We start from the raw sequence: 57671 nt of genomic DNA on the forward strand, positions 1-57671 counted from the left end.
ATTGACGGTATCAGCCGTTATCTGAACTTGAGCAATCTAGGGAGAAATACGTCTAGATTGGAACAAGGGTGGAACCACGAAAACACATTCGTCCCTTTCCTAGGGATGGGTGTGTTTTTTTACTTTGAAAGGAGGTGCAGTAACATGGAACGATTTGTACGTACGGAAATAACCACCACCTGCATGATTAAAAAGCAGCGCAAGGTGATTGATAGAGATAAATAATAAAATTGTAGGAGGAGATTAGAAGATGAATAACGTTATAAATGTTGGGGTATTAGGTTTAGGTACGGTCGGAAGTGGTGTTGTTCATATTTTGAAAGAACATTATAAAAAAATCGCTCTTGATACAGGATACAAAGTGAAAGTGAAAACAGTCGTTGTACGTGATTTGGAAAAAGAACGCGATGTTTGTATTGACGGAATTGCAGTCACAAGTCATGCAGATGAAGTTCTAAATGATTCAAATATTGATATTGTAGTAGAGGTAATGGGCGGAATTGAAGAAGCAAAACAGCATATTGTTAAGGCTTTAGAAAATAAAAAACATGTCGTAACAGCAAATAAAGATTTAATGGCTGTATATGGTGCAGAGCTTCTTCAACTGGCAAACGATAATGATTGTGATTTATGTTATGAAGCGAGCGTAGCAGGCGGTATTCCAGTGTTAAGAGGACTAACTGACGGGCTAGCATCAGATCAAATTGAAAAAATAATGGGAATTGTAAATGGTACAACAAATTATATGTTAACAAAAATGAGTCAAAATGGGTGGTCTTATGAAGAGGCTTTACAGGAAGCACAAAAATTAGGTTTTGCAGAATCGGATCCGACAGCAGATGTAGATGGACTAGATGCGGCGAGAAAGGTAGCAATTCTTGCAAACTTAGGTTTTTCGATGAATGTTTCATTAGATGATGTGCAAGTAAGAGGGATTCGAAAGGTTGAAAAAGAAGATTTACAAATGGCTGAAAAGTTAGGATTTACTATGAAGTTAATTGGGAAAGCAGAAAAACAAGGATCAGCCATTCATTTAAGTGTAGAACCGACACTTTTACCAAGTCGTCATCCATTATCGAATGTAAATAATGAATTTAATGCAGTATATGTTCACGGTCAAGCGGTAGGAGAAGTTATGTTTTACGGACCTGGAGCTGGAAAGTTGCCAACTGGTTCTGCTGTAGTAAGTGATATTATTTCCATCGTTAAAAATATGAATCAAGTGCCGAAAAATAAAAGTGCGTTAAAAGAACCAGTTCCTTATGAATTACAAGGTGATGAAGAAGTAGTTTCGAAATATTTCTTGCGTATTTCATTACGAGATGAGCCTGGGATGTTACAAAAAATAACAGAATGTTTCGTTAATTACTCTGTAAGTTTAAAAGAAGTTATTCAATTACCTTTAAACCGTGAACTGGCAGAAGTTGTTGTTGTGACACATCGAACTTCCAAGTATCAATTCGAACGAGTTTTAGGAGCGATAGAAGCTGTCGCAAGTGAAATAAACAGTTACTACATTATTGAGGAGGAAAAACAATATGTATAAAGGACTATTAAAACAATATGCTTCTTATTTACCGGTGAATGAAAACACACCTGATGTCAGTTTAATGGAAGGAAATACACCTCTTATTCCGTTATTAAATATATCAAAGCAATTAGGGATTCAGCTATATGGTAAGTACGAAGGAGCGAATCCGACAGGTTCTTTTAAAGATCGTGGTATGGTGATGGCAGTTGCTAAGGCGAAAGAAGAAGGTTCAGAAGCAATCATTTGTGCATCAACAGGTAATACATCAGCATCAGCTGCAGCATATGCGGCACGTCTTGGGATGAAATGTATAATCGTAATCCCTGAAGGAAAGATTGCGCATGGAAAATTAGCGCAAGCGGTCGCTTATGGAGCTGAAATTATTTCAATAGAAGGGAATTTCGATGATGCACTTAAGGCTGTAAGAAATATTGCTGCAGAAGAGCCGATTACATTAGTAAATTCAGTGAATCCTTATCGAATTGAAGGACAAAAAACAGCAGCATTTGAAATTTGTGACCAATTGCAAAATGCACCAGATGTTCTAGCTATCCCTGTTGGGAACGCAGGGAATATTACAGCATATTGGAAAGGCTTCTGTGAATATGAGAAAGAAAAAGGTTATAAGAAGCCAAGAATTCATGGCTTTGAAGCAGAAGGAGCAGCGGCAATTGTAAAAGGGCATGTAATTGAAGAGCCTGAAACAATTGCAACAGCAATTCGCATTGGTAACCCAGCAAGTTGGGCGTATGCAGTAGAGGCTGCCGAGCAGTCTTGTGGTGAAATAGATATGGTATCAGATGAAGAAATTTTACATGCGTATAGGTTATTGGCAAAAACTGAAGGAGTTTTCGCTGAACCGGGATCAAATGCTTCATTAGCTGGCGTAATTAAACATGTTAAATCTGGAAAAATCAAAAAGGGAGAAACAGTTGTTGCAGTATTAACTGGAAATGGTTTGAAGGATCCTGATATCGCTATTTCTTCAAATCAACTAGACATCGCAAGTTTGTCAAATGATATAGAACAGATTAAAGATCATATTAAAGGGGTGATTATGTCGTGATACCATTAAGTGTTCGTGTCCCTGCTAGTACGGCAAATGTTGGTCCTGGATTTGATTCAGTTGGAATAGCTTTGTCATTGTATTTAGATGTGGTGGTTAAAGAAAAAGCTGATAAATGGCAAGTAATCCATTCCTTTGAAGAATCAATTCCGACAGACGATAAAAATTTAATCGTTAGCACGGCATGTAAAGTCTGTCCTTCTATATCACCCCATATAATAGAAGTTACTAGTAATATCCCATTAACAAGAGGGCTAGGAAGTAGTGCATCAGCGATTGTAGCTGGGATAGAACTTGCGAATCAACTAGGCAATTTGAACTTAACTGCTGATCAAAAAGTTCAAATTGCTACAAATTTTGAAGGACATCCTGATAATGTTGCTGCTTCTATATTAGGTGGAACTGTAATCGGAGCACTTGATGGAAAGGATATTTCCGTCGTAAGAATTGAGAGCAAGGAGTTAGGGGTAATTTCTCTTATTCCGAATGAAGAATTAAATACAGATGAAAGTCGATCTGTATTACCAAAGATGTTTCCGTTTCATGAGGCAGTTAAAGCTAGTGCGATAAGTAACGTATTAGTAGCTGCATTATGTCAAAAGCGGTGGGAAGTTGTAGGTGAAATGATGGAGAGAGACCATTTTCACGAGCCATATCGTTTAGAACTCGTACCGTTATTACCATCTATTCGTAAATGTGCAAAAGAATTTGGTGCATACGGCACAGCACTTAGCGGTGCGGGACCATCTATTTTTATTTTAACGCCGTATGAGAAACGTCAAGAAATCGCTGAGCAATTAGCGAGAGTATTTACAGATATGAAAGTATGTGAGCTTGAAATCGACCATAAAGGTATTATTGTAAATAAGGGAGAGCATATTGGATTATAAAGAAAGCTGGCATGGCTAGCTTTCTTTACGTTGCAAACCTATTTTAAATTAGGTTTTTCCGGAAAAAATATAAAACAAATGTTAATTTTGAATAATGTAGCAAAGAGTACATTCATTTTGGGGGTGATTAAATGAATAAAGATTCACCAGAAGAAAAAAGAGAGCGTATGAGACAAAGTGAATTAAAAAGTAATCCTACTGGTTCTTTACATGACGGACTCAATAGAGCGGAAACAGGTAGTCCAGTTGATATAGCAGGCGGTATGAATTGGAAAAGTACAGGGATAATCATTTTAGTACTACTTTTAGGATACATTGTATACACTTATTTTTTCAGTTAAAGAATGCTTGTTAAAATTTTGATTTGCTTAGTTTCATAATTGTTGAGAAAAAATGCAGTTACTGTATTACATATCTTTTAAGCGAATTATAGTTGTTCATATCAACTTTTAATACTCCAAATAGAGCTAGCAAAATGCTAGCTCTATTATTTTTTGCCACATTCCTGTAACAAACCACCTGTATATTCATTGGTGGAGGTGCAGAGGATGAAAAAAATGATAGCGATATGTCTTCTTACAACTATGTCATTTTCGACTTTAGTCGGTTGTGACGTAAAAGGTAGTAATGCTGTACAAGAGTCTAAAATAAAGAAAGCGACGTATAAAGATTTTACTTATGATGTAAATCCAGAAACATTCACATTAACTGTAGAACATGAGGGTGTAAAGGAACAGGCATCACAACCTCTACCGAAAATGAAGGTATCGAATGTAAAAAAAGAAAAGGATCGTACATCGTGGGAATATCCAGATCAAAAAGTAAAAATAAAATTAGAAAAGAAAAAAGACCACTTAAACATTGAAGTGGAATCGACTGGTGCAGAAAGCTTTACATGGCCGAAAGTAGAAGCTGAAAATTATACACTTCCGTTATGGGAGGGTAAGCAAATTCCGAGCAATGATGAGAATTGGAAGAAGTTTTTAAAGGATGATGCATATTCATTTGCTGAATCATTTTCTATGAAGTTTTTCGCATTAAATGGTTCGAAATATTCAATTGTATATATTGCAAACAATATGTTTAATAATGAATTGAAATTTCATTCGGATCCGAAAATAGGATTTGATTTTACACATGAATTTCCGAGCATAAATAAAAATAAAACATATGGATTTCAATTATATGTGACAAATAATGATGCGGTAAGTATTGCTAAACTGTATAAGGATGATATTGTTCGAAAAGGTGAATTTAAAACATTACAAGAAAAGGCTAGAAAAAATAAAGAAATCGAAAAGTTATATGGAGCGGCGCATTTTTATTTTTGGAATCAAAATGGTTTATCAGAAAATAATATAAATTGGCCAAAACTAAGGGAGCAAATAAATAGCCCGCTGTTTAGTCATATAAAAGAACTTATTCAAAAGAATAGTTCAGAGCCTGGGGAACTGAATGTATTAGATCAAGTAAGTAAACAAGATTTCATTGATAAGTATCAAAAAAATGTTATTTTACGTTATATAAACGAAGTATTATCCATGAAGGAATTTTATAAAGAGGATATTTTTCAAAACGTTGACCAGGAAGCTAGTGTGCTATTAAAGAAAGGTGTAGGTCACTTAACGAATACAGAATTGTATAGCTTAAATAAGCATTTATTAAAGTCGCTACTTGGCGATGCGGTTGAAGAGGTAAGTAAATGGGGTAATGCAGATGGAACGGACATACTAAAGGAAATGACAGAGGCCGGAATAGAAAAAGCGTGGATTGGTCTGCCGAACTGGGAACAAGGATTTATGCAACCGAATTTCGTGGCAAAAGCTAAGGAAATGGGGTATTTAGTTGGCCCGTATGATTCATATCATTCCATTCACGAAAAAAGTGATAAAAATTGGAACACAGCATCCTTTAATGACCCATCATTATACGAAGAGGCTACTGTAACGAAGAAAAACGGAGAAAAGGTGCAAGGCTTTTTAGGCAGAGGTCGCAAGTTAAACCCGACTTTATCGCTGCCTAGTGTAAAGGAACGCATGAATGATATATTACAAAATGGTCCTAAATATAATTCATGGTTTATTGATTGTGATGCGACAGGTGAAATTTACGATGACTATTCAGCGAAACATATAACGACACAAGAGCAAGATTTAAAAGCACGTTTAAAACGAATGGACTACATTGCACAAGAAAAGGGTATGGTCGTTGGTTCTGAAGGTGGAAATGATTTTGCTAGTAGTACGATTGCATTTGCACACGGAATTGAAACACCTGTTATTAAATGGGACGATGAAGATATGCGGAAAAATAAAACAAGTCCGTATTATGTCGGTGGATATTGGTCACCAAATCAAAATGTTCCCGAAAAATATGCAAAACAAGTACCATTGAAAGAAGAATATAAACAAGTGTATTTAAACCCAGTATATTCGGTACCATTATATAAATTAGTATACAATGATTCCGTTATTACAACGCACCATTGGGAATGGGGAAGTTTAAAGGTAAAAGATGAAGTGGGAAATCGAATGCTGTCTGAATTATTGTATAATGTTCCTCCGTTGTACCATTTAGATGAAGTAGAGTGGAATAAACATAAAAAAGAAATTACAGAGCATCTAAAAGTTTGGAATGAAGTTCATGAAAAAGCAGTAAAAGAAGAGATGACGAATTTTACGTATTTGTCAGAAGATAAGCTAGTACAATCTGTTTCTTATGGAAAAAATATTAAAATCATTGTGAACTTCTCAAATGAAGACATGGAAGTAGAAAAAACGAAAATAAAAGCAAAGTCGGCTTTTATTGATAATCAGGGGAAGAAAAGCATGTATACGCCGTTTGAGAAATAATAACGTGAAATATACTGTATTCATAGAGGTTTTATCATTAGCTGGACTCTTTATTCATATCGTTTATCTGGAAAAAGATATCCTAATTTAAAATGAAAGAGTTAATGAATTTATAAATTTGCATGTTGCGAAGTGCTAAATTTTTGAAATTGGTAAATAGTGACTTGCCAAAAATAAGTACGAGAGTATAATGTGAAATGGAATACATATTGGGTTTTAGTAGTAACCTTACAAAATTGTAAGGTTAATGAAAGGAAATTCAATATGAAGATAAATAGACTTACATTATACTTGGTAAAGAGAAAGAGAGGCGAATGGGTATGAGCTCTGAATTAGAACAAAATACGAGAAGTAATAAAAAGCGTTTTAAAAGAAAGTCAATAAAATGGTTCATATTAATTCCATTTTTCCTACTTATTTTTGGAGGAGTAGGATATGGTTCGTTTATATATAATAAAGCAAAAGCTGTTGTAAATGATGCGTATGCGAAAATTGAAAAGTCATCAAAGCGTGATAAAGAAGTTGAACCTTTAAAGGATAATATTTCAATATTAATCATGGGTGTAGATGGAAGTGAAATGAGAAAAAGCCAATATGGCGAAGCAGTTCGAACAGATGCACTTTTATTAGCAACAATTAATAAAGATGATAAGTCTGTTAAGCTAGTAAGTATTCCACGTGATTCACGTGTTTATATTCCAACTAGAAAAAAATTAGATAAAATTACTCATGCTCACGTATTTGGTGGCGTAGAAAGCACACGCGATACGGTGGAAAGATTTTTAAATGTCCCTGTTGATTATTATGTGAAGTTTAACTTTGAATCATTCGTACAAATTGTCGATTCAATTGGTGGTATTGATATTGATGTACCAGTTACTTTCACTGAACAAGATAGTAAAGACCAAGCTGGTATGATCCATTTAGAAAAAGGTTACCAACATTTAAATGGAGAACAAGCACTTGCACTTGCAAGAACGCGTAAAATTGATAGTGACGCAATGCGTGGACAGAGACAGCAACTTGTAATAGAAGCAATTGCCAAAAAAGCGATGTCTGTTCAATCAATTAGCAAAATGGGCTCTTTACTAGATGCGGTTGATAAAAACATGAAAACGAACTTAACATTTGACGATATGCTTGCCATTACAAAAAATATGGCAGGATCTAATTTGGAAATGGAAAAAATGCAAATAGAAGGTACAGATAAACGTATCGGTGGTATTTATTATTACATTCCAAATGAAAAAAATGTAAAAGATATTTCAAAAAAATTAAATGATCATTTAGGTGTAACGCCAAAACCAGTTCGAAACGAATAATAAAAAAAGATTGGCTTTTGCCAATCTTTTTTTTTGGAATGTATTTGTAACTTTTCTGTAACGATTTTTTAGTTTAGAAAAATTATACTCATATGTATGAGTATAATGGATAGGTAAAAAAGTAAAAGGATATATTCAAAATTTGTGGTAAGGAAAGATATCATATGCAGAAATGGTTAAGCATGATGGGAATTATCTTTATATTGACTGGATGTAAAATGTCTGAAGCTCCAACAAGTCTAATGGAAGCTCCTACAAATAAAAAATGGATTAATGAATTAAATGAACAAATTGATAAAGATTTACCTGTTAATTATCGCTTACTTACTCCAATGTCTAATAGAGATAAACAGACGACATGGTCAATGAATTTCGAGCGAGATAATAAAAAAGAAGCTGTCATCGTATATAAAATACCTAATGAAGATTATCATATATATTTAGCCGTATATGAGAAGAAAAATAATGGATGGAATATGAAGTCAACCTATACATTTGATGGGGAAGAAGTAGATATTGTTGAGGTAGGAGATTTCACAGGGAGTGGGAAAAGGGAACTATTGATAGGAATAACTACCAATCGTGATTTATTAGAAAACACAATGTATGTTTTTTCCGATGAGAGTGACGATATAAAGGAATTTTATAGACAGAAGTATACAAAGTTATTTATAGATGATTTAAACAAAAATGGTTTTAAAGACATAAGCCTTGTTTCGCATATGAAAGATGAACAGTTGAAGGTTCAGTTCATTGAAAAGTTTAAGGTATTGTCAGAGGTTACATTTGATCCGTATATAAATAGTATTCAAAGAATACAAATGGGTCGTATTTCTAAATCATTAAAGGCAGTTGTAATCGATGCGGGAACAGGGGCTCATTCAGGTATAACTTATGTAGCAAAATTTGATCAGGATCATTATGAAGTATTACCTATAGATGGGAAAGAAGATTTATTTAATGAATATGTTGTAGAAAGTAAAGATGTTAATGAAGACGGCATTATTGAATTTGTTCGTACTGTACGCCCAAAAGGTTGGGAAGATAAATCACATGGTGATAGTCCGCTTTTCGAACGTTACATACAGTGGAGTGAATCTGGAATTAAACCAATTGAAGAACGATATATAGATATAGAAAAAGGGTATTATGTGAAAATCCCTAAAGAGTTAATAGGGAAAATTACAATACCAGATCAGCAAAAAGAATCAAATTCTCAAAAGTTTTTGGATACAAGAACAAATGAAATATGGCTTGAAGTTCATATTTTTAAGCGGAAAGAATGGTTCAATATAAAAGGCTACAGCGCAGCAATTAAAACGGCTTCTCACATATATGCAGTACCGAAGCAATCAAAATTTGAAAAAGTGAAAGCATATATAAAACCGCTAGCGGATTATCAACAAGAGTAGGAGGTGAGAATTATGTCAAAAATTTTAGTTTTAGAAGATGAATTAACAATCCGTAGCTTTATTGTTTTAAATTTAAAACGTGCTGGATTTTATGTAATAGAAGCTACTACTGGAGAAGAAGCGTTACAAATTTTGAGTGAACAAACTGTTGATATAGCACTGCTGGATGTAATGTTACCGGGGATTAATGGTTTAGAAGTTTGTAAGGCTATCAGGAAAGAAAATAAAAAAATGGGTATTATTATGTTAACCGCACGTGTACAAGATGAAGATAAGGTGCAAGGACTAGGAATAGGTGCAGATGATTATATTGCAAAACCGTTTAGTCCAGTAGTATTAACTGCACGTATACAGTCTTTATTAAGAAGAATAGAAGTACATGAAGAAAAAACGAATATTGTTACGTCAGGTCCATTTTCGTTAAATATTATAGAAGAAAGATTGTATAAAGATGGACAATTAGTCGATTTAACACCTACAGAGTATATGATATTACAGTATTTAATGAATCAGGCTTCAAAGCCAGTTTCGCGTGATGAAATTTTAAATATGATTTGGGGAACCAATTACGTAGGTGAGACGAAAGTGGTAGATGTAAATATGAGACGGTTACGTCAAAAGATAGAATGTAATCCATCAGAACCTGAATTTATTCTTACGGTGTGGGGAAAAGGATATGTGTGGAAGGAAAGTATAAGATGAAACGGAAAGTGACTTTATATTTTATGACGGTCATTACACTTATGCTTGTATTATTTGAAGTTGTATTTTCAGTCTCAATTTATCGATACTATTATAATGGTATTGTGCAATATATAGAGTCTCATGCGAAAACGAGTACACGTTTTTTTTCAGAATACAATTCACTATACTTTATTCGGTTACAAGAATATAGTGGTGACATAATTAGTAGCTTTCAATTAGAAGGAACAGAATTACAGTTAATTGATCGTCACGGCTCGGTTATACAATCTTCAAGTGGTGAAAAGATAGAAGGTAAAGTCAATATTCCACAATCATTATTAGAAGGTGAAATGTATAATCAAGTTACTAAGAAAGATAATAAAAAACAACTAGAGGTGCTAAGCCCACTTATACATCAAGGACAAACTATTGGTGTTTTAAAATATACGACTGTTTTAACAAATATAAATAAAAAGATTATTGAAATTATTACGTTTACTATTTCTGTAGGTATTGTTATTTCGGGAGTCGTCTTCTTAATTAGTAGACGTTTGGCAAATTCATTTGTTGAGCCAATTGAATCCATTATTCAAGCCTCTTCACAAATTGCAGAAGGCACATTAAAGCAAAAAATTAAAGAAGATTATCCTGGAGAATTAGGTGACTTGGCACATAGTTTAAATTATATGGCCTATAAAATAGATAAGGCTGAGCAGATGAAAAATGAATTCATTGCTTCTATTTCGCACGAAATACGAACGCCTTTAACAGGAATTAAAGGTTGGAGTGAGACGTTAAAAACAGTAGATCATTTAACAGAAGAAGAAATAAAGCAAGGTATGGGCATTATTTCAGGTGAGACAGATAGGTTGATTCATTTAGTAGAAGAATTGTTAGATTTTTCAAGATTACAATCAAATCATTTTAATTTATATAAACAAAAGGTGCAATTGTACGATATACTAGAGGAGACGATTTGGCAATTAACTCCTAAATCGGAAGAGAAGGAAATTCAATTTATTACTACTATAGACCGAATTGAATTGATGGGAGATCGAAATAGGCTAAAGCAAGTTTTCTTGAATATTGTTCAAAATGCAATTAAGTATTCACATAAAAAAAGCACAATACACATTGAAGCGACTAAAATAGAAGGACAAGCAGTGATTAAGGTAAGAGACGAAGGGATTGGAATTGCTAAAGAACATTTACCATATATTGAGCAATCATTTTACCAAATTAATAATCATGCTGCAGGTGCAGGTATTGGTTTAGCTATCGTTAAAAAAATGGTGGAGCTTCATGGCGGTGCGCTTAGTGTTACAAGTAAAGAAGGAATAGGAACAACAATTTTGATAAAACTCCCATTATAATACAAATAAAATCTATTTATATGGTGAAATAAAAATAAATAGATGTATAATTATATTGGGCGATTTATATATAAGATTAATAGGGAGAGGAATTCGATAGAATGGAAAAAGCTTTAAAAATTAAACAAATAGTAGTCGTTTTAATAGCGATAGCCGCAGTAGCTATTGGGTATTACATGTTTCAATCAATTACTTCACCAGCAAAAGCTGTTGCGAAACAAGAAAATGTAGTGCAGCTTGCAAGTGAACAGCCGAAAGTTGAAATGAATAAAACGGCACCAAGTCGTTTTAATGGAAAAGAAAGAAAAGTTGCTTATCTTACATTTGACGATGGGCCAGGGAAATATACGGCTGAATTATTAAATACGCTAAAACAACATGATGCGAAGGCGACGTTCTTTTTAATTGGAGCGAATGTAAAAGAATTTCCTGATTTAGTGAAACGTGAAAATGCTGAGGGTCATTATGTAGGCATGCATAGTATGACACATAATTTCGCAAAGTTATATAAAAATGGCGAGTATGTAAATGAGATGAAAGAAGATCAAGGTTTAATCGCTAATATTATTGGGAAATCACCTAAATTAACACGTCCTCCATATGGTTCGATGCCTGGATTGAATGAAGGTCTTCGAAATAAAGTGGTAGAAGGCGGATTTAAAGTGTGGGATTGGACAATTGATTCATTAGATTGGAGATACAATAAAATGCCAGTTGATGCAGCTGCAGCACAAATTGCTCAAAACGTATTAACAAATGCAACAAAACCACAAGAAGTAATTTTAATGCATGATATTCACCCGCAATCAGTTGCTGCTGTGCCAGCAATTTTAAAGGGGCTAAAAGAAAAGGGTTATGAGTTTGAAGCTTATCATGAAGAGAGTCACTTCCCAGTGAACTTCTGGCATGATAACCGTATGTAATGGAGGAATGAACGTTGAAGTATGGAAAAGTAGCAGTAGTTGGAGCATTATCAGTAGGACTTTTAACAGGTTGTTTCGGTGAAAAGCCAGAAGAAAATCTATATACAGCTTTTGAAACAGCAGCAACACAAGAAAAATCTTTAGTGGATGAAGCAAAAAAATTAGCGCAGTTAGAGAAACAAGGGCAAGAATTATATGCTCAAATTTTGCAAGAAGGTAAAGATCATAATGAAGCAGTTGTGAAGAAAATAGAGCAAGCTACTGCAAATGTAGATGATCGTGAAAAAGTATTGAAAAGTGAAAAAGAAATGCTAGAAAAAGCACAGAAGGAAACGAAATCTGTTCAAAGTAATATAGAGAAGATTGAAGATAAGAAGTTACAAAAACAAGCAAAATCAGTAGAAGAGTCGTATAAAAACCGTTATGATGCATTCAAAAAGATGAATGAAAATTACACGAAAGTGTTAGCGACTGAAAAAGAACTGTATGAAAAATTAAAAGTAAAAGAAACGAAATTAAAAGAAATCGGTGAAAAAGTTAAAACTGTTAATGAATTAAATGTGGAAGCACAAAAGTCGAAAGAGCAGTTTAACAAATTTACAAAAGAGTATAATGACAGTAAATTAGCATTCTACAAAGATGCAGAAATTAAGATTAAAGATCAGAAATAAAGAAGAATCTAAAGTGTAATAAAAAGCCGGAGAAACATCGTTATAAATGTTTTTTCGGTTTTTTACGTTAAATGAATAGAAAAGACTGGAATTGATATCATAAAAGAGTTATAGTGAGTTATTCTAAGGGAAACATTGTAAAGTAAGGAGAATGGAAATATGTCATATGAATTTTTACTCAAATTAGGTTTAGCACTCTTTTTAGGATTATTCATCGGGATAGATAGGCAGCTAAAGAATAAACCACTTGGTGTGAAAACAAGTATGGTTATTTCTGTAGCAAGTTGTTTAATTACGATGGTTTCAATTGAATCTGTGCATGTATATTCTGTTCCAGGACATACAAATATGGATCCGATGCGACTGGCCGCTCAAATTGTTAGTGGAATTGGTTTTCTTGGCGCAGGTGTCATTTTACGAAGAAGTAATGATGTTATTTCTGGATTAACAACAGCTTCTATGGTGTGGGCTGCTTCAGCTTTAGGGATTGCAATTGGTGCGGGATTTTATTTACAAGCGACAGTTGCTATGGTTTTAATTATTTTAGCGATTAATGTACTTCCGCAACTTGTGAAAATTGCAGGACCGTATTCATTAAGACAAAAGGATTTATCTATAAAAATTACTGTTAAAGAGCATCATGAGTTAGATGGTATATTTAAGCAAATTAAAAATTTAGGCATGCATGTGAAACGCGTGAAAATTAAAGATATAGATAGTGGAGCATTTCAGCAACTGGAGATGGTTATTTTAGCTCCAGAAGATTTATATACAACAGAGTTATATAGTTCCCTGAAAGAGATTGATCGAGTAGTTTCAGTTGAAGTGGAAAGTAGATAATTGTGATAAAAAAGAGTGAAGTGAATTCACTCTTTTTTATTTGGATTTTTAAGGAATGAAATTGATATAATGATGAGTAACAAGGGGGAGAAATGATGGGAATACATATTAGAAGAGCAATAAAGGATGATATACCAGGTATAGCAAAGGTGCATGTTGATAGTTGGAAAACAACGTATAAAGGGATATTTGCTGACGAAATTCTAGATAATGTAGCATATGAGAAACGAGAAAAACAATGGGAAGATATTTTTCAAAAAGAAGGTAATCATCAATTTAGATTTGTAGCAGAGAATTTAAATGGAGACATAGTTGGATTCGTCGATGGGGGAGTAGAAAGAACTGGTACATATAATTGTGATGGAGAATTATATGCAATCTACCTTTTACAAGAGTATCAAGGAATGAAAATAGGACAAAAGTTATTTCAAGCTTTATTATCGGATTGTATAAACAATGATATGCAATCACTTTTAGTTTGGGTTGTTACGAATAATCCTTCTAAAAAGTTTTATGAAAAATTTAACCCTGAAAAAATTGATACGAAATTTTTAGAGAGAGTAAGGGTAGAAGAAACAGCGTATTGTTGGAGAGATTTGAATTTGTTATACAAAAAGTTATATAGATTTGCTTAAATAATATTATTATGTAAACTTTATGTTTGAAAGAGGTATACCAATTAAGGTATACCTCTTTTGTTTAACCATTTTGGATAGATTACTAATGAAAAATAGTAAGTATGTAGTTTGAAACTGAGTATTTTTTTCTTGTATTTTTAACTAGATTAAAGAAAAGAGAGAAAACAAGAAAAATTAAATCAGATAAAAAAATTCTGAAATATACTCTTGAATTGAATATCATTATCAATTAGAATCATAATTGATAACGACATTCAATTATCGTTTATTATATAAAATTTCGATAGCTTTAATATAAAGAGGAGGACCAACATGCAGCATGCGAAACAAATCGCAGAACATGCAACATTACAAAGCTTTTTAAACTGTTATTTAAGAGAAACAGGGAGTGGAGAATGGATTACAGAGGATGAAAGAATGAAGATTATCTTCAGTAATACGTTGAATAGAGATACAGTCCCCACATATTTATGTTGTCGGCTATCGGCACAGAACGTTACTTTGTATGGAGAAGTTATATATAAATCATCAACAGATCGTCATTTGTTTGGAGAACAATTTTATTATCAAATTGGAGATAGTAATTCTGTTATTAAAGCAGATTACGTTACAGTTATTACATTTTTAATAAAAGAGATGTCTATCAACTACGGAGAAGGGACGAATCCTGCGGAACTTATGCTTCGAGTTATCCGTAGTTGTCAAAATATTGAGGAATTTACAAAAGAGAGAATAGAAGATACGTCCGCATTATACGGTTTCCATACAACTTTTATAGAAGCGGAGCAGTCTTTATTATTTGGGCATTTAACTCATCCTACACCAAAGAGTAGACAGGGGATATTGGATTGGAAAAATGCAATGTATTCTCCAGAATTAAAAGGAGAATGTCAGCTTCATTATTTTCGGGCCCATAAAAGTATAGTAAATGAAAAATCATTATTATCAGATTCTACAACAACGATTATAAAAGAAGAATTAAGTAATGATGAGATGGTTAGTAAGGAATTTATAGAGAAGTACTGTAAGGAAGATCAATATGCATTAATTCCAATTCATCCGCTTCAGGCAGAATGGCTCTTGCATCAAGCTTACGTACAAGATTGGATAGTTCAAGAATTGCTTGAGTATATTGGACCTGTAGGTAAGTATTATATGGCAACATCATCACTAAGGACACTGTATCATCCCGATTCGAAGTATATGCTTAAGTTTTCATTTCCGGTGAAAGTAACGAATTCAATGCGTATTAATAAACTGAAAGAACTTGAGAGTGGTCTTGAAGGGAAGGAAATGTTAAAGACGGCTATTGGTGAAGTACGAGAAAGATTTCCAGGCTTTGATTTTATTTGTGATCCAGCCTATATTACATTAAATTATGGAACACAAGAATCTGGATTTGAAGTGATTATTCGCGAGAACCCTTTTTATAGTGAACATGCAAACGACGCAACATTAATTGCTGGGCTAGTTCAAGACGCTATACCTGGGGAACGTACGCGGTTATCGAATATTATTCATCGCCTAGCAGATTTAGAAAGTAAAAGCTGTGAAGAAGTAAGCTTAGAGTGGTTTAGACGATATATGAATATTTCTTTAAAGCCAATGGTATGGATGTATTTACAGTATGGTGTTGCATTAGAAGCTCATCAGCAAAATAGCGTTGTTCAACTAAAAGATGGTTATCCGGTCAAATATTATTTCCGTGATAATCAAGGATTTTATTTCTGTAATTCAATGAAAGAGATGCTTAATAATGAATTAGTTGGTATTGGAGAACGTACTGGAAATTTATATGACGACTATATTGTGGATGAGAGATTTCGTTACTACTTAATTTTCAATCATATGTTTGGCCTCATTAATGGTTTTGGCACAGCAGGATTAATTAAGGAGGAAATTCTTCTCTCGGAATTAAGGTCTGTACTTGAATCATTCCTTCCGTATAACCGGGAACCTTCAACATTTTTAAGAGAATTATTGGACGAAGATAAGTTAGCGTGTAAAGCAAATTTACTAACGAGATTTTTCGATGTCGATGAGTTAAGTAATCCATTAGAGCAAGCAATTTATGTGCAAGTACATAATCCGCTCGTTAGAGAAGTGGCTGTTCGTTCATAAATAGCGTTAAAATTTCACGTAATACAAATAATGGTATTTTGTCATAAGGTGGAGGGTTTTATGAGAGTGGACATGTATCATACGAAAGTATTGAAGGCGCTCGAATCAGAAGATTACATTTCAGTACGAAGAAGAGTGCTACGTCAATTAGTAGAATCGTTAATTTATGAGGGGATTATTACACCGGTTCGCATAGAAAAAGAAGAACAAATTCTTTTTATAATACAAGGACTTGATGAAGAAGACAAAAGTGTCACGTACAAATGCTATGGCAGGGAACGGATGACATTTGGACGTATTTCGTTAGACTCATTAATAGTAAGAGTCCAAGATGAACAGCAAGAAATACAATCTGTCTCGCAATTTCTAGAAGAAGTTTTTCGGGTTGCTAGTGTAGAACAAGCTAAATTAGATTCTTTTATGCACGAATTAGAACAAACAATATTTAAAGACACGATTGCACAATATGAAAGAAATAATAAGAAAGAATATACTCAAAAATCTTACGATGAGTTTGAAAGCCATTTAATAGACGGCCATCCATATCACCCTAGTTATAAAGCACGTGTTGGATTTCAATATCGTGACAATTTTCAATATGGATATGAATTTATGCAGCCAATAAAACTCATATGGATTGCAGCGCATAAGAATTATGCGACTGTAGGTTATGAGAATGAAGTGATGTATAACGACCTTTTAAAAGAGGAGATTGGCGATCGTAAATTAGAAGAGTTTATGGAACGAATTCGTAATAAGGGATGTAATCCAAAACAGTACGTGTTTATACCTGTTCACCCATGGCAGTGGGTGAATTTCATCATTTCAAATTATGCGGATCATATACAGGGGAAATTTATTATTTATTTAGGAACATCAGAGGACGATTATTGCGCGCAACAGTCAATGAGAACATTAAGAAATATTACGAGTCCAAAGAAACCGTACGTTAAATTATCGATGAATTTACTCAACACTTCAACACTTCGTACGCTGAAACCATACTCTGTTGTGAGTGCACCAGCAATATCAAATTGGTTAAATGATGTTGTAAGTAATGACGCCTATTTAATGGATGAAGCACGTTTAATCTTGTTAAATGAGTTTTCCAGTGTAACGTATGACACGAATAAAAAAGCTATATATGGTTCATTAGGATGTATTTGGCGCGAAAGCATTCATAAGTATTTAGATGCACAAGAAGATGCAATTCCTTTTAATGGTTTATACGCTAAACAGAAAGATGGTACACCAATTATTGATGCGTGGTTGAATAAATATGGAATGAAGGATTGGCTACAATTACTTATTCAAAAAGCGATAATACCAGTTATACATCTTGTTGTAGAGCATGGCATCGCACTGGAATCACATGGACAAAATATGATTCTAGTCCATAAAGAAGGGGTGCCTGTTCGTATTGCGTTAAAGGATTTTCATGAAGGGCTTGAGTTTTATCGTCCATATTTGAAAACGGTTGACAAATGTCCCGACTTTACTAAAATGCATAAAACATATGCGAATGGAAAAATGAATGATTTCTTTGAAATGGATCGCATTGAATGTTTGCAAGAGATGGTGTTAGATGCACTATTCCTGTTTAATTTAGGAGAATTAGCATTCGTACTTGCGGATGAATATGGATTGAAAGAAGAACATTTTTGGATGATGGTTGTTGAAGAAATTGAAAATCATTTAAGAATATATCCACATTTGAAAGGTAGATTTGAAAATATTCAATTATATGCACCTACATTCTATGCTGAACAATTAACGAAACGTCGATTATATATGGATCTGGAATCGCTTGTTCATGAAGTTCCAAATCCATTGTATAGAGTAAGACAACTTATGAAACAAAAATCAGCTGTTACAGGGGGAAATTATGCTAATTGTTAATAAACAAGAGTATAGCAAAAGTGATTTTGAATTGAGATTACAAGTTTATGAGGAAATGGAACAATTTAAAGAAGCAGAAGGAAATAGATTTGCACTTTGTCTGAAAGATCCATTCGATATTATTACGATTGTGTTTTTCTTAAAAGAAAAGAAATCATCAGTATTACTTATACATGAAGATACACCAAAAGAAACAGCTATTGAAATGGCAAAGCGTGCAAATTGTGTAGGAATTTTATATGGAGAATATGGCGATTTTACAAAATTAGAAGTAGGGAACTTTTTACTAGAAGAGCCTTCTTTATTGCAATATAGTTCTGGAACTACAGGGGAACCGAAACTAATTCGTAGAGCATGGACGGAAGTTGATACGGAAATTACCGTTTATAATGAAGCTTTAAACTGTGAAGTAGATGAAGTGCCAATCGTTATGGCTCCTGTTTCACATTCATACGGACTAATATGTGGTACTTTATCAGCAATTAAGAGGGGGAGCCAGCCTGTAATCATTACGAATAAAAATCCTAAATTCGCATTAAATATAGTTCGCAATACAGAAAAACATATTATATATGCAGTACCACTTATGTTACACATTATGGGGAGTTTTCCATTAGGAGTGTTCCAGTTTCATAAAATTATGACATCAGGATCGCCTTTGCCAGAAGCACTATTTTATAAACTAAAAGAAATGACAACATATATGATGCAGCAATACGGTTGTTCTGAAGCAGGTTGTATTAGTATATGTCATGATATGAAAAGCCATTTAGATTTAGGAAACCCTCTACCTCATGTGAGTATAAGCATAGGTTCAGATGAAAAAGCACCGGAAGAAATCGTCGTGAAAATGAATGATAAGGAAATTTTCACGAAAGATTTAGGGTATAAATCTGAGCGTGGCATTCATTTTATAGGGCGTATGGACGATGTAATTAATGTTTCGGGATTAAAAGTCTTTCCTATAGAGGTAGAAGAAACGATGCTTCGATTGGAAGGTGTGCAAGAGGCAATTGTATATCGAGGGAAACATCCTGTGATGGGCGAAATAGTTAAAGCGAAAGTGATCTCTCATGTTGATCCAGTGAAAATAAGAGAATGGTGTATTCAGCACTTACCTTCTTATAAAGTTCCGCATGAAATTGAAAGTGTAAATGAAATTCCTAAAAATAAAACTGGAAAAGTAAGTAGAAAGTTACTAGAGATGGGAGAGGTTACAACATGAGACGGGAAGCGTTAAAGAATGCCGTGTTAAAAATTATGATAGAAAAAATGGAACTGAAAAATGTAACGCATTTAGAAGAAACGATGCGCTTAAATCAAGATTTATATATAGATTCGGTAATGATGTTACAGCTTATTGTATACATAGAAATGGATGTAAAGCTATGCGTTCCAGAGGATGAGGTAGATCCAAAGGCATTTCTTACTGTAGGATCTTTGCTTGATTTTATGGAGGAGTTAGAGCCGTTACAGGAAGTAAATGTGAATAACTAACCTTTAGGAAAGTGGATGAGAGTATGACTTCAATTAAAGTGCACTGTTTAGTGAGTTGTTTTTGTGAAATTATAAAAAGGCGTAGCGACATTGATTTTCGTCCATTTTATTTTGGACTATGGGATGGAGATTTTGATATAACAGAAGGCGGAATTATTTCATATCACTCTGAAAACATTAACCATGATCATTATTTACTTTGGTTTGAAAAATTGTACGGTATTAAAGTAAACGAATGGTATGATCATGCAAAAAATAAAGATAGCAATGTAGAAACGTTTTTAGAATTAGTAGAAAACAAGCCGGAAAATCGTTATGTCATTGTAATGGTTGATATGTCTCTATTACCAGAGAGGGAAAATAAATTTCATCAAAAACCGTTTCCACATTATTTAATGATATCAAAAACAGAGAAAGAAGAAGAGTGGTTCATGCTAGATCCTGATTTTCGTTGGGAAGGAAATATGGAAAGAGAAAAAGTACTTCACTCTATTCAAGATAACCCATTTGGTGGAGGTTATTTCATTGATATAGAAGGAATTGGGGAGCCAACGCAAGAAACAGTAGCTAGTTATTTCGCAGAAACATTCAAAAAGAACGACAATGAACTGACTATGGAACTGAAAAATTTAATTGTAAAAATGGCAAATGAGGAAGAAGGATATGCGCTTTCTGGACTTGTAGCAGCAGTAAAACAAATACCAGTACTTGCAATTCGTAAATATAGTTATGAGCATGCCTTTGCATACTTCCGTGAAACGTTGCAATATTCGGAGCAAGAATTTGATTATTGGTGTGATCGGGTAGAGGATATTGTACAAGGATTTACAAATGTACAGTATCGTGCAATTAAAATGGCAATGACGAATAATAAAGGTATGCTAGTATCGATTATTGAAAAACTGGATGAAATGAATGCAATTGAACTGCAAATTAAGAAGGAATTAGAGAGACAGTTTCTATCATGGAAAGGTATGAAAACAAATCAATCTGTCGCAACTCTTTAATAAGCTAACTGAATTTAAGATAGGGGAGTTTAATACTATGAAATATTCGCTATGTACCATTTCATTTCGTCATCAATTAATTTCATTTACTGATATTGTTCAATTTGCATATGGAAACGGTTTTGAAGGAATTGAATTATGGGGGACGCATGCACAAAATTTGTACATGCAAGAACGTGAAACGACAGAACGAGAATTGAATTTTCTAAAGGATAAAAACTTAGAAATTACGATGATAAGTGATTACTTAGATATATCATTATCAGCAGATTTTGAAAAAACGATAGAGAAAAGTGAACAACTTGTAGTACTAGCTAATTGGTTTAATACGAATAAAATTCGCACGTTTGCTGGGCAAAAAGGGAGCAAGGACTTCTCGGAACAAGAGAGAAAAGAGTATGTGAAGCGAATACGTAAGATTTGTGATGTGTTTGCTCAGCACAATATGTATGTGCTGTTAGAAACACATCCCAATACACTAACGGACACATTGCCTTCTACTATAGAGTTATTAGAAGAAGTAAATCATCCGAATTTAAAAATAAATCTTGATTTTCTTCATATATGGGAGTCTGGCGCAGATCCAATAGACAGTTTCCAGCGATTAAAGCCGTGGACACTACATTACCATTTTAAGAATATATCTTCAGCGGATTATTTGCATGTGTTTGAACCTAATAATGTATATGCTGCAGCAGGAAGTCGTATAGGTATGGTTCCGTTATTTGAAGGTATTGTAAATTATGATGAGATTATTCAGGAAGTGAGAGGTACGGATCTTTTTGCTTCCTTAGAATGGTTTGGACATAATTCAAAAGAGATATTAAAAGAAGAAATGAAAGTATTAATAAATAGAAAATTAGAAGTAGTAACTTCGTAATGTGAAATGATGTGAGAGTCTCGTTTTAGAGGCTCTTTTTTTACGGTAAAAAATAACCAAAAATTTCCATGTATTTTAATTTGAATTTAACACAATTTATATATAAATAAGGAGGTGATTGGTAATGGCTAGAAATCGTAATTCTAATCAATTAGCATCACATGGAGCACAAGCAGCTTTAGATCAAATGAAATATGAAATTGCACAAGAGTTTGGTGTACAACTTGGCGCTGATACTTCTTCACGTGCAAACGGTTCTGTAGGCGGTGAAATTACAAAACGCCTTGTAGCGATGGCAGAACAACAACTTGGTGGCGGATATACTCGCTAATTGTAGAAGGTTATAGGAGAAAGGAAGGATTCTTCCTTTCTTTTTTTTTCAATTAATTGGTATGGATATATTGTGAACTGGATTCAAAGAATAGGAATAATACTATAATTTCCCCAATTTCTTTTGTTGTGAATGGGAAGTAGTAAAGATGTAATAGCCCTGGTGGAATGAAAAGTTACGTTCCAGCGGGGCTATTATATGGTAAGAAATATATGATGAAAGGTTTCGAAGCCAACATGTTAAAAAAAGAAAACTGTTGTTTAATTGCGCTTGCATCAGTTCCACTTGTTATGACATTAGGGAATTCAATGCTCATCCCAATTCTGCCGACTATTGAAAAGAAATTACATATTTCATCGTTTCAAGTATCCATGATTATTACAATTTACTCTATCGTAGCCATTCTACTTATACCGATTGCTGGTTATTTATCAGATAGATGGGGACGAAAGATGGTAATGGTTCCGAGTTTGCTGATTGCAGCTATAGGAGGAGCGATAACTGGTTGGGTATCTTGGAAAGTTGATAATCCCTACAATTGGATATTGATTGGTAGAGCGATTCAAGGTATTGGTGCTGCTGGTGCAATGCCGGTTGTTATACCGTGTGTTGGTGATTTATACAAAGACGAAAAACAAGTTAGTACAGGCTTGGGAATCATTGAGACATCCAATACATTTGGAAAAGTGCTGAGCCCTATTTTAGGATCTGCTCTTGCTGCCATTGTATGGTTCTTACCATTTTGGGCGATTCCAGTTTTATGTGTCATATCAATTGTTTTGTTACTTGTTCTAGTAAAGGCAAAGAAACAAGAAGGAGAAGTACCACCACTTAAAGAGTTTATAAAATCTATTCTGTCTACGTTTCGAGAAAAAGGAAGATGGTTAATTGCCATTTTTGCATTAGGTGCAATTATTATGCTTATTTTATTCGGAATTCTCTTTTATTTGTCGACTATACTGGAATCAAAGTATGACATTCATGGTATATGGAAAGGGTGTGTGCTTGCTATCCCGTTACTTGTACTGTCACTTAGTTCCTATATGGCCGGTAAAAAAATTGGAGATAATCAAAATGTTATGAAGAAGTGTATTTATATTGGTTTTTTAATGGCAGCTGCATCAGTCATCATTCCTTTATTTATAAAAGGGATTTACTTACTACTTCTTTGTCTCGTTATTATGGGGATAGGAATTGGTATGGCACTCCCATGTTTAGATGCTCTCATTACACAAGGGATTGAAAAGGAGCAAAGGGGAACGGTTACGTCCTTTTATAGTTCAATGCGATTTATTGGTGTAGCAGCTGGACCACCTTTATATTCTTTTTTTATGAAAGGGGCGGACCATGAAGTGTTTTATTTGACAAGTATTTTCGCTGCCATTGGTGCTGTCATAGCAATCATTTGGATTAAACCAGCAAAGGATGCAAAGGCGGTAAAACAGAAACCGGAACCTACTTCATAATTTGTAAGAGAATTGCATGATGTTTTGAGTAACATGCAATTCTCTTTCGTTCATTAAGAATAAATAACTTGTTTTAACATATAAAGTGCGACACCCCATATGATGAGACCAGAAAATTTATTTAAAAATAAAATTGTCTTTCCGGTTGAGTCTAGTCTTTTTAGAAATTTCCCCGCTAAAGCTAAGCTTATAAACCAAATCCAAGAAACGATAATAGTTGCAAGTGTGAAAGCCCATTTTTCACTTCCTATGTATTGAATAGAATTTGTTCCAATTACACCGATTGTGTCTAAAATAGCATGTGGATTTAATAACGAAACTGATGCTGCGAAAAGGATTTGCTTTTTTAAGGGCATACTTTTTTCTTGTTTTACATCGTTGGAAGGATTACTTCTCCAAATAACAAAGCCCATGTATAGGAGAAAGAAAAATCCAATTATATATAATGAGTTAGTTAGCCAAGAAAAAGTAAGGAGTACAAGGGAGACACCTTGCACTGCAATCAATATGAGTAACGTATCACATATAGAGGCAGTTAATACTACGGGAGCTGTCCTCCAAATGTTTGGTTGGCTCGCACCTTGGTTAAAGACAAAAACATTTTGTACACCTAATGGAATGATAAGTCCAAATGCAAGAATGATACCATGAATAATTGCTTCACTCATCATATTACCTCCTATTTTAATTCATTATGATAGTGTATATTGTATAGAAGAAATGAAAATTTGTATCCATCCATATGGTTGGGGAGGTTACCAACCAAAAAGAATATAAGGTGATATAATGGGAAGATTCGTTTGGAAACCGAATATGTCTCTAGCGACTCCGCTGTATAAACAAATAGAAACTTATATAAAAGAAAGGATCGTTAATGGAGAATGGACCGTTGGAACGAAATTACCTTCACAAAGAGAGTTGGCACATACATTTGGTGTGAATCGAAGCACAATTGTAATGGCTTTCGATGAACTAGTTGCAAAGGGATACATAGAAGGGAATGGCAGGAAAGGAACAATTGTTGTAAATAATAATGAGAATGCTTCAACTTACGCACCCCCGCCTAATTGGCAGTCTTATGTAGAAACAGGACTTCATTATCCGAATCTCCCAGCTATTCAGGAGATTAATCAAGCTGAATTTTATCCACATGTAATTCGATTAGGAACAGGTGAGCTCGCGCCGAGTCTCTTACCTGAGAAAAAGATGAAAGAAATTATGAATAAGCTTTTAAAGTCAAATGTGACGCTTGGGTATGAAGAGCCGAAAGGAAATTTTTATTTAAGGGAAAAGATTTCCGAATACTTAAAGGGGCATGGTGTATATGTATCTCCTGACTCTATATTAATTGTTTCAGGAGCAATTCAAGCGCTGCAACTTATCTCTATGGGGCTTCTTCCAAAAGGGGCATCCATCTTATTAGAAAAACCATCCTATTTATATTCGCTTAATGTTTTTCAATCCGCAGGAATGCGTTTCATTGGAATACCAATGGATGAGAACGGTTTAAATACATCATATATTACAAAATATAAGAAGCAATTTAATGCATCTATTTTATATACAATCCCGTCTTTTCATAATCCAACGAACTTTAGTATGAATGCGAAGAGACGAATAGAAGTGATAGAAATATGTAATGAAATTGGATTACCTATTATAGAGGACGCAGTGTATCAAGACTTATGGTTTGATGCACCTTGTTCGAAACCTTTAAAAGCCTATGATAAAAATGGAATCGTACTACATATTGGAAGCATGTCCAAAGTAATTAGTCCAGGGTTAAGAATTGGATGGATTGTTGGACCTGAGCCAGTAATTCAAAGATTGTCAGACATAAAAATGCAAACAGATTATGGTTCAAGCACTATATCCCAGCAAATTGCAGCAGAGTGGTTTACAAATGGTCTATATGATGAGCATTTGCGCTTTGTAAGAAGTGAATTGAAAAAACGAAGAGATTTTATGTTACTAATGTTAGATAAATATCTTCGTGAAATAGCAACTTGGCATGAACCAACAGGGGGATTTTATATATGGGTACATATAAAAGTACCCATTTCATATCGCAGTTTATTTGATAAAGCTCTGCAAGAAAAGGTTTTATTAAACCCAGGTACTTTATATGATAGAAGTGCAAATCAATTTTTGCGCCTATCGTATTCATACGCAACGTTAGAAGAAATTGAAATAGGTATAAAAAAACTTGCACAACTAATGAAAAAGTAAGAGGAGAAAGTAATGAAACAATATGTAATTTGTCAAATGATCAATGGAGAAAAATATTTAGCTGCTTATGCGGAGACACAGCAAGAAGCAATTGAAAAAGCAGAACTGTTAGGATTAAGAACGGGAAATCGTTACATAGTTATTACTGCAGAAGAAGCCGAAGGGTTATCGTACCCTTAAACAATGTACGAGATTGTATAGGAAGTAAATAAGCCTAGTAATATAAGAAATTACTAGGCTTATTTACTATTAATTTGTCAAACGTTTTTGTATGCAAAATAATAATATTATGAGTCAAGTTGACGAAAAAATCGATTTGTCTTTCGGTCTTGATTTCCTTTTCTATATTCATCAATATATTGCCTAAAGTTCCAAGCTTGTAAAAATTTATTAGCAGAGTTATAACCAGAATTGTAAAGCCATTCTTTTTCTTCCTTTGTCAGTTCAAAATTAGTACTTGTAATCGTTCCTGTTGGAATTGTAATGGTTCTTGCTTTTGATTCGTTATCTAAATGACGTAAATCGTGAGCTTGCATCATTGTTTTAAATAGTCCTTTGAACATAGAAATAGGCTCGTTATAGTGAGCAGGGTCAGCTTGAATCTCATCTTTTACAAAATGAAATCCGAAAGTCGGCCAGCGAGGAGCGGTAGGTGAATCGAAAATCCAAATTGGATAATTACTTAGAATTCCTCCATCAACCATATAACAAGGCTGCTTCCATTTTGGAGTTCTCCATTTTACGGGTTCAAAGAAGAAGGGGATTGTACTACTCATTCTTACCGCTTTAGCGATAGAGAAGCGATAATTTAAAAATCCGTAGTTTGGTAAGTCGTCAGGAAAGACAACCATTTTACCATTACTAATATCAGAGGCGATGATTTTGAGTTTGTTTAGATCTGGTAAATCAGTAAATAAATGAACACCTTTTTTTCGAAGTAATTCTTCAATCCATTCTTCTATAAATACATTAGAGTATATACCTAGAGTAGTCCATGCACTTAGTCCCTTACCGATAAAAGGAATTCTATCAATAAAAGTTCTTTTCGTAAATTTATTATAATCAATATCAGTTATAATCGTTTTTAACTCTGAACAAGAATATCCTGCCGCTAGGAGCGCTGCAATAATCGAACCAGCCGATGTACCAGCTACACGTTCCCATTCATAACCTTTTTCGGCTAACGCGCAAATTGCCCCGACATGCGCAATACCGCGCACACCGCCTCCTTCAAAAACACCATCAATCTTCATTAAACATACTTCCTTTCGAATAAAAGATTTGGAAATGGAAAAAAAGCACGTATTGTACGTGCTTTTTTTCAATAGTTTTTAAGTTTACTAGCAGCCTACAAAGCCGCCCCAACAGCTAGCTCCGATGATGATTAGAAGGATGAATAAAACGATTAATAAAGCGAAACCTCCGTAACCACAACCACCACAGCTACCGCCGTAACCGTAACCGCCGCAACTATATCCGTAACCCATGTGGAATTCCTCCTTATATTAAAAATAAAAATGAACGAGGGGAAAATGTACTGGAAGAACTAAAGAACTATCGTGTTTGTAGGAACAATGTATAGTATGCTTTTTTAAACTTGTTCGCGTACGAAGGATAAGCCCGTTTTTTGGAGGCTTGTTGATTTTGTAAAGAATGAAGTATAATCTTTGTACTATGATATAAATAAGTATGTAAATGTAAGGAGAATTTATGAATAAAAAAATTGAAGTGTTAATTGATAAATATGAACTAACACACTTGAAAGAGGAACTTATTAATACTGTATTTCCTTGTATAAAAGTTGTGCCAAAGCAGCAGGAAACTGTTGCGATAGGTAGTTCGAAAATGGGAGGAGTTCCTGATCTACCAGCTTTATTTGAATATCCAAAGCATAAAGGAAATCCACTACAATTTATCGCGCAATTTAACTTAAGTGATTTACAAAATGTTGGTATGGATCACAATCTTCCTAAGACGGGGATGCTGTATTTCTTTTGCATTGAAAATTATTTTGAAGAAAATGTGAATCTAACAGAGGCTGGGCGTGTACTTTATTATGATGTTCCTGTAGAGCAATTACGAAGAGAAAATGAAATACAAGCGAAATATAACCAGTGTGCAATTACTTTTGAACTGACATACAAATTACCAGAACTTTTCATTGAAGATGAGGCTGATTCAGATCGTTTCTTGCAATTACTTGAAGAGCTAATTCCAGATAACTATGATAACCATCAAATGTTTGGTGAGCCATTCTCTGTACAAGAAGAAGTGTTATATGAGACAGGAGAATATATGGGAGTAGACCCGCAGCAAATGACTCTTTTATTCCAAATTGATTCAGATCATAAAAATTGTAATATGGTTTGGGGAGAACTAGGGATGCTATATTTCTGTATTAGTAATGAAGATTTGAAAAATCAACGTTTTGAAAATACATGCTGTGTATTACAAACATGCTAATGAAAAAAGGTTGTTCTTTTAAAAAGAACAACCTTTTTATGTGAATTAGTTAATATGCATAATCTCATATGACCTATACGAAAAAGTATTGTATACTCTGAAACTATACGATACTTTTTCGTATAGTTATAGAATATAAGGAGTGACAAGATGGGAAAGACAATTAAGTATGTGACAGCTGCCGCACTTTGTTCAACTATAGTAATGGGAGGCTTACAAGCGTCATCTGTATCTTATGCAGCTACAAATCCGAATACGGTGACAGCACAATCAGATGTAAAGTTATTAGATGATTTCAGAAAAGAATTAAAAAAACAGATTGATAATCGAGAAGAAAATATTACAATCACATATAAAACAAAAGATAGAAATGCTAGAAATATTATGGATCAATTGTATGGTGAGTTTAATAAAATTGTAGATGCTGATGAGTATGTAAAATATAATGTAGCGTCTACTAGATATTCTATTAAAGGAATGCCAGGGGACTATACGTTTACACTGCAAGTAAAATACCGTGAATCAAAAGAACAAACTCAATATGTAAAAGCTCAGGCAAAATCAATTGTTGGATCAATTGTAAAACCAGGGATGGATGAGCATGAGAAAGTAAAAGCTATTCACGATTACGTTGTGAAGCATGTGTCTTATGATACGTCTTATCAAGCGTATACAGCATATGAAGCATTAGCGAATCGTTCTGCCGTTTGCCAAGGATATACATTATTAACGTATGAGTTGTTAAAAGAGGCAGGTATTCAAAATCATATTGTAACAGGCACAGGAAATGGACAAGCTCACGCGTGGAATTTAGTGAACATTGAAAACAAATGGTATCACCTAGATACTACATTTGATGATCCAGTACCAGATAAAGCAGGGCGTGTAACTTACTCATATTTTAATATGTCTGACGAACAGTTAAGTAAAGATCATGAATGGGATCGTGGCAAATATCCAGCGGCAACTACAAGTTATTTTGGTGAATTAACAAATAAAATAAAAGCTGGTAGCTCAAAAACTATTGTATATGAGCAGATGTTAAAAGAAACAAATTTACAATACTTATCTGCAGAATACGGAGCAGAAAATTATAATGAATTTAAGCAAAAGTTGCAGCAACAGTTTGCAGCCAAACCAGAAAAAGTAGAAGTACGATATAAGCAGTCCATGGATGGAACGATGCAAGATATAAAGAAAGTATTAAATGAAATAAATTGGCCAAAAGGTGCAAAGCGTGTGTCTTATCAAGTAGCACCTTATAGTGCACTGGCGGGTTATTCATTGGCGACAATTACATTTACGTATTAAGCAATGAGAAAGAGCATCTGTAAAAGATGCTCTTTTTATATTTGTTGATCACTTTAAAATATTGGGAATTATGTGATAAAATAAAAAGGAGAGGATGTGAATGCTGAATGAACTTGTTCGAAAGTAATATTTTTACATTGATATATACTTGTTTAGTAATCGGACTTATCGTTTTGTTTTTCATATCATTTACTTTGTTTATTAGAAGAGTATTACAAAGCAGCGTTGCAAAGAAACACCACGTGATTAATATGAACCAGAAGCTAGATCGAATTATTGAATTGCTTGAAAAAGATAAGAAATAGCGATAGAAGAAGTATGAAAAGGGGAAGAGAATGGCGAATTATATAAAAGAATTACGTGAAAAAGTAGGGCATGATTATGTTTTCTTAAACTTTGCCGGTGGTTGTGTATTTAATAAAGAAGGAGAAGTATTACTGCAAAAAAGAGGAGACTTTAACGCTTGGGGCTTTCCAGGTGGCGCAATGGAGATAGGAGAATCGGCTGCGGAAACTGCAATCCGAGAAATAAAAGAAGAAACCGGGTATGATGTAGAAATAAATGAGCTTATTGGAGTGTATACAAAATATTTTCAATCATATCCAAATGGAGACAAGGCACAGTCAATTGTGATGTGTTTTTCATGCTCAATAGTTGGGGGCGACAAAAAAGTAGATGGTGATGAAACGTTGGATTTGAAGTTTTTCCCGTTAGACGACATGCCACCGTTATTTTGTAAACAGCATGAAGATTGCCTGCAAGATTTATTGGAGAAAAGAGTAGGGGTATATCGTTAACATATAAAAAAGAAGCTAAATGAGATTAGCTTCTTTTTTATGTTTTATTTCCACCAATCATCAAACATTGACGCTGGTACTTGTCTTTTATGCTCACTCACTGTGTAACGTTTTTCAATTTTCTCTGCAACGTCAGCTGGAACTGCTTTACCTTCTAAATAATCATCTAATTGATCATAAGTAATACCTAACTCTGTTTCGTCAGCTTGACCTGGTTTTTCATCTAATAAATCAGCTGTTGGCATTTTTAAGTAAAGTCGCTCGTCTGCACCTAACTCTTGTAATAATGCACGTCCTTGGCGCTTCGTTAATCCCGTTAATGGTAATAAATCTGCACCACCATCTCCGAATTTTGTAAAGAACCCTGTTACAGCTTCTGCAGCGTGATCTGTTCCGATAACAAGTAGCCCTTTTTGTCCACCAATTGCATATTGAGTAACCATACGGATACGTGCTTTCACGTTACCTTTATTGAAATCTGTTAATGATTCACCCAATAAGTTTTCATATTGATTTGAAAAAGCATCAACAGTTGAAGCAATATCAAATACAACAGATTGATCTGCTTGAATGAATTGTAATGCTAATTGTGCATCATCTTCATCTTTTTGTACTTTATAAGGAAGACGTACGGCGATAAACGTTACATTACCACCTTCGTTACGAATTTCTTCAACTGCAAGTTGTGCTAAGCGTCCTGCTAAAGTAGAGTCTTGGCCGCCGCTAATACCAAGTACAAATCCTTTTGCGCCTGTTTTTTTTACATAATCTTTTAAGAAATCAACTCGTTTACGAATTTCAACTTTTGGATCAATTACAGGCTGAACATGTAATGCTTTCATAATCTGTTCTTGTAATGTCATTATGTTTTCCTCCTATTCATATTAAAGCGGTAAATAAGTTTATATGTATAATGGTACATACTTCTATCCTTTATTATTTCGCAAAACTAACGAATATACAATAGGATGTGTGTATGAATATGAATGTAGTCATTATAAATAAAGTACTACGTATAAGCAATTTTTTTAAACCTTTCAAAACTGTAAGGTTTTTGTCATTTGAATCGATGGAAGGTATTTCCGTACTTTACTAATATAAAAACATAGTTAGTAGAAAGAAGGGCGGAGAAGTAATATGAACATTAGAGAACTCGCATATCGGAATGTAACGCGAAATAGACGGACATACTCAGCCTATTTTTTGAGTAGTGCATTTGCTATTATGGCCTTTTTTGTGTATTCATTTTTTGCGTTTCATCCGGCATTAAGTGCAGGAGAATTGGGTCAGTACGTATTCGTAAGTATGTCTTTTGCACAGTCTATTATTTACTTATTTACATTCTTCTTTATTTTATATTCGATGGGAATGTTTTTAAAAACGAGAAAGCGTGAGCTAGGAATTTTAATGATGCTAGGTATGACGAAATATCAATTAAAGCGTCTTATCTTTTTTGAAAATATTATGATTGGAATAGGGGCAATTATTTTTGGTATTCTTTCAGGTATGTTATTTTCAGGGGTATTACTATTTGTCGCCCCGATGATATTAAAACTAGATATATCCTTATCCTATTACATACCGATGAAAGCAATTGTTGTAACAAGTATTATGTTTTTCATATTATTTATGATCATATCATTGTTTAGTGCAGGAATGATTCGTAAAAATAAAATTATGAAGTTGTTTAGAGGGTCAGCAGAGGCAAAACCGGAACCGAAAGCATCAATCATTTCTTCAATATTAGCAGTAGTATTGCTTAGTGCTGGCTATGTAGGAGCTCTTCTATCGCATGGCGCAATGGTATTTATTATGATGATTCCTGTTACAACGGTAGTTATTATTGGGACGTATTTGTTGTACAAGCAGCTGAGTGTCTTTATTATTCGATTATGTAAAAAAAGTAAACGTTTCTATTGGACACAGACTAATATTATTACGTTATCAGATTTAGCGTATCGCATGAGAGATAACGCAAGAATGTTCTTTATTGTAACCATTATTTCTACTGTAGCATTTTCCGCAATAGGGACATTAGTCGGCTTCGCATCCATGACGAAAGGGATAATGGAGAGACCAATTGCGTTTCATTACCATTCTAAGCAAGGGAATAGTAACGAATCACAACATATACAAATGATTGACAAAGGATTAAAGAAACATAATATAGCAGCTTCAAAAACTAATATTTCGACAAAGAAAACGGAGGAACAGTCGTTAAGAAGCGCCACTTTTATAAAAGAATCAGATTATAAGGAATATGCAAAGTTAACAGGAGAACCATTTAATACTGTAGCCAATAAAGAGATTGTATTTTTGTCAGCTGATATACCAGGGCCAGCGATGAAAGAAAGAAAAGAAATTACTTTACCCAATATGAATGAAAGTTTAAAGGTGAAAAAAGTTACTTCATCTTCATTGGGGAAAATATTAAGAGGAAATGTTTATGTAATCTCTAATAATCAATATGATTCATTACAAGATGGATTTATAGAGACAAAAGATTATATGTATAAAACTGAAAGAACGAAAGATGAGATTGAAATTGGTAAAGAGCTTACTCATCAAATTAAACCGTATCAAGAACAGTCAACGTTTAGTGCGGAAGAGTACGAACAAAACCAAAGTTTACAAATTGCAGGACCGATTTTATTTGTAGGTTTCTTTATTGGTATAGTATTTTTCGTTTGCGCAGGAAGTTTCCTTTACTTCCGTTTATTCTCCGATTTGGAGGATGATGTTCGCTTGTTCGAAATGATTCGAAAAGTTGGATTGACGAGTGGGGAATTATCGAAGGTAGTTACAATTCGATTGGCGCTTTTATTCTTCGTTCCAATTGGTGTTGCAACATTACATGGGGCAGTAGCCTTAACTGCGTTAGGGCAAATGTTTGAGTACTCATTGTTTAAAGAAAATACAGTTGTATTAAGTATTTTCATAGGTATTCAAATTGTATACTTCTTACTTATAAGATCCCGTTATGTAAAACAATTGAAAGAGAGATTACGTATGCATTAAATGTGTTTTTTTAACTCGAGTACAAAATTTTCTAAAAAGAGGCAAGTATTGCCAAAAAGTGATAAAATGGAAAAAGCGAGGTGGAAAAATTAATATAGAGTAAGGGGGGGAGAAATATGAAAGCAACAGGAGTTATTCGAAAAGTAGACGAATTAGGACGAATTGTTATCCCTAAAGAATTACGCGATGTATTGGGAATACAAATCAAATCACCGCTTGAAATTTTTGTAGAAGCAGATAAAATCATTTTACAAAAATATCAACCTTACAATGCTTGCCAAATCACAGGTGATGTTTCAGAACAGAACATATCATTAGCAAATGGAAATATTACTGTTGGGATAGAGGGAGCGGAATATTTAGTAAAAGAAATAGAAAAGTTTTTAAACAAGAGTGAGGTTTAGTCTTAATTTATATTATTTTTCAAATTACATATCATTCTTTTAAAAGACTGTAAGAGGACCATTAATTGGTTCTCTTATTTTGGTTAGTAGTTGAACGACATGGGGTGTTACTTCCTACAAATCATAGGGAAAATAAAAAAGTAGTATAAAGTTAGTAAATGATGTTGAGAAATATTTGAAAAGAAGGAAAACAAAAAGAATAAAACGAATGTTACATTTACACGTATTCAAAAGTGGTCTGAAATGAAAATAATACATTTTCAGGAGGGATTACGATGAGTAGTACAGTGAATAAACAAAAAGGTATACAATTGATTCCGTTTACCGTAAATAAGGTGGTAGAACAAGTAAATGAAATTCCACCAGGTGTACAAATGATTCACGCTCCGCAAGTATGGGAAAAGAGTGTGAAGGGGCAAGATGTAGTCGTTGCCGTATTAGATACAGGGTGTGATACTAATCATATAGATTTAAAAGATCGTATTATCGACGGAAGAAATTTCACAAAAGATTATGAAGCTGATCCAAATGTGTATCTTGATAATAACGGACATGGTACTCATGTAGCGGGGACGATTGCCGCGACTGAAAATGGTGTCGGTGTATTAGGAGTTGCACCACTTGCTAAAATGTTAGTATTAAAAGTTTTAGCGGGAGATGGTTCTGGAAGTTATGAGCAAATTATTGAGGCAATTCATTATGCTGTAAATTGGAGAGGGCCGAATCAAGAGAAAGTAAGAATTATTTCAATGTCACTTGGTGGTCCGCAAGATGTTCCAGAATTACATGAAGCAATTCAAAATGCGGTAAAGCAGGATGTTCTCGTTGTATGTGCTGCTGGAAATAATGGAGATTGCGATGATGAAACAGAGGAATTAGATTTCCCAGGTGCTTACTCTGAGGTAATTGAAGTTGGTGCTGTTAATTTAGAGCGGAAGATTGCATGTTTTAGTAATTCAAATCAAGAAATTGATCTAGTAGCGCCAGGTGATGAAATATTATCTACGTATCCAGATGGGAAATATGCTGTGTTAAGTGGAACTTCCATGGCGACGCCGCATATTGCTGGGGCGCTCGCCTTGCTCATTAAACAGTGTGAGAAAGAATACGGTCGAAAGTTATCAGAGCCGGAAGTATATGCACAACTTATTAAAAGAACTGTACCTTTAGGGTACGAACGTACATCTGAAGGGAATGGATTAATAGATTTATTAAAAGAATAGCCATATTAAAAAACATCTCATATTCATATGAGATGTTTTTTAATATGGCTCTGTCGCATGTAATACAACTTGTAACAAACCTGGGAATCTAGCATTTAAATCTTCTTCACGAATTGAAATGAAACGTTGTGTTCCTTCAAGGCGTGTGTACATAACACCTGACTCACAATGAATAGAGTACTAGCTGTATTTTTCACGATAATGTTTATGATCGGTACAGACACTTTCTTAATTTCACCACTGTTGCCGACATTACAACAGGTGTATCATGTTTCAACCGAGTTGTCAGGATGGATGGTGAGTTCGTATGCTTTAGGGTATGCTGGATTTGCGCTTATTGCTGGTCCTATATCAGATGGATTAAACAGAAAAAAAGTGATGGTACTAGGTATGAGTTTTTTTGCAATAAGTACGTTTTTGTGTGGAATTGCACCGAGTTTTTTATGGATGCTAACATTTAGATTTTTAGCAGGTGTAAGTGCAGCTTTTGTATCTCCACAAGTGTGGGCATCCATTCCGCTCCTTATAGAGAAAAAGCAAATTGTGAAAGCAATTGGGGTTGCAACAGCAGGGTTATCAATCTCTCAAATTTTAGGGCTGCCACTGGGAGCTTATTTAGCAACGATACATTATACAATCCCATTCTATTTCATTGGTATATTATCAGCACTACTTGTTATTCTTATTTATGTTGTATTACCAGAAATACAGTCGGTTCATATAGGTGGAAATAAAAAAGTGATTTTACAGCGTTATAAACAATTACTTACAGATTCAAAGGTTTCACTTTCTTATTTTGCATACTTTGTTTTTCAAACCGGAAATTTTGCTGCATTTTCATTTTTTGGTGTATGGCTTTCCATTCAATTTGGCTTACAGGTTCATGAAGTAGGTACGGCTATGCTTGTACTAGGATTAGGAAATTTAGCTGGTAATATTTTTGGCCCTAGACTTGTAAATAAAATTGGATACAATCTTTCTTTCTATGGTGGAATTGTATTTACGGCAGTGTTATATGTAATACTTCCCTATTTAAAGAATCTTATTTTTGTTGAATTCTTTTTCTTTGTTTTATTTTTTGTGACAGGAATGTTGTTTGTATTAATGATGGGACATTTACAAAACATGTCTACTATAGCACGGGGAACAGGTGCTGCCCTTGCTAACGCCTCGATGTACATTGGCCAAATGATTGGTGCGGTAATAGCAGGAATGTTATTTGCAACATCTCACAATTTTATACTAGTAGGTAGCTTTACAGCGTTATTATATGTTGTAGCTTTATTTCTGCTTAGAAAAGGTGAACACATTAGTAAAGATAATGAAAAAGGAATTGCATCATAAAGTTTTAGTAAATCAAAAAACAATTTTTTAGGATAAGTTAAAAAGGTGCTTTTTGATTGCATAGTTGCTGTATTTTTAATAATTCGTCGTTGAGCTGTATGATTGAAAAGGATTTGTAATAAAATTATGGGAAAATAAAAAACCCCTATATAGATAGGGGTTTATATATCGGCATATAGCTCCTCGGAAAAGGATATACCTAGTTTAACATATAGGAGTACTTATAATTGTGAAATAGATGTGAAAGTAATGTGAAAAATGTTGTAATAAAAAGCACTGTTTTAGCTAATGTAGCTAAAACAGTGCTTTTCTCTTTGATTGAACAGTTGCAGCATTTTCATCATGTATACCTGCATCTTTAATAATTCGTTGTTTTGCTTTATTTAATAGATGGTTTACTGCTTCGCCAAAATAGTTAGCTTCGCTTTTTGTGCGGGCTTCTCGTAAACATTTATAGTTTTCTAGCAGTTCCTCTTTTTCGGAGTTTGTTAAGAAATCTTCTATTTTCTTTTTTGTCATACGAAACACCCTTTCTCCTGACAAACGACGCAATAGAAAATATTTATTTCTCATTATAACAATAATTTTAAAAGAAAGTATACACTAACGTCGCAATAATTTGTCAATTTCTTGAATCTTCTCATCAGCTTTCCCAATTTGCGTATTTTTAGCCTGTTCGCCACCAAGAGCTTGATGTAGTAAAAAAGTTTGACCGGAAATAGCAGTTACAATGGATACTTTTATAATTTCTTTTATTGCGGTGACATCGAATAAAACGAGCCCAAGAAGTGCGGCTAGGCTACCAGTAAAAATATCAGTTAAAAATCCAAAATGAAAAAATGTTTTCAAACGGCGTGGAAGCAATAACTTACCTTGGTTATTGATTAGATGGGAAACGAAGCCGGTAATGCCACCAACAAGAACAGCGGTTAGCCATTGATACATTTCCATCGAATCCACTCCTTTTAGTGAATAAGATTCGATTATTTTATATTGATTCCTTTTAATATTTCATATAAGCATATTGAGAAAGTTTGTTTGGGTATATTTTGTATTCAAATTAATTATAACAGAAAATTTAGATAGATTTCAGTCTATTATATGAATCATTTTTACAATAATATGAATGCAGAAAGGGGTGCGTGATATGAATATAGATTATCGAATAAGAAGTGTAGATGGTTATACAAAAAAAATAGGGGAATTAGTAAGCCTGCTTGAGCATACGAGAGCTGTAACATTAGGCGAAGTAAAAAGTTTATCAGTTGAGCAATTAGATTTAATTATGCAAAGCAGCGGAAATTCAATTGGCGCCTTATTAAAGCATATAGCAGCTATTGAAAAAGTTCATCAGCTTATTTCATTTCAAGATCGTGACTTTACAAAAGAAGAATTAGAAATATGGGAAGATGCACTGTATTTAGGGGAAGCGGGTAGAGCAATCTGTGGTCATGAAATACAGTATTATGTACAACTTCTACAAAGTGTTCGAGAAGAATCTCTGAAGTATTTAAGTGAACAAGGTAATGAGTGGCTCATGTCAGAAAGAAAGTGGCCTAACGGTGTAGTATATAACCAGCACTATCTTTGGTTTCATGTGCTAGAAGATGAAATTAGTCACCGAGGACAAATTAGAATGCTCAAAAACAAATTATTTGAAAATTACGTTAAATGATGTAGCTTTTTATAGGAGAATTCCATATAATGAGAGTAATTAAAATAAGAACGGGGTGATGTATTATGGCGAAAATAACTTATATGAATAATAAACCAAATACAAAGGTGGATGGAAAGGGCGAAACGATATAAGTGAGCGCACTATCCTTCCACTTAGCTTAAACTAGGGAGGATATCAATTTGAATCAAAATATTTTAGAATCGTATGGCTGGGATTCTTTTTTTGAGGAACAAGCTGTAGAGAACTTTGAAGTAGGGCGTATTTTACTTGAGCATAAGCATATATATCGAATTATTTGTAATGATGGTGAATATATGGCAGAACTGTCTGGAAAGTTTCGGCATGAAGCAGTAACGAAGGGAGATTATCCAGCTGTTGGTGATTGGGTGTATATAAAGAAAATAGAGAATGAAAAGAAAGCTATCATTCATCGTATTTTTCCGAGAAGAAGCTCTTTTTCTAGACAAGAGGCTGGTACTCGAACGGAAGAACAAGTAATAGCAGCAAATGTAGATTATTTATTTTTAGTGAATGCACTTAATCATGATTTTAATGTTAGAAGGATGGAACGTTATTTATTATTAGCGTATGAAAGCGATGCTATGCCAGTTATTGTTTTAACAAAGAGTAGTATATGTAATGATGTGGAACGGAAAATTGTAGAAACGGAAGCTATAGCAATTGGTGTTCCTATTTTCGTTGTTGATAGTTTAGAGCATACAGGTATTGATTCGTTGAAACAATTCGTTTCTTCAGGGAAAACAATTGCTTTAGTTGGGTCATCAGGGGTAGGAAAGTCAACTTTGTTAAATGCACTAATAGGAATTGAGGTAGCAAAAACGGGAGATATACGTGAAGAGGATAGTAGGGGGAGGCATACGACAACGCATCGAGAGTTATTTCAATTGCCAAGTGGCGCTCTCGTAATTGATACTCCCGGTATGAGAGAATTGCAACTTTGGGAAGGAAGCGAAGCGATTCAAACAACATTCTCTGATATTGAAAAACTTGCGACAACATGCCGTTTTCGTGATTGTAAGCATGAGAATGAACCAGGATGCGCGGTGCATAGTGCAATTGATAACGGACTTATTACGATAGATCGTTTGAAAAGCTATAAAAAATTACAAAGAGAACTGGCGTATTTTATGAGAAAACAAGATGTAATCCTTGCCAGAGCAGAGCGTGATAAGTGGAAAAAGCTTTCTAAACAACATAAAAAAATGTAAAAACCAAAGGGTGCCCTTTGGTTTTTTTCTATTTGTAAATTTTATAATAATATTATTCATATATATAGACAAAGGGAAATTAATTGTTTAAACTTTACAAAGTATTCATCATAATAGGTTATGAAAATAATAATTAGGGATTGGGAAATATTCATAATTAACTCAATTTAACTTTTAAATTTGAAAATTAGGAGGTTCATAATGGGGAAACTATTAAATTTGTTTCGTGATATGAAAGTAGCAAAAAAGCTATTAATCTCATTCTTTGTAATTTTAATTGCGGCTGTGTCTATTATCGGAGGCATGTCTTATCAAACAGCCAAAAAGAATTTTGAATCGCAAATTAAGAGTAGTGCCAACGACAATATAAAAATACTGGATAATTTAATCAATCAAATGATTGATGCAAAATTTAATGATGTGAATAATTTTGCACGGGTGATTCAGGGGAATATGTATCAAGGAGATAATCAGGATGAATTAAGGAAAATGTTATCTCAATATATAAATTTAAATAAAGATGTTGAACAAGTATATGTTGCCGGAAATGATAAAAAATTTGTACAAGAACCAAATATACAAATGGCAGCAGACTATGATCCAACAGAGCGTTCTTGGTATAAAGATGCGGTTGCAAAACAAGGTGGTATTGTTGTTACTGAGCCATATAAGGCAAAAGGAAATGGACATATTGTCGTAACAATCGCAAAACAAACAGAAGATAAAAATGGGGTTGTTGCGCTAGATTTAAGTTTAGATAATTTATTAAAAACATCAAAGTTAATTAATATTGGTAAAAAAGGATATGCCTTCATTTTAGATGGAAAGCAAAAAATAATTGCTCATCCACAAGAAAAATCAGGGGAAAAAGCGGCTGATTCTTGGGCAAAGAAAATTTATGAAGATAATCACGGTGCTTTTTCATATTCTTATGGCGGTAGTGAAAAGAATATGGTATTTGCTACAAATGTAAAAACAGGTTGGAAAATTGGTGGGACTATGTACTCAAGTGAAGTAATTGAAGCTGCTCAACCTGTATTTTATAATATGTTAATTGTTATGCTTATCTCATTAGTAATAGGTGGAGCACTTATTTATTTTGTAACACTTTCAATTACGAAGCCTTTAAAGAGATTAGTTGTTACCTCTAAAGAAATAAGTGAAGGGGATTTAACGCAAACAATTGAAATTCATTCTAATGATGAAATCGGCCAACTTGCTAAAGGATTTAATGAGATGACGAATTCGTTACGGACGTTAATCGGAAGAATTAACGATTCAGCTGGGCATGTTGCAGCGGCATCAGAAGAGCTAACTGCAAGTGTAAGGCAAGCAAGTGAAGCGACTGAGCAAATCACAATCGCAATGGATGAAATATCAAGTGGGGCAACGACGCAAACAACAAGCGTAGAAAATGGCGCTATGTTACTGTTTGATGTAACGGAAGGAATTCAGCATGTAGCAAATAGTTCATCATCTATTAATACGGCTTCTGCACATACTCGTGAAAAAGCAGAAGATGGTGGGAAACTAGTAGGAAGAACAGTAAACCAGATGCAGTCTATTGCAGAATCTGTGTCACAATCAGATGCAGTTATACAATTACTAAATAATAAATCAAAACAAATTGGTGATATTTTAGAAGTAATTCAAAATATTGCAGATCAAACAAACCTTCTAGCTTTAAATGCGGCGATTGAAGCCGCAAGAGCCGGTGAGCATGGAAGAGGTTTCGCAATTGTTGCAGATGAAGTGCGTAAATTGGCAGAGCAGTCTAGCGTATCTTCTAGTGAAATTAGTAAATTAATATGTGAAATACAAGATGATATGGGTAAGACAGTCAAATCTATGAATCATGTAAATGAGGAAGTTCAATCTGGACTTGTTATCGCAAATGAAACGAAGCAAAACTTTGCTGAAATTTTACAATCTACAAATGAAATAGCTAATCAAATTAAGACGATGGTTGAAACGGCTAATGGAATGTCAAAAGGGGCAAATGAAGTATCTATTTCGGTAGGACAAATTGCAATGACAGCACAAAATAATGCAACAAGCACACAAAATGTTGCGGCTTCAGCTGAAGAACAGCTAGCTTCGATGGAGGAAATTGGATCCGCAGCGGGCACGTTATCTCAAATGGCTGAAGAGTTACAAGGACTAATTGACAGATTTAAAGTTTAATAGAGAACAGACTATCCCCTAGTAGCATTATGCCACTAGAGGGTAGTCTGTTTTATTGTGTAAAATCAAATAGGGATGTAGACTTCCTTTATGACGTTTAAAATGGCATTTTGCATAATGTTTGTCGAAAAATAGAGGTATTTGTTAGCTTTGTGTATAATTATTAACGTATAGAATACAAATAAAAGGAGAATATTATGGGAGTGTATTGGGGGACAAAAAGACATTCTTGGCTTAGTTACGTCTCATTTTGGCTAAGTATTTCATTTTTTATTGTTTTTCTAATTGAAGTGTTTATATTAAAAACACTTTCGAATAGCTCGGTACAAATTGTTAAATATTTTTATTTTATACTTGTACCAGTAAATATTTTTCTTAGTTTAAAGTTACTATTTAAGAAGAATGAAAAGAAAGCGTTACCTATTTTTAGTTTCATTGTCTCATTATTATTTGCAATTTTAATAATCGTATTAGTTTTAGCAGCTATAGGGAAGTTCTTTTAAGGGGAGTGGTATAAGTCACTCTCCTTTTTTATTTGTGGTAGTCTTACTATATGTAAAAGTGTGAATGCTGTGAGCTAATAAAAGCGGAGAGTAGACAATATTTGCATGGATTAAAGCCTGACGCTATTTAAACTTGTAAGAGTGTATGGAGTAATGAGGTAATATACATAATAATGGAGATAGAATTAGTTATTTTATAAGTATCTATGAAGCAAATGAATACGGTAAGAACGGTGATATATGGTACAATAGCTATGGATAGTGATAGAGATAAAGGGTATATAAAATACTCATCGTTTTTTAGTAAGAGAGGGGTTATCTTATGCTATACGAGGATTTGGAGACATTATTTCAAACAGCTCCGAAAGAAGATAGAGGCGGATGGAAATATATAATCCAAGAACAAAATGATACATATAAAATTGTTGATGAAATACTGAAAAATCAAATGAGTGTCGAATTGTATTTTAATGAATACGATGAGGTGAAAATCACTTTATATAAAGATGGAATTCCCATTACGACTATACAAAGAATTGTGATTTCAAAAGTTGAATTAGACGAAGATGAAGAAGGTATTCAATTTGTTTTAGAGCGCATGCCTAGTCGAATGATCCGGTTGCAGTTAAAGCCGTATTTAGCATTAGAAATGGGACCGTACTGGGAAGTATGTGATGATTGTGAATGAACATAAAAAAGCATCCAATAACATGGATGCTTTTTTATGTTTTTTGAAGTTGTTTAAACGCAATGATTGGAAGTATAACAATACTTACCCATCCGATGATAGGATATAGAATATGAAGTAAGTCACTGTAACCGATGTAACTAAAGCAATAACTAATTAGTAAAATGAAGAAAATAATATTGTGATTTTTCCACCCAGTAATAGATTGCATCTGTTTTGTCATTCCGAACACATTACCAACTAAAGTTGTGAAAACTTCACCGAAAATAATGAGAACGAAGAAGAAGTGAAAAGTTGCATTAAATCTTCTTATGACTTCAGCCATTGGGATGTTATATTGATAAAATTGATCGACTGATAAGATTGCTAAATGGCTGCATAATAAAATTAAAGAAAGTCCAGCACCACCTAAAATCCCACCCCAAAAAATGGCTTTTCGATCCTTTACTTCACTGGCTAATGGGACGAGAACACTTTGGGCGAGAGAAAGATTTAAGGCGACATATGTAATAGGGCTAGTAATCCATTTCATATTCCAACTCTCTGCAGGAATAGTGTTATTAATGGAAGGTGTACCGTGAAAAAAGGTTGTAATAGCAAGTCCGATAATAAAAATCATCATAATAGGTACGACAAGTGTATTTACTTCAAAAACACCTTGTAATCCGCGGCTACTTATAATGAGACAAGCGATAACTGTAATGAGAATACCGAGTTGTCTTGGTAAGCGAAGTTGCTCTTCAAATACTGCACCAGCCCCTGATAACATAACGCTCGTTACACCGAATAAAACGAGTAATAATAATGTGTTTACAACATTCCCAAATACATCCCCAAATAAATATTTGTTAAATTCTTGCGCTGAAAATGCCCCGATTTGTGATGAAAGTAACATCATCTTTGTGCCGAGCCAAATAAAAAAAAATCCACTTACACATATGCCAATTGTCCCGTATAATCCATTCACTGTGAAAAATTCAACAATTTCTCGTCCAGTAGCAAATCCAGCTCCAACGACAGTTCCGATATAAGTAGCAGCTACTTTCTTTGCTACTTGCCATTGTTGATTGTCCATGTTATCCCTCTTTCTACTATGATGAGCTTGATGTACTATTATGCATATGTATGAGCTTGGACAATTAGACGTATGAAGTGTTTGAAAAAATACATGAATTAAATGATATTAGGGAAGTATTAAAGGTGTTAAAACTTTGTTACATATAAGCCGATTGTTCGAAAGGAAAGGGAATGTATGGTAAAATGTAATTAGGTTATTAAAAGATAAACATTACAAAATGATAAGAGGAGTGGATTGTATGAGTACGAAAACAAATGTTGTTGAAGTATTAAACAAGCAGGTAGCAAACTGGAATGTGTTATATGTGAAATTACATAATTATCACTGGTATGTGACAGGGCCACACTTCTTTACATTACATGAGAAATTTGAAGAGTTTTATAATGAAGCTGGAACGTATATTGATGAGTTAGCAGAACGTATTTTAGCTTTAGAAGGTAAACCATTAGCGACAATGAAAGAATATCTCGCAACATCTAGTGTCAGCGAAGGGACAAGCAAAGAATCTGCAGAAGAAATGGTGCAAACATTAGTGAATGATTATTCTGCACTTATTCAAGAATTAAAAGAAGGTATGGAAGTTGCGGGCGAAGCTGGCGATGAAACATCAGCTGACATGCTGTTAGCAATTCATACAACATTAGAACAACATGTATGGATGCTAAGTGCATTCTTAAAATAACGATAAAAAATATAAAGAAACCCATTGAAAAATTATTTCAATGGGTTTTTTTATGATTTTTCAGTTTTCTTTTATGCTATAATATAGTAAAAAGGAGGCGATGCGATGTTTCGCTTTTTCAGAACTGGAAAAGAAGAGCGGGAAATTACGAAAGATGAATTAGAACAAGCGATGGCTCAGTTTTTAGAAACGAATGCTAATATCGTTTATACAGTATTAGTAAATGAAGATTATACAGTAAATTATGATTTGTTAAAACCGTATTTACCTGCATTTCCAACAAATGATTTTCTCATAACGAAGGAAACGCTTGAGGTATTTGAACATACAGCAGAAAATTTAAACCTAGTGAAAGAAATTGATGTCGTACAAAAGGCAGTAGATCAATACGTAACAGAAAAAGAAATGTTCCCAATTGTTGAAGGTAGCGAAGATCGCCTCATATGCGGAATGAAACTAGGACCTTACTTAAATCGTAGCTTAAAAAGAGACTTATATATTTCAGAAAAACATTATTTAGTTTCAAGTAAACCAGATAGAAAAAAACAAAAGAGCGGGTAGACGTAATGAAAACAACAATACATATATTGTTGTCTTTTTTTGTTTGTTAAAATATTGACTTTTCAGTTTATTAATATTTATATTAAATGTATTGGACAGAGAAGGATAACTATTAAGTATCATTCGGAGAATAAGATATTGCTAGGGCGAGTTATATAAAATCTTCACAAAGTGGTATAAAGATTCGCAAAATAAATATTATAAAAAGTTTCGGGGGAATTGGTACATGAAAAATAGTATGACTTACATTCAATTATTAAATGAAACGTTACGTTGTTATGCAAATAAAGGAAGTTTTGAAGCGTACAATTATATAATGGAAAACGCTACAGGTGTAATAGGGAATGAGGCGCAAATATATAATTTTAAGTATGCGCTCGCAAGTGCATCAGGACTTGAAAAAGAAGCATTACATTTAATGAGGAAGGCCATTATAGAAAAGGGATTCTGGTATGGAAATGAATATTTAATTTCCGACGAAGATTTAAAATCACTACATAAATTTAAAGAATTTCATACAATGGTGCAATTATGTAAAGAAAGAGAAGAATTAGCACATAAAAAGGAAAGACCAGATGTGAAATATATATACAGCAAGAAAGAGGGGAAACTACTACTTACATTACATGGTGACCAAGAAAATATTCAAATAGTAGAGCCATATTGGAAATCAGTTTTGGCACAAGATTACACGTTAGCTTTACCACAGTCTTCACAAATTCAGTTTTCAGATGGATTTGTTTGGGATGATATAGAGAGAGGGAAAGAAGAATTAAAAGAGCATTACAATAATTTTATAGAAAATCATACAGTAGAAAATGTAATAATTGGTGGTTTTTCTGCAGGGGCAAGAGTAGCTTTATATACGATTTTGCAAAAAGATATAGATGTGGATGGTTTTGTTTTTATAGCACCGTGGCTTCCCGAGATTGAAGAATGGGATGAGTTGCTAAGAGTGCTGCAGGATAAACATATAAAAGGATATATAGTATGCGGGGATCAAGATGAAGATTGTTTCGAATCCACGCAGCAATTTGTACGATTATTAAGAGATAAGAATATAGAACATAAGTATAAAGTTGTGCCTAACTTAGATCATGATTATCCTATTAACTTTGATGAGCTATTAAAAGAAGCTATTGAATATATAGGAAATAAAAACAATAAGTAGTAAGAAAAAGAGATGCATCACTTGTGATGCATCTCTTTTTAGAGTTATAAATTAAAAGCATTTGCTAGTAAGCGATAAGACTTTAATTTATGTTCAAATTGATGGGTAATCGTGACAATCATAAATTCGTCAGTATTGTATGCTTTGCTTAAGTTTATTATTTTTTCTTTTACAGAAGACGGATCACCAACAATCATACGTTGACGATTTTCTTTTATACGGAATAAATCATAAGCACTGTATGAATAATTTTGAGCAGTTTCAATAGAAGGTGTACCAGTAGTTCGTTTTCCTTGCTCTAATAATAAGATTGATAAATCTAAACTAGAAGCAATTTTTTCCGCTTCTTCATTGGTTTCTCCGCATATAACAAAGATGGCAACGATTGAATTAGGCTTATCTCCTAAAAATGAAGGCTGATATTGTTCTTGGTAAGCCCTCATAACTTCAGGGCCTCCGAAGCCATTAATAAATTGTGCAAATGCGAAAGAAGCTCCGTTGTTTGCAGCAATTTTAGCGCTCTCTCCGCTAGAACCGAGCATCCACATTTCAGGAGATGTTGGGATAACTGGAGTGGCTTTTAAGTTTGCATAGTGATGGTTTTCTGGTATTTGATCATGTAAGTACATTGCAACGTCTGCAATTTGTTCTGGATATTGATCAAGTGAGACCATTTTCCCTTCTTGAAGTGCGCGAGTTGCTATTGGCATACCACCAGGAGCTCTACCAACACCGAGATCGATGCGGTTCGGATACAGTGCTTCTAGAACACGGAAATTCTCAGCAACTTTATATGGGCTATAATGTGGTAACATAACACCACCTGAACCGATTCTAATACGATCCGTTTTTGCGGCAATATGAGAAATAAGTATTTCTGGACTTGAACCAGCTAAGCTTACGGAATTATGATGTTCGGATACCCAAAAACGTGTGAATCCGAGTTTTTCAACTTCTTGTGCAAGCGTAACTGTATGTGAAAAAGCTTGGGCTGCTGTGCTACCATCTGAAATAGGTGATTGGTCTAATACACTTAACTTGATCATAGAATATACCTCTCAATCTTAATGTACATCCTATTATATATTTACTTATGAAAAATGCGTAGTGAAATGCTCAAAATGAAAAGCGGATAATCCTATTTCCACTTTTAACGAGAAAATCCGCGTTCATAATGATTCATTTCGACCAGATTTAAAATATATTCATAGTTGTCAATTTCACATTTTAGCTGTTCACGTTCTTTTTCAGATAGTGTCATATTGCTAAGTTTTTTACATAAGTTTTGTTTCTTTAATTCTAAATGCTTTTTTGTAGCGTGGTAATCATAAGTATGTTTCATTTTTTAGTCACTCCTTCGTTGTGGTTGCTATATTATACGAAGCATAAAGAAATATGAAATCTGTCGCTTATGTACTTTTAGTGAATATTCAAATTGCAATGGTGTTATGTTTATGGAGATTTATGAATAAAATGCACTAAACCACTAACGTCCATTTGATGAAGTAAGGGGTGGAATTGTGCAGAAAGATATAATGTATAACACTGAAATGGATGAAGCGTTAAAAGTTATAGATAAAGGATTGAAGAAGACGATAAATCCAAAACAAATTATTGTAGTGGGAGCTGGTATGGCTGGATTAGTTTCAGCATCTTTATTAAAGGCTGCAGGACATGATGTGAAAATTTTTGAAGCAAACAACCGGGTAGGTGGCCGTATAGAAACGGTTAGAATGGAAGATAACGGATTATATTTAGATGTCGGAGCAATGAGAATTCCGTATTCGCATACATTAACGATGGCCTATATAAGAAAATTTGGGCTACAGGTGAGTCCTTTTATTAATAGAAATGAGACGGATATTATATACGTAAATGGACGGAAAACGACGTTGAAACAATATGAAAAGGATCCAAGTATTTTAAGGTATCCTGTGGAAATGAATGAAGTGGGAAAAACGTCTGAAGAACTATTGTTATTAGCAGTACAGCCGATAATAAATTTTATTAAAAGAAATCCAGAGAAAAATTGGGATGTTGTAGTGAAGGATTTTGGGAGATATTCCACAGGACAATTTTTGAAGTATCACCCTTATCAGTATAATACTTACTTTTCGCCAGTAACAATTGAGATGATTGGTGTTCTATTAGATTTAGAAGGTTTTTTGGAACGATCGTTTGTAGAGACTTTACGCTTTCTATACATTATGCAAGAGGAGAGCGGATTTTGTGAAATTGTGGGCGGGAACGATAGATTGCCAAAGTCATTTTTACCGCAATTAGAAGAGAATATTATATATAATCAAAAATTAATGAAGCTACATCAACACGATAATGGTGTGACAGCTTTCTATCGGAACGAGGAAACTTTTGAATATAGCAGTATTACAGGAGATTTAGTTATTGTTACCATTCCGTTTTCGACAATGCGTTTTGTAGAAGTAGATCCGTTTGATTCTATATCTCATGAAAAATGGAAAGCAATTCGTGAATTACATTATATGCCTGCGACGAAAATAGGAATTCAATTTAAAAGCCGATTTTGGGAAGAACAAGGACAATTAGGTGGCAGAATTATAACAGATTTGCCAATTCGTTATGCCTATTATCCAAGTTATGGAATTGGTGAGAAAGGACCGGCTATGATGTTAGGTAGCTATACATGGTCTTATGACGCATTGTTATGGGATGGTTTATCAAAAGGTGATCGTATTTATTACGCATTACACAACTTAGCAACAATATTAGGTGGTCAAGTGTATGATGAGTTCATATCTGGAATATCAAAAAGCTGGACATTGGATCCGTATGCGCTTGGAGGATTTGCACTTTTTCAAGCAGGTCAAGAATCTGAGCTGCAACCAGCGATTGTCAAACCAGAGGGGAGAATATTCTTCGCTGGAGATCATACAACGCTATATCACGGATGGATTCAAGGTGCGATTGAATCTGGAATTCGTGTAGCGGAGGAAGTGAATGAGTAAAAGGTTTTCAATTCAGAAAATTCTTTACTATATAACTTGAGATGGATATTATTATATATAAAAGAATTATGGGGAGTGTTTACAGTGAATCCGTTATTATTCGATTTTCCTTCTGAATTTTATACTGACAGGCTTTTTATTCGAATGCCGAAACCAGGAGATGGTAAAGTTGTATATGATGCAATTCAAGCTTCAATACAAGAACTAAAACCTTGGATGGTGTTTGCACAAAAAGAGCAAACAGAGGAAGAAATAGAAGAGAGTATTAGAAAATCGCATATTCAATTTTTGCAACGTGAAGATTTAAGATTACTAGTATTTTCGAAAGAAACAGGTGCATTTATTGCTTCAGCCGGATTACATCGTATTAATTGGGATATACCTCAATTTGAAATCGGATATTGGATTGATACAAGGTTTAGCGGAAAAGGCTATATGGTAGAGGCTGCGAAAGGTATAATGGATTACGCTTTTTCTGAATTGAAAGCAAACCGTGTAGAAATTCGTTGTGATTCTTTAAATAAGAAGAGTAGAGCGATACCTGAGAAATTAGGCTTTAAGTTAGAAGGTACGTTAGAAAGTGCGAGTGTTGCGGTAGATGGAAACGGATTAAGGGATATGTGTGTATTTGCCATGACTAGAAATACATATGAAAAAGAAGAGCTGTAAGAAAACAGCTCTTCTTTTTATGCATTATGGTACAGGATGCCCATTAGAGCTTTCGAAAATTGTAAACCATTGTTGACGGTCTAAGTTAACGTTTGTAGCAAGAGCTGCCGTTTTTACGCGATCTAATTTACCAGAGCCAACGATTGGCATCATATTAGCTGGATGAGCAAGTAACCAAGCATACATAACCGTATCGATACTAGAAACACCTAGCTCAGTAGCAACTTTTTGCACAGTTTCGCGTACACGTACGGCACGTTCTGATTGACCAGTAAAAATTTCCCCACCAGCAAGAGGTGACCAAATCATTGGATTGATTCGTTTTTCTTGGCATAAATCAATTGTCCCTTTTTCAAAATGCTCAAGCTGCAATGCAGAAACTTCAATCTGGTTCGTAATAAGCGGGAAATCTAAGTGCGAACTTAACATATTAAATTGTGAAGGTAAGAAGTTAGATACACCGAAGTGACGAACTTTTCCTTCTTGTTTTAATTGTGAAAATGCTTTTGCCACTTCATTTGGATTCATAAAAGGATCGGGACGATGAATAAGTAATACGTCAATATAATTTGTATGTAAATTTTTAAGTGATGCTTCTACACTTTGCATAATATGCTCTGCACTAGTATTGTAGTGAGCAACATATCGCTTTGGAAATTTCGGTGATGGGGGAGCGATTCCACACTTTGTAATAATTTGCATGTTTTCTCGTAAGGAAGGCTTTAATTGTAAAGCTTCTCCAAACAATCCTTCACACGTATATCCGCCGTAAATGTCAGCGTGATCAAAAGTAGTAATTCCCATATCCATACAATCTTCAATGAAAGAAAGTAATTCTTGTTTTGTCATATTCCATTCTGCTAAACGCCAAAATCCTTGAATAATACGAGAGAATTCTAGCGTTTCATTCATTTGAACTCGTTCCATTATAAGTACCCCCTTGATGAATAATAATGTTTTGAAAAGGCTTTCTTACTACATGTTATTATATAGTTAATTAGGTGTACAGACAATAAATATGTTTTGCTAAAAAAATGATTTTCTCTATATGATATAATATAGAAACATATAGCTATAAGGAGATGTAAGGAATGATTCCAGTAACAATATTAACTGGTTTTCTTGGATCAGGGAAAACGACTTTATTAAATCGTATTTTATCAGAAAATCACGGTAAGAAATTAGCGGTGATTGTAAATGAAATAGGACAAATTGGCATTGATAATCAGTTGATTATGAATGTGGAAGAAGAAATTATGGAAATGACAAACGGCTGTTTATGCTGTACTGTACGTGAAGATTTACTCGTTGCTTTAAAACAATTACTGGACGTAAAAGCAGAAGGGAAAATGGATTTTGATGGTTTAGTAATTGAAACGACTGGCCTTGCAAATCCAGGGCCGATTATTCAAACATTCTTTTTAGATCCAGTCATTCAATCTGCATACCAAATTAACGGTGTTGTAACAGTGGTAGATAGTTATCATATACATAAACATTTTGAAAAAGGATTAGAAGCAAAAGAGCAAATTGCGTTTGCTGATGTCGTTTTAGTAAATAAATTAGACTTAATTGAAGAGAATGAGAAAGAAAATCTCTTGCATGAAATTCAAGGAATTAACCCGACTGCAAAGTTAATTGAGGCGACTAACTGTGAGGTAGATATACCATCTTTATTACAAATCCAAACTTTTAAAACGAAAGATACGTTGCAAATTTACCCTCATAAAGAACATAATCACTTAGAAGGTGTGAAATCATTTGTATTACGTGAAGAACGTCCGCTGGATTTACAAAAGCTTAATGAGTGGATGTCAGCTGTCGTTCAAGAGCTAGGAGAATATTTATATCGTTACAAAGGAATTTTATCGATAGACGGAGTAGATAAACGTATCGTTTTCCAAGGTGTACATACGTTATTTGCCGCTTCGTACGATAGAGAGTGGCAAGAGGGCGAAGAGCGAGTAAGTGAAGTAGTTTTCATCGGAAGAGATATTAATAAAGAGTGGTTCCAAGAACATTTTGAAGAGTGTGTGAAATAAGTCTGCGTAAATTGCAGGCTTATTTTTATGAGCATTCTATTAGATTGCAAAACAGAATTAAATAAGGGAAAGAAACTAAAAATTGATACATGTATAATAAAAAGCCTGTTTTCACAGGCTTGTGTTTTCGTTTATTAGTAACTCCATTACAACACCTACAACTGGACCTTCATCATCAATATCACCATTTAATCGGAAACCAAATGATTCATACAGTCCCATTGCAAGTTTGTTGTCTGGATGTAAACTTAAGTAAATTATTTTGCATTCAAATTTTTCTTGTAAGAATTGAATGAGTAAGCGAAGGAAACGTTTTGCGTATCCTTTTCCTTGATATTGTTGGTCAATCATAAAGCGATCGAGCCATACACTTTTATGTTTTACTGAATACCATCCATACATTGCATAACCTACAAGTGTTTCTCCATCATATAAACCTACTGACGTTCCGTTTCCTTCATATAATGATTCTGCTAAAGAAAACGCGTTACTTTCAATAAATTGTTGCTGATCTTTTGCGACGTCTAAAGCAACTACTGAACGCCAATTTTTTGCTGTTACTTCACAAATGTGAAGATTCATAATTCCAACTCACCTTCTAAATTAATATAGCTTTAAAGCTAATATGGATAATTTTACTTGTTATTTTGGTCAAGTCAAGGATAAATACATAAAAAGGCAGCTGAATACTAGATTCAGCTGCCTAGAAAATATAATGGATTAGTTTGTTGCTTCTTTCAATGTGTTTACGTTTTCTTCCATTAAAGTGAAGTAATCTTTATTATTTTTTGCATCATCTTCAGAAACAGTAGCTAAGTGATTTAAGCGTAAAACTTTTGTACCAGTTTCTTTTTGAATAACAGATGCTACTTTTGGAGTAGAGAAAGTTTCGAATAAAATATATTTTAGATTATGTTCTTTTACTGTTTTTGTAATGTCAGCAAGCTGTTTTTGAGATGGTTCATCAGAAGCTGAAATTCCAGCGATAGGAATTTGTTTTAGGCCGTATCGTTGTTCCCAGTAACCATAGGCAGCATGAGAAACTAAAATTTCTTTCGTTTTTGCGTTCGCTACAGCTGCCTTAAATTGATCGTCTAAATCAGTAAATTTAGTTTGAAGTGCTGCGAAGTTTTTTTCGAATTCTTGTTTATGTTCAGGTTGTAATTCTACAAGTGCATTTTTAATTTTTTCTGCCTGTTTCATTGCTAGAGTAGGGTCTAACCAAATATGCGGGTCTTTATCGTGATGGTGTTCATCTTCTTTATGGCCATCTCCATGATCATGATGCTCTTCTTCAGTAGAAGCACGAAGCTCAATACCTTTAGATGCATTTACAATTTTAACATTTTCTTTTTGTAATGTTTTTTCCATTTTTTCAGCAAATGGTTCTAATTCAGCGCCGTTATAAACGAATAAATTGGCTTTTGCAACTTGTACTGTTTGTTTTTGACTTGGTTCAAATGTATGTGAATCTGCACCAGGTGGGTAAATTGCTTCAACATTTACATAGTTGCCACCGATTTTCTTTGCGAAATCAGCAAGTGGGAAAATCGTTGTATAAACTGTTAGCTTTCCATCTTTCTTGGCATTACTTTCTTTTTTATTTGAGCAGCCAGCGAAAATTAAGGTAAAAATAAGTAAGAATGAAAATATAGTCAATCTTTTAGGCATGAAGTTCTCCTCTTTTCTTTTTTACGGATATATTTTCCCCAATTATAGAAGAAAAATATCATTTTAATACAAAACGGAATAATTACGTTTTAGTTTGCGAACTTAGTATAATACATCTTTAATAAAGTTGCAATAAATAATAATCATTCCGATTTGTTTTTGTTATAAAGTTGTCAAATATAGGTGTATTATTTTTGCAAATGCATGCATATGTGACAACGCTGTTTTCATATATTGAAAAGGAGGTAAAGAGGGGGATGAGCGCTTGGGTTACTTAATGGAAGCTATTTTATTAATATTAGCGGTAGTATTGCCATTATCTTTCGTATTAATTTTTTTAAGAAGATTAATAAGTAATTTAGGGGACGCTACAACAATAACGAAATTACAAGAGAGAGATGAGAAAAAAGAGTGAGTAAAGCACTATGCGTACGCATAGTGTTTTACTTGTGGTAAAATAAGAGCAGGAAACTCCTAAAGGTTGTATTTTACTGAAGGAGAGAAAAGTAAAATAAGAGGTATATGCATATATGAATAAGCGAACAGCGTTAATACTTGGTGCAAGTGGTTTAGTTGGACAAGAGATAACGCGTCTATTACTTGAATCAGATTACTACGATTCGGTTACTATTTTTGTAAGAGAGCCAATGCAATTGCAACATGAGAAGTTACAGCAGAAACAAGTTGATTTTTCGATATTAGAGGAATATAAAGAGTTCTTTGCTGTGGATGATGTTTTTAGTTGCTTAGGAACAACAATAAAAAAAGCAAAAACAAAAGCAAATTTTAAAAAAGTAGATTATGAATATACGTTACGAGCTGCTTGTTTAGCTGAAAAACAAGGAGTACAAAATTTCCTTGTCGTGTCTTCTATGGGAGCGAATCCTAAATCATTTTTCTTTTATTCACAAGTGAAAGGAAAAATGGAAGAAGAATTGCAAAAGTTAGTGATCGGTGGTATTCACATTTTTAGACCATCATTATTAGTAGGAAATCGACAAGAATTTCGTTTCGGTGAACGAATGGCTGAAAAGTTATCTCGTATTATTCCTTTTATCTTTAAAGGAGCTTTCAAAAAGTATAAACCAATTTCAGCTAAAGATGTGGCGAAAGGGATGTATATAACCGCGCTGCGAGAGGAATCGGGTATCCATACTTATAATTCAAATGAAATTACAACGATAGAATAAATAAAACCGAGAAGAATGACTTCTCGGTTTTATTTATTCGTATGAATTTTTCCTGGTGCTCGCTTATATTGGTGAGGTTCTTGCAATTCAAAGCCAAGTTCATTGGCTGCTATTCTTGGGAAGTACGGATTGCGAAGTAACTCACGTCCGATAAAAATTAAATCTGCTTCGTTATTATTTAAAATTTGCTCTGCTTGTACTCCGGTCGTAATTAATCCAACTGCACCAGTTGCAATGTTAGCATGCTCTTTAATATGTTTAGCATATTGTACTTGATACCCAGGATAAACATCGATGCGTGCAGGGACAACAGCCCCAGAGCTACAATCAATTAAATCTACTCCTTGTTCTTTCATCCATTTTGTATACTGAACATAATCTTGAACTGTTAACCCGTCAGGATGATAATCATTTGCTGAAATACGGACAAATAACGGTCCGTTCCAAACTTCATTTATCGAGTCAATGATTTCGCGTAAGAAACGATAGCGGTTTTCAGGTGAACCACCATATTCATCAGTCCGCTTATTGGAAAGCGGAGAAAGAAATTCATTAATAAGATAACCGTGAGCACCGTGTATTTCAATAACATCAAATCCAGCTTGTTTTGATCGTACTGCAGCTTGCTGAAAAGCTAATACAGTATCTTTAATTTGGTGTTTGCTCATTTCTATTGGCATTTTCATTGTTTCATTAAATGGAATGGCTGAAGGAGCTAACGCATCTGTTTCTAATTCAGCTTTTCTTCCGGCGTGAGCGAGTTGAATGGCAGCTTTTGCACCGTTATCATGTATAAAAGTAGTCGTTTTATGTAAGCCTTCAATTAAGTTGTCATCCCAAATGCCCAAGTCTTTGTTAGAAATTCGTCCTTCAGCTAACACCGCAGTTGCTTCAACCATAACTAAACCTACTTGGCCAGCAGCGCGAGTTCCATAATGAATGAGATGAAAATTCGTAACGCTGCCATCCTCACTCCCTGATGAATACATACACATAGGCGACATAACGATACGATTTTTTAGTGTAACGTTCTTAATTGTATAAGGTGAAAAAAGCTTGGAATTCATCAAATAGCCTCCTTGATTGAATTTTCTTATATTTTACCATTCTCTTTTTTGTTTCTCTAATAAAACGCTTATACGAAAAATTTTGTATATTCGTGTTACAATGACTAATATGAACTGAATTGGAGGATGGCATATGTACCAGGCTTATTATGAAAGCGAAGTAGGTTTGCTTGAAATTACAGCGAATCAAGAAGGAATTACGTCTGTTATATTTGTTGATGAACGACAAGAAGAAAATAAAAATGAAATGATAGAACAATGTATAAATGAGTTAGATGAATATTTTAAAGGGAAAAGAAAAGAGTTTACGGTCCCGCTGTCTGCAGAGGGAACAGCATTTCAAAAAAATGTATGGGATGCACTTTATACTATTCCATACGGCGTAAGTGCTTCATATTTAGATATTGCAGAGAAAGTTGGAAATATAAAAGCTGTACGGGCAATAGGAGGGGCGAATAGTCGGAATCCAATTTCAATAATTGTTCCATGTCACCGTGTAATAGGAAAGAGTGGAAAGCTTGTTGGATATGCTGGTGGTTTATGGAGGAAAGAGTGGTTATTAAAACACGAAGGTATTTTGAAATGACGTATGGATGGGAAGAGGGATTGTTTTGAAATGTATAAATTGTGGGCAACCTTGCGAGGAGGAACAGTTAAATTGTGCAAGTTGTCAGCGAAACTTGGATAATGAACAAGATGAAGGTAGCTCGTTAATAGATAAAGAACTGGAAGTATATGTAGGGAGACAATATCCGTATTATCAAAGGAAATGGGAGCTTGAGAATAAGCGGATTGCTAGGTGGAGCTGGAATGGTTGGGCTGCTATTTTCAATATAGGCTGGCTAGGATATCGTAAATATTATATACCAGCTGCTTTATTTATGCTGTTATTAGTAGCTTGTGATGCATTTTCGTACTATATGGGATTTAATGTAGCGTTGCCAATCATTAATATGGTGCCTCTGACGTTTTTATTACTCATTTTTATTCTGTTTGGAATGGGGATTTTTGCAAATGGATTATACTATCAATTTGCGGAAAGACGTATATACCGAATAAAAGCAAGAGAAATAAAAGATAAATCAGTTGAAAACTATCTAATCAATGATAGCGGCGGAACGAGCAAAATGGGAGCGACAATTGTTACTATTTTAGCAGTTGCTAGCATATTTTTTAGTCATTTCTTTTTTCCGACTGATCGAGACGTTATTCAAAAGGTTCGTACAAGCTCGCTTTATGAATATCCTTTCTTTTCAATAGGTGAATCTTTCGAAAATTATTTTCAAAATTCAGGTTGGATATATTATCGTGGAACGGAAGGGTTAGAATTAGTAGAATTCCAAGGATATAACACCGGAACGCCAAGACAAAAGGTGAAGATTCAATTTGTTGTCGATTATAAATTAGGTGAAGTGGAACCATACTCACTTATGGTTAATGGTGAATCTAAAACTGAAGAAGAGTTTTTGAAGCTGATGGAAGAAATATTTAAAGTTCAAAATCCATTTGATATAGAGGATGGATTACAAGTAAATGCTATTTAAAAAAGCGGTTGGAAAGAAATTTCTAACCGCTTTTTTCTATGTTTGTAAAAATAAATATTTAAAATAATCAGAATCTTTTGTATAATAAAATATATTAAATAGGATTTAACTTATACATATAGATTGGGGGAAGGAAGAATGAAGAGAAAGACAACAACAATTGCTGCACTTGCATTGACGACGAGTGTATTGGTTGCGGGATGTGGGAATGGTGAGAAGGCTTCGACAACGAAGAAAGAATCGAATAAGGGAATGGCAGATAAACAAGTTTTAAATTTACTAGAAACAGCTGAAATTCCTTCAATGGATACATCTAAATCAACGGATTCTGTATCTTTCCGTGTATTTGTAAATGCAATGGAAGGTTTATATCGTCTAGATAAAGATAATAAACCAACACCAGGCATGGCAAAAGATGTGAAGATTAGTGAAGATAAAAAGACATATACATTTGAATTACGTGATGCGAAATGGTCAAATGGTGATCCAGTTCGAGCACAAGATTTTGTATATGCATGGCAACGTACATTAGATAAAG

General features: G+C 34.0%; 61 protein-coding genes and 1 pseudogene (1 of these 62 only partly in view). 48 read left to right on the forward strand and 14 right to left on the reverse strand.

Annotated elements, in window-relative coordinates; all coding sequences use genetic code 11:
• The 22 genes from AC1Q8M_RS05865 to bcbE form a co-directional block, all read left to right on the forward strand.
• Positions 1–225: hypothetical protein (locus tag AC1Q8M_RS05865; protein WP_492334123.1), on the forward strand; the 225-nt coding region annotated here is incomplete at its 5' end.
• A gap of 25 nt (positions 226–250) precedes the next feature.
• A complete protein-coding gene (locus tag AC1Q8M_RS05870; protein WP_001066913.1) occupies positions 251–1546 on the forward strand; it encodes a homoserine dehydrogenase in 1296 nt (431 codons plus the stop codon).
• Positions 1539–2597, forward strand: coding sequence for a threonine synthase (gene thrC, locus AC1Q8M_RS05875; RefSeq protein WP_000276432.1), 1059 nt, complete (start codon positions 1539–1541; stop codon positions 2595–2597). Before AC1Q8M_RS05870 ends, thrC begins: the two co-directional genes overlap by 8 nt.
• Positions 2594–3487 carry a homoserine kinase gene (thrB, locus tag AC1Q8M_RS05880; protein ID WP_098855572.1) on the forward strand — a complete coding sequence of 298 codons (894 nt, stop codon included), beginning with the start codon at positions 2594–2596 and terminating at the stop codon, positions 3485–3487. Before thrC ends, thrB begins: the two co-directional genes overlap by 4 nt.
• 131 nt (positions 3488–3618) lie before the next feature.
• Positions 3619–3828: a DUF6366 family protein gene (locus tag AC1Q8M_RS05885; RefSeq protein ID WP_001030799.1), complete on the forward strand. Its 210-nt coding sequence runs from the start codon at positions 3619–3621 to the stop codon at positions 3826–3828.
• Between the two features lie 207 nt (positions 3829–4035).
• Positions 4036–6339, forward strand: coding sequence for a glycoside hydrolase (locus tag AC1Q8M_RS05890; protein ID WP_000738155.1), 2304 nt, complete (start codon positions 4036–4038; stop codon positions 6337–6339).
• Between the two features lie 320 nt (positions 6340–6659).
• Positions 6660–7661, forward strand: coding sequence for an LCP family protein (locus AC1Q8M_RS05895; protein WP_098855639.1), 1002 nt, complete (start codon positions 6660–6662; stop codon positions 7659–7661).
• Between the two features lie 164 nt (positions 7662–7825).
• Positions 7826–9073 carry a hypothetical protein gene (locus AC1Q8M_RS05900; RefSeq protein WP_098855570.1) on the forward strand — a complete coding sequence of 416 codons (1248 nt, stop codon included), beginning with the start codon at positions 7826–7828 and terminating at the stop codon, positions 9071–9073.
• Between the two features lie 12 nt (positions 9074–9085).
• The gene (locus AC1Q8M_RS05905) at positions 9086–9775 is read left to right on the forward strand and encodes a response regulator transcription factor (RefSeq protein WP_000036074.1); all 690 of its coding nucleotides are present in this window, start codon (positions 9086–9088) and stop codon (positions 9773–9775) included.
• On the forward strand, positions 9772–11130 hold the full coding sequence (locus AC1Q8M_RS05910) for a sensor histidine kinase (RefSeq protein ID WP_098855569.1): 1359 nt from the start codon (positions 9772–9774) through the stop codon (positions 11128–11130). Before AC1Q8M_RS05905 ends, AC1Q8M_RS05910 begins: the two co-directional genes overlap by 4 nt.
• Before the next feature lie 101 nt (positions 11131–11231).
• Positions 11232–12053: a peptidoglycan-N-acetylglucosamine deacetylase gene (locus AC1Q8M_RS05915; RefSeq protein ID WP_000409484.1), complete on the forward strand. Its 822-nt coding sequence runs from the start codon at positions 11232–11234 to the stop codon at positions 12051–12053.
• Positions 12054–12067: 14 nt separating this feature from the next.
• Positions 12068–12724, forward strand: a complete 657-nt coding sequence (locus tag AC1Q8M_RS05920) for a YkyA family protein (RefSeq protein WP_098855568.1) — start codon at positions 12068–12070, stop codon at positions 12722–12724.
• A 159-nt stretch (positions 12725–12883) separates the two neighbouring features.
• On the forward strand, positions 12884–13564 hold the full coding sequence (locus AC1Q8M_RS05925) for an MgtC/SapB family protein (protein WP_000119510.1): 681 nt from the start codon (positions 12884–12886) through the stop codon (positions 13562–13564).
• A 92-nt stretch (positions 13565–13656) separates the two neighbouring features.
• Positions 13657–14199: a GNAT family N-acetyltransferase gene (locus AC1Q8M_RS05930; RefSeq protein WP_061661211.1), complete on the forward strand. Its 543-nt coding sequence runs from the start codon at positions 13657–13659 to the stop codon at positions 14197–14199.
• Between the two features lie 315 nt (positions 14200–14514).
• Positions 14515–16323, forward strand: a complete 1809-nt coding sequence (locus AC1Q8M_RS05935) for an IucA/IucC family protein (protein ID WP_001163337.1) — start codon at positions 14515–14517, stop codon at positions 16321–16323.
• A 60-nt stretch (positions 16324–16383) separates the two neighbouring features.
• A complete protein-coding gene (locus AC1Q8M_RS05940) occupies positions 16384–18222 on the forward strand; it encodes an IucA/IucC family protein (RefSeq protein ID WP_001261819.1) in 1839 nt (612 codons plus the stop codon).
• Positions 18209–19447 carry an AMP-binding protein gene (locus AC1Q8M_RS05945; protein WP_098588029.1) on the forward strand — a complete coding sequence of 413 codons (1239 nt, stop codon included), beginning with the start codon at positions 18209–18211 and terminating at the stop codon, positions 19445–19447. Before AC1Q8M_RS05940 ends, AC1Q8M_RS05945 begins: the two co-directional genes overlap by 14 nt.
• Positions 19444–19719 (forward strand): petrobactin biosynthesis protein AsbD, encoded by a 276-nt coding sequence (gene asbD, locus AC1Q8M_RS05950; RefSeq protein WP_001250560.1) that lies wholly within the window; start codon positions 19444–19446, stop codon positions 19717–19719. Before AC1Q8M_RS05945 ends, asbD begins: the two co-directional genes overlap by 4 nt.
• 23 nt (positions 19720–19742) lie before the next feature.
• Complete coding sequence (locus AC1Q8M_RS05955) at positions 19743–20726, forward strand: DUF6005 family protein (protein ID WP_000200710.1); 984 nt, start codon at positions 19743–19745, stop codon at positions 20724–20726.
• Between the two features lie 37 nt (positions 20727–20763).
• Positions 20764–21606: a sugar phosphate isomerase/epimerase family protein gene (locus AC1Q8M_RS05960; RefSeq protein ID WP_098855567.1), complete on the forward strand. Its 843-nt coding sequence runs from the start codon at positions 20764–20766 to the stop codon at positions 21604–21606.
• A gap of 124 nt (positions 21607–21730) precedes the next feature.
• Entirely contained in the window at positions 21731–21937 is a 207-nt protein-coding gene (locus AC1Q8M_RS05965) for an alpha/beta-type small acid-soluble spore protein (protein WP_000113545.1), read from the forward strand.
• Positions 21938–22173: 236 nt separating this feature from the next.
• Positions 22174–23403 carry a bacillibactin exporter BcbE gene (gene bcbE, locus AC1Q8M_RS05970; protein WP_071714448.1) on the forward strand — a complete coding sequence of 410 codons (1230 nt, stop codon included), beginning with the start codon at positions 22174–22176 and terminating at the stop codon, positions 23401–23403.
• 53 nt (positions 23404–23456) lie between these two features.
• On the opposite strand, the gene AC1Q8M_RS05975 is transcribed toward bcbE, so the two are convergent.
• Positions 23457–24071 (reverse strand): LysE/ArgO family amino acid transporter, encoded by a 615-nt coding sequence (locus AC1Q8M_RS05975; protein ID WP_071714406.1) that lies wholly within the window; start codon positions 24069–24071, stop codon positions 23457–23459.
• A gap of 118 nt (positions 24072–24189) precedes the next feature.
• Between AC1Q8M_RS05975 and AC1Q8M_RS05980 the strand changes: the two genes are divergently transcribed.
• Together AC1Q8M_RS05980 and AC1Q8M_RS05985 are read left to right on the forward strand one after the other, a co-directional pair.
• Positions 24190–25632, forward strand: a complete 1443-nt coding sequence (locus tag AC1Q8M_RS05980) for an aminotransferase-like domain-containing protein (RefSeq protein ID WP_097853480.1) — start codon at positions 24190–24192, stop codon at positions 25630–25632.
• 12 nt (positions 25633–25644) lie between these two features.
• Positions 25645–25812, forward strand: a complete 168-nt coding sequence (locus AC1Q8M_RS05985; RefSeq protein ID WP_000816390.1) for a DUF3933 family protein — start codon at positions 25645–25647, stop codon at positions 25810–25812.
• A gap of 107 nt (positions 25813–25919) precedes the next feature.
• Here the strand turns inward: AC1Q8M_RS05985 and AC1Q8M_RS05990 are convergent, their stop codons facing one another.
• Both AC1Q8M_RS05990 and AC1Q8M_RS05995 read right to left on the reverse strand, forming a co-directional pair.
• Positions 25920–26885, reverse strand: a complete 966-nt coding sequence (locus AC1Q8M_RS05990) for a patatin-like phospholipase family protein (protein WP_098855566.1) — start codon at positions 26883–26885, stop codon at positions 25920–25922.
• 87 nt (positions 26886–26972) lie between these two features.
• Positions 26973–27119 (reverse strand): YjcZ family sporulation protein, encoded by a 147-nt coding sequence (locus AC1Q8M_RS05995; RefSeq protein WP_000540425.1) that lies wholly within the window; start codon positions 27117–27119, stop codon positions 26973–26975.
• Between the two features lie 223 nt (positions 27120–27342).
• Here AC1Q8M_RS05995 and AC1Q8M_RS06000 point away from each other — a divergent pair, with 223 nt between their 5' ends.
• The 4 genes from AC1Q8M_RS06000 (at position 27343) to AC1Q8M_RS06015 (ending at position 30203) form a co-directional block, all read left to right on the forward strand.
• The gene (locus tag AC1Q8M_RS06000) at positions 27343–28095 is read left to right on the forward strand and encodes a YwqG family protein (RefSeq protein WP_001034838.1); all 753 of its coding nucleotides are present in this window, start codon (positions 27343–27345) and stop codon (positions 28093–28095) included.
• Positions 28096–28245: 150 nt separating this feature from the next.
• On the forward strand, positions 28246–29406 hold the full coding sequence (locus AC1Q8M_RS06005) for a transglutaminase domain-containing protein (RefSeq protein ID WP_098855565.1): 1161 nt from the start codon (positions 28246–28248) through the stop codon (positions 29404–29406).
• A 107-nt stretch (positions 29407–29513) separates the two neighbouring features.
• Complete coding sequence (locus AC1Q8M_RS06010) at positions 29514–29711, forward strand: DUF4083 domain-containing protein (protein ID WP_001048104.1); 198 nt, start codon at positions 29514–29516, stop codon at positions 29709–29711.
• 30 nt (positions 29712–29741) lie between these two features.
• Positions 29742–30203, forward strand: a complete 462-nt coding sequence (locus AC1Q8M_RS06015; RefSeq protein ID WP_000024996.1) for an NUDIX hydrolase — start codon at positions 29742–29744, stop codon at positions 30201–30203.
• Positions 30204–30247: 44 nt separating this feature from the next.
• On the opposite strand, the gene nadE is transcribed toward AC1Q8M_RS06015, so the two are convergent.
• Positions 30248–31066, reverse strand: a complete 819-nt coding sequence (nadE, locus tag AC1Q8M_RS06020) for an NAD(+) synthase (protein WP_098855564.1) — start codon at positions 31064–31066, stop codon at positions 30248–30250.
• Between the two features lie 274 nt (positions 31067–31340).
• On the opposite strand from nadE, the gene AC1Q8M_RS06025 reads away from it, so the two are divergent.
• The 3 genes from AC1Q8M_RS06025 to AC1Q8M_RS06035 all read left to right on the forward strand — a co-directional run bounded on the left by AC1Q8M_RS06025 (position 31341) and on the right by AC1Q8M_RS06035 (position 34848).
• Positions 31341–33221: an FtsX-like permease family protein gene (locus AC1Q8M_RS06025; protein ID WP_001025995.1), complete on the forward strand. Its 1881-nt coding sequence runs from the start codon at positions 31341–31343 to the stop codon at positions 33219–33221.
• 116 nt (positions 33222–33337) lie between these two features.
• Positions 33338–33625 (forward strand): AbrB/MazE/SpoVT family DNA-binding domain-containing protein, encoded by a 288-nt coding sequence (locus tag AC1Q8M_RS06030; RefSeq protein WP_000648324.1) that lies wholly within the window; start codon positions 33338–33340, stop codon positions 33623–33625.
• Between the two features lie 275 nt (positions 33626–33900).
• Positions 33901–34848 (forward strand): S8 family peptidase, encoded by a 948-nt coding sequence (locus AC1Q8M_RS06035; protein WP_000099763.1) that lies wholly within the window; start codon positions 33901–33903, stop codon positions 34846–34848.
• Between the two features lie 39 nt (positions 34849–34887).
• Here the strand turns inward: AC1Q8M_RS06035 and AC1Q8M_RS06040 are convergent.
• A pseudogene (locus tag AC1Q8M_RS06040) lies at positions 34888–35013 on the reverse strand (transcriptional regulator); the annotation flags it as partial.
• 3 nt (positions 35014–35016) lie between these two features.
• Here AC1Q8M_RS06040 and AC1Q8M_RS06045 point away from each other — a divergent pair.
• Positions 35017–36192 carry an MFS transporter gene (locus AC1Q8M_RS06045; protein ID WP_098360793.1) on the forward strand — a complete coding sequence of 392 codons (1176 nt, stop codon included), beginning with the start codon at positions 35017–35019 and terminating at the stop codon, positions 36190–36192.
• Positions 36193–36486: 294 nt separating this feature from the next.
• On the opposite strand, the gene AC1Q8M_RS06050 is transcribed toward AC1Q8M_RS06045, so the two are convergent.
• Together AC1Q8M_RS06050 and AC1Q8M_RS06055 are read right to left on the reverse strand one after the other, a co-directional pair.
• Positions 36487–36711: a hypothetical protein gene (locus AC1Q8M_RS06050; RefSeq protein WP_000162602.1), complete on the reverse strand. Its 225-nt coding sequence runs from the start codon at positions 36709–36711 to the stop codon at positions 36487–36489.
• 84 nt (positions 36712–36795) lie between these two features.
• Positions 36796–37143, reverse strand: coding sequence for a DUF4257 domain-containing protein (locus tag AC1Q8M_RS06055; RefSeq protein WP_000426317.1), 348 nt, complete (start codon positions 37141–37143; stop codon positions 36796–36798).
• A 196-nt stretch (positions 37144–37339) separates the two neighbouring features.
• Here AC1Q8M_RS06055 and AC1Q8M_RS06060 point away from each other — a divergent pair, with 196 nt between their 5' ends.
• From AC1Q8M_RS06060 to AC1Q8M_RS06080, 5 genes are all read left to right on the forward strand, one after another.
• On the forward strand, positions 37340–37867 hold the full coding sequence (locus tag AC1Q8M_RS06060) for a DinB family protein (RefSeq protein ID WP_071714404.1): 528 nt from the start codon (positions 37340–37342) through the stop codon (positions 37865–37867).
• Positions 37868–38049: 182 nt separating this feature from the next.
• Positions 38050–39099, forward strand: a complete 1050-nt coding sequence (gene rsgA, locus AC1Q8M_RS06065) for a ribosome small subunit-dependent GTPase A (RefSeq protein WP_071714403.1) — start codon at positions 38050–38052, stop codon at positions 39097–39099.
• A 201-nt stretch (positions 39100–39300) separates the two neighbouring features.
• A complete protein-coding gene (locus AC1Q8M_RS06070; RefSeq protein ID WP_000517286.1) occupies positions 39301–41283 on the forward strand; it encodes a HAMP domain-containing methyl-accepting chemotaxis protein in 1983 nt (660 codons plus the stop codon).
• A gap of 197 nt (positions 41284–41480) precedes the next feature.
• A complete protein-coding gene (locus AC1Q8M_RS06075; protein ID WP_000539571.1) occupies positions 41481–41786 on the forward strand; it encodes a hypothetical protein in 306 nt (101 codons plus the stop codon).
• 322 nt (positions 41787–42108) lie between these two features.
• Positions 42109–42474, forward strand: coding sequence for a DUF3979 family protein (locus tag AC1Q8M_RS06080; protein ID WP_000965063.1), 366 nt, complete (start codon positions 42109–42111; stop codon positions 42472–42474).
• A 34-nt stretch (positions 42475–42508) separates the two neighbouring features.
• Here AC1Q8M_RS06080 and AC1Q8M_RS06085 read toward each other — a convergent pair whose 3' ends face one another.
• Positions 42509–43549: a YkvI family membrane protein gene (locus AC1Q8M_RS06085; protein WP_000370207.1), complete on the reverse strand. Its 1041-nt coding sequence runs from the start codon at positions 43547–43549 to the stop codon at positions 42509–42511.
• A 241-nt stretch (positions 43550–43790) separates the two neighbouring features.
• Between AC1Q8M_RS06085 and AC1Q8M_RS06090 the strand changes: the two genes are divergently transcribed.
• The 3 genes from AC1Q8M_RS06090 (at position 43791) to AC1Q8M_RS06100 (ending at position 45966) form a co-directional block, all read left to right on the forward strand.
• Positions 43791–44234 carry a Dps family protein gene (locus tag AC1Q8M_RS06090; protein WP_000105199.1) on the forward strand — a complete coding sequence of 148 codons (444 nt, stop codon included), beginning with the start codon at positions 43791–43793 and terminating at the stop codon, positions 44232–44234.
• A 105-nt stretch (positions 44235–44339) separates the two neighbouring features.
• Positions 44340–44795, forward strand: a complete 456-nt coding sequence (locus AC1Q8M_RS06095; RefSeq protein ID WP_000488209.1) for a DUF3939 domain-containing protein — start codon at positions 44340–44342, stop codon at positions 44793–44795.
• Between the two features lie 226 nt (positions 44796–45021).
• Positions 45022–45966, forward strand: coding sequence for an alpha/beta hydrolase (locus AC1Q8M_RS06100; protein WP_071714402.1), 945 nt, complete (start codon positions 45022–45024; stop codon positions 45964–45966).
• Between the two features lie 44 nt (positions 45967–46010).
• Here AC1Q8M_RS06100 and AC1Q8M_RS06105 read toward each other — a convergent pair whose 3' ends face one another.
• Both AC1Q8M_RS06105 and AC1Q8M_RS06110 read right to left on the reverse strand, forming a co-directional pair.
• On the reverse strand, positions 46011–47012 hold the full coding sequence (locus AC1Q8M_RS06105; RefSeq protein ID WP_071714401.1) for an LLM class flavin-dependent oxidoreductase: 1002 nt from the start codon (positions 47010–47012) through the stop codon (positions 46011–46013).
• Between the two features lie 104 nt (positions 47013–47116).
• Positions 47117–47308: a DUF3896 domain-containing protein gene (locus AC1Q8M_RS06110; RefSeq protein WP_000683366.1), complete on the reverse strand. Its 192-nt coding sequence runs from the start codon at positions 47306–47308 to the stop codon at positions 47117–47119.
• A gap of 178 nt (positions 47309–47486) precedes the next feature.
• Between AC1Q8M_RS06110 and AC1Q8M_RS06115 the strand changes: the two genes are divergently transcribed.
• The gene (locus AC1Q8M_RS06115) at positions 47487–48950 is read left to right on the forward strand and encodes a flavin monoamine oxidase family protein (protein WP_065228695.1); all 1464 of its coding nucleotides are present in this window, start codon (positions 47487–47489) and stop codon (positions 48948–48950) included.
• An 84-nt stretch (positions 48951–49034) separates the two neighbouring features.
• Positions 49035–49619: a GNAT family N-acetyltransferase gene (locus AC1Q8M_RS06120; protein ID WP_492334124.1), complete on the forward strand. Its 585-nt coding sequence runs from the start codon at positions 49035–49037 to the stop codon at positions 49617–49619.
• Between the two features lie 24 nt (positions 49620–49643).
• Here AC1Q8M_RS06120 and AC1Q8M_RS06125 read toward each other — a convergent pair whose 3' ends face one another.
• A complete protein-coding gene (locus AC1Q8M_RS06125) occupies positions 49644–50546 on the reverse strand; it encodes an aldo/keto reductase (RefSeq protein ID WP_098855563.1) in 903 nt (300 codons plus the stop codon).
• Positions 50547–50710: 164 nt separating this feature from the next.
• Between AC1Q8M_RS06125 and AC1Q8M_RS06130 the strand changes: the two genes are divergently transcribed.
• Positions 50711–51661: a CobW family GTP-binding protein gene (locus tag AC1Q8M_RS06130; RefSeq protein ID WP_000613422.1), complete on the forward strand. Its 951-nt coding sequence runs from the start codon at positions 50711–50713 to the stop codon at positions 51659–51661.
• Positions 51662–51772: 111 nt separating this feature from the next.
• Here the strand turns inward: AC1Q8M_RS06130 and AC1Q8M_RS06135 are convergent, their stop codons facing one another.
• Together AC1Q8M_RS06135 and AC1Q8M_RS06140 are read right to left on the reverse strand one after the other, a co-directional pair.
• A complete protein-coding gene (locus AC1Q8M_RS06135; protein WP_065228698.1) occupies positions 51773–52243 on the reverse strand; it encodes a GNAT family N-acetyltransferase in 471 nt (156 codons plus the stop codon).
• Between the two features lie 138 nt (positions 52244–52381).
• Positions 52382–53332 carry a metal ABC transporter substrate-binding protein gene (locus AC1Q8M_RS06140; RefSeq protein WP_071714398.1) on the reverse strand — a complete coding sequence of 317 codons (951 nt, stop codon included), beginning with the start codon at positions 53330–53332 and terminating at the stop codon, positions 52382–52384.
• 265 nt (positions 53333–53597) lie between these two features.
• On the opposite strand from AC1Q8M_RS06140, the gene AC1Q8M_RS06145 reads away from it, so the two are divergent.
• Positions 53598–53747, forward strand: coding sequence for a hypothetical protein (locus tag AC1Q8M_RS06145; RefSeq protein ID WP_000540932.1), 150 nt, complete (start codon positions 53598–53600; stop codon positions 53745–53747).
• Between the two features lie 115 nt (positions 53748–53862).
• On the forward strand, positions 53863–54522 hold the full coding sequence (locus AC1Q8M_RS06150) for an oxidoreductase (RefSeq protein ID WP_061661203.1): 660 nt from the start codon (positions 53863–53865) through the stop codon (positions 54520–54522).
• Between the two features lie 29 nt (positions 54523–54551).
• Here AC1Q8M_RS06150 and namA read toward each other — a convergent pair whose 3' ends face one another.
• A complete protein-coding gene (namA, locus tag AC1Q8M_RS06155) occupies positions 54552–55589 on the reverse strand; it encodes an NADPH dehydrogenase NamA (RefSeq protein WP_071714397.1) in 1038 nt (345 codons plus the stop codon).
• 133 nt (positions 55590–55722) lie between these two features.
• Between namA and AC1Q8M_RS06160 the strand changes: the two genes are divergently transcribed.
• The 3 genes from AC1Q8M_RS06160 to AC1Q8M_RS06170 form a co-directional block, all read left to right on the forward strand.
• Positions 55723–56175, forward strand: a complete 453-nt coding sequence (locus tag AC1Q8M_RS06160) for a methylated-DNA--[protein]-cysteine S-methyltransferase (protein ID WP_000283912.1) — start codon at positions 55723–55725, stop codon at positions 56173–56175.
• Between the two features lie 7 nt (positions 56176–56182).
• Positions 56183–57133, forward strand: coding sequence for a DUF2628 domain-containing protein (locus tag AC1Q8M_RS06165; RefSeq protein WP_075720181.1), 951 nt, complete (start codon positions 56183–56185; stop codon positions 57131–57133).
• 138 nt (positions 57134–57271) lie between these two features.
• On the forward strand, positions 57272–57671 hold the start of the coding sequence (locus AC1Q8M_RS06170) for a peptide ABC transporter substrate-binding protein (RefSeq protein WP_000824276.1). Its footprint extends 1262 nt past the window's final position; the window shows 400 of its 1662 coding nt (coding positions 1–400); its start codon is at positions 57272–57274; its stop codon lies off the right edge, out of view.

This window comes from Bacillus sp. GW823-FHT06A10 (assembly GCF_058795375.1).

Excerpts from the sequence above, each read along its gene's own strand:
- AC1Q8M_RS06010 (WP_001048104.1), top strand. The coding sequence starts at position 29,514 with ATGAACTTGTTCGAAAGTAATATTTTTACATTGATATATACTTGTTTA.
- AC1Q8M_RS06000 (WP_001034838.1), top strand. The coding sequence starts at position 27,343 with ATGAATAAAAAAATTGAAGTGTTAATTGATAAATATGAACTAACACAC.
- AC1Q8M_RS06035 (WP_000099763.1), top strand. The coding sequence starts at position 33,901 with ATGAGTAGTACAGTGAATAAACAAAAAGGTATACAATTGATTCCGTTT.
- AC1Q8M_RS06085 (WP_000370207.1), bottom strand. The coding sequence starts at position 43,549 with ATGGACAATCAACAATGGCAAGTAGCAAAGAAAGTAGCTGCTACTTAT.
- AC1Q8M_RS05955 (WP_000200710.1), top strand. The coding sequence starts at position 19,743 with ATGACTTCAATTAAAGTGCACTGTTTAGTGAGTTGTTTTTGTGAAATT.
- AC1Q8M_RS06055 (WP_000426317.1), bottom strand. The coding sequence starts at position 37,143 with ATGGAAATGTATCAATGGCTAACCGCTGTTCTTGTTGGTGGCATTACC.
- AC1Q8M_RS05930 (WP_061661211.1), top strand. The coding sequence starts at position 13,657 with ATGATGGGAATACATATTAGAAGAGCAATAAAGGATGATATACCAGGT.
- AC1Q8M_RS05935 (WP_001163337.1), top strand. The coding sequence starts at position 14,515 with ATGCAGCATGCGAAACAAATCGCAGAACATGCAACATTACAAAGCTTT.
- AC1Q8M_RS06025 (WP_001025995.1), top strand. The coding sequence starts at position 31,341 with ATGAACATTAGAGAACTCGCATATCGGAATGTAACGCGAAATAGACGG.
- AC1Q8M_RS06135 (WP_065228698.1), bottom strand. The coding sequence starts at position 52,243 with ATGAATCTTCACATTTGTGAAGTAACAGCAAAAAATTGGCGTTCAGTA.
- AC1Q8M_RS06165 (WP_075720181.1), top strand. The coding sequence starts at position 56,183 with ATGGGAAGAGGGATTGTTTTGAAATGTATAAATTGTGGGCAACCTTGC.
- AC1Q8M_RS06105 (WP_071714401.1), bottom strand. The coding sequence starts at position 47,012 with ATGATCAAGTTAAGTGTATTAGACCAATCACCTATTTCAGATGGTAGC.
- AC1Q8M_RS05945 (WP_098588029.1), top strand. The coding sequence starts at position 18,209 with ATGCTAATTGTTAATAAACAAGAGTATAGCAAAAGTGATTTTGAATTG.
- asbD (WP_001250560.1), top strand. The coding sequence starts at position 19,444 with ATGAGACGGGAAGCGTTAAAGAATGCCGTGTTAAAAATTATGATAGAA.
- AC1Q8M_RS06060 (WP_071714404.1), top strand. The coding sequence starts at position 37,340 with ATGAATATAGATTATCGAATAAGAAGTGTAGATGGTTATACAAAAAAA.
- bcbE (WP_071714448.1), top strand. The coding sequence starts at position 22,174 with ATGTTAAAAAAAGAAAACTGTTGTTTAATTGCGCTTGCATCAGTTCCA.
- AC1Q8M_RS05925 (WP_000119510.1), top strand. The coding sequence starts at position 12,884 with ATGTCATATGAATTTTTACTCAAATTAGGTTTAGCACTCTTTTTAGGA.
- AC1Q8M_RS05940 (WP_001261819.1), top strand. The coding sequence starts at position 16,384 with ATGAGAGTGGACATGTATCATACGAAAGTATTGAAGGCGCTCGAATCA.
- AC1Q8M_RS06130 (WP_000613422.1), top strand. The coding sequence starts at position 50,711 with ATGATTCCAGTAACAATATTAACTGGTTTTCTTGGATCAGGGAAAACG.
- AC1Q8M_RS06090 (WP_000105199.1), top strand. The coding sequence starts at position 43,791 with ATGAGTACGAAAACAAATGTTGTTGAAGTATTAAACAAGCAGGTAGCA.
- AC1Q8M_RS05960 (WP_098855567.1), top strand. The coding sequence starts at position 20,764 with ATGAAATATTCGCTATGTACCATTTCATTTCGTCATCAATTAATTTCA.
- AC1Q8M_RS05890 (WP_000738155.1), top strand. The coding sequence starts at position 4,036 with ATGAAAAAAATGATAGCGATATGTCTTCTTACAACTATGTCATTTTCG.
- nadE (WP_098855564.1), bottom strand. The coding sequence starts at position 31,066 with ATGACATTACAAGAACAGATTATGAAAGCATTACATGTTCAGCCTGTA.
- AC1Q8M_RS06100 (WP_071714402.1), top strand. The coding sequence starts at position 45,022 with ATGAAAAATAGTATGACTTACATTCAATTATTAAATGAAACGTTACGT.
- AC1Q8M_RS06095 (WP_000488209.1), top strand. The coding sequence starts at position 44,340 with ATGTTTCGCTTTTTCAGAACTGGAAAAGAAGAGCGGGAAATTACGAAA.
- AC1Q8M_RS05980 (WP_097853480.1), top strand. The coding sequence starts at position 24,190 with ATGGGAAGATTCGTTTGGAAACCGAATATGTCTCTAGCGACTCCGCTG.
- AC1Q8M_RS06075 (WP_000539571.1), top strand. The coding sequence starts at position 41,481 with ATGGGAGTGTATTGGGGGACAAAAAGACATTCTTGGCTTAGTTACGTC.
- AC1Q8M_RS06050 (WP_000162602.1), bottom strand. The coding sequence starts at position 36,711 with ATGACAAAAAAGAAAATAGAAGATTTCTTAACAAACTCCGAAAAAGAG.
- thrC (WP_000276432.1), top strand. The coding sequence starts at position 1,539 with ATGTATAAAGGACTATTAAAACAATATGCTTCTTATTTACCGGTGAAT.
- AC1Q8M_RS05965 (WP_000113545.1), top strand. The coding sequence starts at position 21,731 with ATGGCTAGAAATCGTAATTCTAATCAATTAGCATCACATGGAGCACAA.
- AC1Q8M_RS05990 (WP_098855566.1), bottom strand. The coding sequence starts at position 26,885 with ATGAAGATTGATGGTGTTTTTGAAGGAGGCGGTGTGCGCGGTATTGCG.
- AC1Q8M_RS05885 (WP_001030799.1), top strand. The coding sequence starts at position 3,619 with ATGAATAAAGATTCACCAGAAGAAAAAAGAGAGCGTATGAGACAAAGT.
- AC1Q8M_RS05985 (WP_000816390.1), top strand. The coding sequence starts at position 25,645 with ATGAAACAATATGTAATTTGTCAAATGATCAATGGAGAAAAATATTTA.
- AC1Q8M_RS06160 (WP_000283912.1), top strand. The coding sequence starts at position 55,723 with ATGTACCAGGCTTATTATGAAAGCGAAGTAGGTTTGCTTGAAATTACA.
- AC1Q8M_RS05915 (WP_000409484.1), top strand. The coding sequence starts at position 11,232 with ATGGAAAAAGCTTTAAAAATTAAACAAATAGTAGTCGTTTTAATAGCG.
- AC1Q8M_RS06150 (WP_061661203.1), top strand. The coding sequence starts at position 53,863 with ATGAATAAGCGAACAGCGTTAATACTTGGTGCAAGTGGTTTAGTTGGA.
- namA (WP_071714397.1), bottom strand. The coding sequence starts at position 55,589 with ATGAATTCCAAGCTTTTTTCACCTTATACAATTAAGAACGTTACACTA.
- AC1Q8M_RS06070 (WP_000517286.1), top strand. The coding sequence starts at position 39,301 with ATGGGGAAACTATTAAATTTGTTTCGTGATATGAAAGTAGCAAAAAAG.
- AC1Q8M_RS05895 (WP_098855639.1), top strand. The coding sequence starts at position 6,660 with ATGAGCTCTGAATTAGAACAAAATACGAGAAGTAATAAAAAGCGTTTT.
- AC1Q8M_RS06110 (WP_000683366.1), bottom strand. The coding sequence starts at position 47,308 with ATGAAACATACTTATGATTACCACGCTACAAAAAAGCATTTAGAATTA.
- AC1Q8M_RS06080 (WP_000965063.1), top strand. The coding sequence starts at position 42,109 with ATGCTATACGAGGATTTGGAGACATTATTTCAAACAGCTCCGAAAGAA.
- AC1Q8M_RS06045 (WP_098360793.1), top strand. The coding sequence starts at position 35,017 with ATGAATAGAGTACTAGCTGTATTTTTCACGATAATGTTTATGATCGGT.
- AC1Q8M_RS06140 (WP_071714398.1), bottom strand. The coding sequence starts at position 53,332 with ATGCCTAAAAGATTGACTATATTTTCATTCTTACTTATTTTTACCTTA.
- AC1Q8M_RS05975 (WP_071714406.1), bottom strand. The coding sequence starts at position 24,071 with ATGAGTGAAGCAATTATTCATGGTATCATTCTTGCATTTGGACTTATC.
- AC1Q8M_RS05900 (WP_098855570.1), top strand. The coding sequence starts at position 7,826 with ATGCAGAAATGGTTAAGCATGATGGGAATTATCTTTATATTGACTGGA.
- AC1Q8M_RS06005 (WP_098855565.1), top strand. The coding sequence starts at position 28,246 with ATGGGAAAGACAATTAAGTATGTGACAGCTGCCGCACTTTGTTCAACT.
- AC1Q8M_RS06125 (WP_098855563.1), bottom strand. The coding sequence starts at position 50,546 with ATGGAACGAGTTCAAATGAATGAAACGCTAGAATTCTCTCGTATTATT.
- AC1Q8M_RS05910 (WP_098855569.1), top strand. The coding sequence starts at position 9,772 with ATGAAACGGAAAGTGACTTTATATTTTATGACGGTCATTACACTTATG.
- AC1Q8M_RS05870 (WP_001066913.1), top strand. The coding sequence starts at position 251 with ATGAATAACGTTATAAATGTTGGGGTATTAGGTTTAGGTACGGTCGGA.
- AC1Q8M_RS06015 (WP_000024996.1), top strand. The coding sequence starts at position 29,742 with ATGGCGAATTATATAAAAGAATTACGTGAAAAAGTAGGGCATGATTAT.
- AC1Q8M_RS05905 (WP_000036074.1), top strand. The coding sequence starts at position 9,086 with ATGTCAAAAATTTTAGTTTTAGAAGATGAATTAACAATCCGTAGCTTT.
- AC1Q8M_RS05995 (WP_000540425.1), bottom strand. The coding sequence starts at position 27,119 with ATGGGTTACGGATATAGTTGCGGCGGTTACGGTTACGGCGGTAGCTGT.
- AC1Q8M_RS06030 (WP_000648324.1), top strand. The coding sequence starts at position 33,338 with ATGAAAGCAACAGGAGTTATTCGAAAAGTAGACGAATTAGGACGAATT.